The 55,112-nt window shown below is 73.0% G+C and carries 57 protein-coding genes, 3 tRNA genes and 1 pseudogene; 30 read left to right on the top strand and 31 right to left on the bottom strand.

Going from position 1 to position 55,112, the window contains the following annotated elements; all coding sequences use genetic code 11:
* Nucleotides 1-181 precede the first annotated feature (181 nt).
* Both K933_RS14455 and K933_RS14450 read left to right on the top strand, forming a co-directional pair.
* Nucleotides 182-1,099, top strand: a complete 918-nt coding sequence (locus tag K933_RS14455; RefSeq protein ID WP_023395488.1) for an acyltransferase — start codon at nt 182-184, stop codon at nt 1,097-1,099.
* A 333-nt stretch (nt 1,100-1,432) separates the two neighbouring features.
* Nucleotides 1,433-2,176: an Nmad3 family putative nucleotide modification protein gene (locus K933_RS14450; RefSeq protein ID WP_023395487.1), complete on the top strand. Its 744-nt coding sequence runs from the start codon at nt 1,433-1,435 to the stop codon at nt 2,174-2,176.
* 114 nt (nt 2,177-2,290) lie between these two features.
* Here the strand turns inward: K933_RS14450 and K933_RS14445 are convergent, their stop codons facing one another.
* The 3 genes from K933_RS14445 to K933_RS14435 form a co-directional block, all read right to left on the bottom strand.
* A complete protein-coding gene (locus K933_RS14445; RefSeq protein ID WP_023395486.1) occupies nt 2,291-2,806 on the bottom strand; it encodes a hypothetical protein in 516 nt (171 codons plus the stop codon).
* 101 nt (nt 2,807-2,907) lie between these two features.
* Nucleotides 2,908-3,138, bottom strand: coding sequence for a hypothetical protein (locus tag K933_RS14440; protein ID WP_023395485.1), 231 nt, complete (start codon nt 3,136-3,138; stop codon nt 2,908-2,910).
* 187 nt (nt 3,139-3,325) lie between these two features.
* Nucleotides 3,326-3,396: transfer RNA gene (locus K933_RS14435), tRNA-Gly, on the bottom strand.
* Nucleotides 3,397-3,552: 156 nt separating this feature from the next.
* Here K933_RS14435 and K933_RS14430 point away from each other — a divergent pair.
* Nucleotides 3,553-4,410 carry an NAD+ synthase gene (locus K933_RS14430; protein WP_023395484.1) on the top strand — a complete coding sequence of 286 codons (858 nt, stop codon included), beginning with the start codon at nt 3,553-3,555 and terminating at the stop codon, nt 4,408-4,410.
* 92 nt (nt 4,411-4,502) lie between these two features.
* On the top strand, nt 4,503-5,165 hold the full coding sequence (locus K933_RS14425; RefSeq protein ID WP_023395483.1) for a DUF7114 family protein: 663 nt from the start codon (nt 4,503-4,505) through the stop codon (nt 5,163-5,165).
* Nucleotides 5,166-5,213: 48 nt separating this feature from the next.
* On the opposite strand, the gene K933_RS14420 is transcribed toward K933_RS14425, so the two are convergent.
* Nucleotides 5,214-5,582 carry a hypothetical protein gene (locus K933_RS14420; protein WP_049947896.1) on the bottom strand — a complete coding sequence of 123 codons (369 nt, stop codon included), beginning with the start codon at nt 5,580-5,582 and terminating at the stop codon, nt 5,214-5,216.
* 181 nt (nt 5,583-5,763) lie between these two features.
* Between K933_RS14420 and K933_RS14415 the strand changes: the two genes are divergently transcribed.
* From K933_RS14415 to K933_RS17535, 3 genes are all read left to right on the top strand, one after another.
* Nucleotides 5,764-5,835 (top strand) — tRNA-Thr (locus K933_RS14415).
* A 335-nt stretch (nt 5,836-6,170) separates the two neighbouring features.
* On the top strand, nt 6,171-6,320 hold the full coding sequence (locus K933_RS19570) for a type II toxin-antitoxin system HicB family antitoxin (protein ID WP_345775620.1): 150 nt from the start codon (nt 6,171-6,173) through the stop codon (nt 6,318-6,320).
* Complete coding sequence (locus K933_RS17535; RefSeq protein WP_023395481.1) at nt 6,302-6,550, top strand: type II toxin-antitoxin system HicA family toxin; 249 nt, start codon at nt 6,302-6,304, stop codon at nt 6,548-6,550. Before K933_RS19570 ends, K933_RS17535 begins: the two co-directional genes overlap by 19 nt.
* 367 nt (nt 6,551-6,917) lie before the next feature.
* On the opposite strand, the gene K933_RS14405 is transcribed toward K933_RS17535, so the two are convergent.
* The 7 genes from K933_RS14405 to K933_RS14375 all read right to left on the bottom strand — a co-directional run bounded on the left by K933_RS14405 (nt 6,918) and on the right by K933_RS14375 (nt 11,053).
* Nucleotides 6,918-7,118 (bottom strand): hypothetical protein, encoded by a 201-nt coding sequence (locus K933_RS14405; RefSeq protein ID WP_023395480.1) that lies wholly within the window; start codon nt 7,116-7,118, stop codon nt 6,918-6,920.
* Nucleotides 7,111-7,236 carry a hypothetical protein gene (locus tag K933_RS19265; RefSeq protein WP_268744631.1) on the bottom strand — a complete coding sequence of 42 codons (126 nt, stop codon included), beginning with the start codon at nt 7,234-7,236 and terminating at the stop codon, nt 7,111-7,113. The genes K933_RS14405 and K933_RS19265 overlap by 8 nt, the downstream gene beginning before the upstream one ends.
* A gap of 312 nt (nt 7,237-7,548) precedes the next feature.
* Nucleotides 7,549-7,818 (bottom strand): hypothetical protein, encoded by a 270-nt coding sequence (locus tag K933_RS14400; RefSeq protein WP_152529841.1) that lies wholly within the window; start codon nt 7,816-7,818, stop codon nt 7,549-7,551.
* A gap of 431 nt (nt 7,819-8,249) precedes the next feature.
* The gene (locus K933_RS14390; RefSeq protein WP_023395477.1) at nt 8,250-8,966 is read right to left on the bottom strand and encodes a CehA/McbA family metallohydrolase; all 717 of its coding nucleotides are present in this window, start codon (nt 8,964-8,966) and stop codon (nt 8,250-8,252) included.
* 220 nt (nt 8,967-9,186) lie between these two features.
* Nucleotides 9,187-9,813, bottom strand: a complete 627-nt coding sequence (locus K933_RS14385) for a VOC family protein (protein WP_023395476.1) — start codon at nt 9,811-9,813, stop codon at nt 9,187-9,189.
* A gap of 96 nt (nt 9,814-9,909) precedes the next feature.
* Nucleotides 9,910-10,272, bottom strand: a complete 363-nt coding sequence (locus K933_RS14380; RefSeq protein WP_023395475.1) for a cupin domain-containing protein — start codon at nt 10,270-10,272, stop codon at nt 9,910-9,912.
* A gap of 169 nt (nt 10,273-10,441) precedes the next feature.
* Nucleotides 10,442-11,053 carry a hypothetical protein gene (locus K933_RS14375; protein WP_023395474.1) on the bottom strand — a complete coding sequence of 204 codons (612 nt, stop codon included), beginning with the start codon at nt 11,051-11,053 and terminating at the stop codon, nt 10,442-10,444.
* 157 nt (nt 11,054-11,210) lie between these two features.
* Between K933_RS14375 and K933_RS14370 the strand changes: the two genes are divergently transcribed.
* Together K933_RS14370 and K933_RS14365 are read left to right on the top strand one after the other, a co-directional pair.
* On the top strand, nt 11,211-11,861 hold the full coding sequence (locus K933_RS14370) for a potassium channel family protein (protein WP_023395473.1): 651 nt from the start codon (nt 11,211-11,213) through the stop codon (nt 11,859-11,861).
* Between the two features lie 458 nt (nt 11,862-12,319).
* The gene (locus K933_RS14365; RefSeq protein WP_023395472.1) at nt 12,320-12,823 is read left to right on the top strand and encodes a DUF7384 family protein; all 504 of its coding nucleotides are present in this window, start codon (nt 12,320-12,322) and stop codon (nt 12,821-12,823) included.
* Nucleotides 12,824-12,940: 117 nt separating this feature from the next.
* Here the strand turns inward: K933_RS14365 and K933_RS14360 are convergent, their stop codons facing one another.
* Together K933_RS14360 and K933_RS14355 are read right to left on the bottom strand one after the other, a co-directional pair.
* Complete coding sequence (locus K933_RS14360) at nt 12,941-15,301, bottom strand: methyl-accepting chemotaxis protein (RefSeq protein WP_023395471.1); 2,361 nt, start codon at nt 15,299-15,301, stop codon at nt 12,941-12,943.
* Between the two features lie 91 nt (nt 15,302-15,392).
* Entirely contained in the window at nt 15,393-16,028 is a 636-nt protein-coding gene (locus K933_RS14355) for a non-canonical purine NTP pyrophosphatase (protein ID WP_023395470.1), read from the bottom strand.
* Nucleotides 16,029-16,162: 134 nt separating this feature from the next.
* On the opposite strand from K933_RS14355, the gene K933_RS14350 reads away from it, so the two are divergent.
* On the top strand, nt 16,163-16,876 hold the full coding sequence (locus tag K933_RS14350) for a DUF7119 family protein (protein ID WP_023395469.1): 714 nt from the start codon (nt 16,163-16,165) through the stop codon (nt 16,874-16,876).
* On the opposite strand, the gene K933_RS14345 is transcribed toward K933_RS14350, so the two are convergent.
* Nucleotides 16,822-18,123: a M20/M25/M40 family metallo-hydrolase gene (locus tag K933_RS14345; RefSeq protein WP_049947908.1), complete on the bottom strand. Its 1,302-nt coding sequence runs from the start codon at nt 18,121-18,123 to the stop codon at nt 16,822-16,824. The genes K933_RS14350 and K933_RS14345 overlap by 55 nt on opposite strands.
* 140 nt (nt 18,124-18,263) lie before the next feature.
* Between K933_RS14345 and K933_RS14340 the strand changes: the two genes are divergently transcribed.
* Nucleotides 18,264-18,337 (top strand) — tRNA-Lys (locus tag K933_RS14340).
* A gap of 225 nt (nt 18,338-18,562) precedes the next feature.
* Here K933_RS14340 and K933_RS14335 read toward each other — a convergent pair.
* The 3 genes from K933_RS14335 to K933_RS14325 form a co-directional block, all read right to left on the bottom strand.
* Nucleotides 18,563-19,420 (bottom strand): hypothetical protein, encoded by an 858-nt coding sequence (locus tag K933_RS14335; RefSeq protein ID WP_023395467.1) that lies wholly within the window; start codon nt 19,418-19,420, stop codon nt 18,563-18,565.
* 171 nt (nt 19,421-19,591) lie between these two features.
* Nucleotides 19,592-21,139: a sensor histidine kinase gene (locus K933_RS14330; protein WP_023395466.1), complete on the bottom strand. Its 1,548-nt coding sequence runs from the start codon at nt 21,137-21,139 to the stop codon at nt 19,592-19,594.
* 158 nt (nt 21,140-21,297) lie between these two features.
* Nucleotides 21,298-21,759: a deoxyuridine 5'-triphosphate nucleotidohydrolase gene (locus K933_RS14325; RefSeq protein WP_023395465.1), complete on the bottom strand. Its 462-nt coding sequence runs from the start codon at nt 21,757-21,759 to the stop codon at nt 21,298-21,300.
* A 228-nt stretch (nt 21,760-21,987) separates the two neighbouring features.
* On the opposite strand from K933_RS14325, the gene K933_RS14320 reads away from it, so the two are divergent.
* From K933_RS14320 to K933_RS14280, 9 genes are all read left to right on the top strand, one after another.
* Entirely contained in the window at nt 21,988-23,979 is a 1,992-nt protein-coding gene (locus K933_RS14320; RefSeq protein ID WP_023395464.1) for an aconitate hydratase, read from the top strand.
* 147 nt (nt 23,980-24,126) lie between these two features.
* On the top strand, nt 24,127-24,687 hold the full coding sequence (locus tag K933_RS14315) for a GNAT family N-acetyltransferase (protein ID WP_049947907.1): 561 nt from the start codon (nt 24,127-24,129) through the stop codon (nt 24,685-24,687).
* Between the two features lie 51 nt (nt 24,688-24,738).
* The gene (locus tag K933_RS14310; protein WP_023395462.1) at nt 24,739-25,305 is read left to right on the top strand and encodes a DUF5810 domain-containing protein; all 567 of its coding nucleotides are present in this window, start codon (nt 24,739-24,741) and stop codon (nt 25,303-25,305) included.
* A gap of 73 nt (nt 25,306-25,378) precedes the next feature.
* Complete coding sequence (locus tag K933_RS14305) at nt 25,379-26,005, top strand: DUF5809 family protein (protein WP_023395461.1); 627 nt, start codon at nt 25,379-25,381, stop codon at nt 26,003-26,005.
* Between the two features lie 31 nt (nt 26,006-26,036).
* Nucleotides 26,037-26,423 carry a hypothetical protein gene (locus tag K933_RS14300; RefSeq protein WP_023395460.1) on the top strand — a complete coding sequence of 129 codons (387 nt, stop codon included), beginning with the start codon at nt 26,037-26,039 and terminating at the stop codon, nt 26,421-26,423.
* Nucleotides 26,420-27,106 carry an NUDIX hydrolase gene (locus K933_RS14295; RefSeq protein WP_023395459.1) on the top strand — a complete coding sequence of 229 codons (687 nt, stop codon included), beginning with the start codon at nt 26,420-26,422 and terminating at the stop codon, nt 27,104-27,106. The genes K933_RS14300 and K933_RS14295 overlap by 4 nt, the downstream gene beginning before the upstream one ends.
* Nucleotides 27,103-27,738, top strand: a complete 636-nt coding sequence (locus K933_RS14290; protein ID WP_023395458.1) for an NUDIX hydrolase — start codon at nt 27,103-27,105, stop codon at nt 27,736-27,738. The genes K933_RS14295 and K933_RS14290 overlap by 4 nt, the downstream gene beginning before the upstream one ends.
* 127 nt (nt 27,739-27,865) lie before the next feature.
* Nucleotides 27,866-28,240: a rhodanese-like domain-containing protein gene (locus tag K933_RS14285; protein WP_023395457.1), complete on the top strand. Its 375-nt coding sequence runs from the start codon at nt 27,866-27,868 to the stop codon at nt 28,238-28,240.
* A 79-nt stretch (nt 28,241-28,319) separates the two neighbouring features.
* Entirely contained in the window at nt 28,320-29,549 is a 1,230-nt protein-coding gene (locus K933_RS14280; RefSeq protein ID WP_023395456.1) for a DUF389 domain-containing protein, read from the top strand.
* Here K933_RS14280 and yciH read toward each other — a convergent pair.
* From yciH to K933_RS14260, 4 genes are all read right to left on the bottom strand, one after another.
* On the bottom strand, nt 29,486-29,779 hold the full coding sequence (gene yciH, locus K933_RS14275) for a stress response translation initiation inhibitor YciH (protein WP_023395455.1): 294 nt from the start codon (nt 29,777-29,779) through the stop codon (nt 29,486-29,488). The genes K933_RS14280 and yciH overlap by 64 nt on opposite strands.
* A gap of 176 nt (nt 29,780-29,955) precedes the next feature.
* Nucleotides 29,956-32,250 carry a DUF3488 and transglutaminase-like domain-containing protein gene (locus K933_RS14270; RefSeq protein ID WP_023395454.1) on the bottom strand — a complete coding sequence of 765 codons (2,295 nt, stop codon included), beginning with the start codon at nt 32,248-32,250 and terminating at the stop codon, nt 29,956-29,958.
* Complete coding sequence (locus K933_RS14265) at nt 32,247-33,341, bottom strand: DUF58 domain-containing protein (RefSeq protein ID WP_080509294.1); 1,095 nt, start codon at nt 33,339-33,341, stop codon at nt 32,247-32,249. The genes K933_RS14270 and K933_RS14265 overlap by 4 nt, the downstream gene beginning before the upstream one ends.
* Nucleotides 33,342-33,347: 6 nt before the next feature.
* On the bottom strand, nt 33,348-34,307 hold the full coding sequence (locus K933_RS14260) for an AAA family ATPase (RefSeq protein WP_023395452.1): 960 nt from the start codon (nt 34,305-34,307) through the stop codon (nt 33,348-33,350).
* 355 nt (nt 34,308-34,662) lie between these two features.
* Here K933_RS14260 and K933_RS14255 point away from each other — a divergent pair, with 355 nt between their 5' ends.
* The 7 genes from K933_RS14255 to K933_RS14225 all read left to right on the top strand — a co-directional run bounded on the left by K933_RS14255 (nt 34,663) and on the right by K933_RS14225 (nt 41,971).
* Entirely contained in the window at nt 34,663-35,085 is a 423-nt protein-coding gene (locus K933_RS14255) for a hypothetical protein (RefSeq protein WP_023395451.1), read from the top strand.
* Entirely contained in the window at nt 35,082-35,297 is a 216-nt protein-coding gene (locus K933_RS14250; RefSeq protein ID WP_023395450.1) for a helix-turn-helix transcriptional regulator, read from the top strand. Before K933_RS14255 ends, K933_RS14250 begins: the two co-directional genes overlap by 4 nt.
* Nucleotides 35,290-36,012: a CPBP family intramembrane glutamic endopeptidase gene (locus K933_RS14245; protein WP_023395449.1), complete on the top strand. Its 723-nt coding sequence runs from the start codon at nt 35,290-35,292 to the stop codon at nt 36,010-36,012. Before K933_RS14250 ends, K933_RS14245 begins: the two co-directional genes overlap by 8 nt.
* A gap of 52 nt (nt 36,013-36,064) precedes the next feature.
* Nucleotides 36,065-36,286 (top strand): hypothetical protein, encoded by a 222-nt coding sequence (locus tag K933_RS14240; protein ID WP_023395448.1) that lies wholly within the window; start codon nt 36,065-36,067, stop codon nt 36,284-36,286.
* Between the two features lie 81 nt (nt 36,287-36,367).
* A complete protein-coding gene (gene mutS / locus K933_RS14235; protein ID WP_023395447.1) occupies nt 36,368-39,166 on the top strand; it encodes a DNA mismatch repair protein MutS in 2,799 nt (932 codons plus the stop codon).
* Nucleotides 39,163-40,872: a DNA mismatch repair endonuclease MutL gene (gene mutL / locus K933_RS14230; protein ID WP_023395446.1), complete on the top strand. Its 1,710-nt coding sequence runs from the start codon at nt 39,163-39,165 to the stop codon at nt 40,870-40,872. Before mutS ends, mutL begins: the two co-directional genes overlap by 4 nt.
* Before the next feature lie 139 nt (nt 40,873-41,011).
* Entirely contained in the window at nt 41,012-41,971 is a 960-nt protein-coding gene (locus K933_RS14225) for a hypothetical protein (RefSeq protein WP_049947894.1), read from the top strand.
* Nucleotides 41,972-42,044: 73 nt separating this feature from the next.
* On the opposite strand, the gene K933_RS18040 is transcribed toward K933_RS14225, so the two are convergent.
* Nucleotides 42,045-42,506 (bottom strand): DUF7573 domain-containing protein, encoded by a 462-nt coding sequence (locus tag K933_RS18040; protein WP_152529840.1) that lies wholly within the window; start codon nt 42,504-42,506, stop codon nt 42,045-42,047.
* 102 nt (nt 42,507-42,608) lie between these two features.
* Between K933_RS18040 and K933_RS14215 the strand changes: the two genes are divergently transcribed.
* Nucleotides 42,609-42,869, top strand: a complete 261-nt coding sequence (locus tag K933_RS14215) for a hypothetical protein (protein WP_023395443.1) — start codon at nt 42,609-42,611, stop codon at nt 42,867-42,869.
* 72 nt (nt 42,870-42,941) lie between these two features.
* Here the strand turns inward: K933_RS14215 and K933_RS14210 are convergent, their stop codons facing one another.
* Nucleotides 42,942-43,949 (bottom strand): 5,10-methylenetetrahydromethanopterin reductase, encoded by a 1,008-nt coding sequence (locus K933_RS14210; protein WP_023395442.1) that lies wholly within the window; start codon nt 43,947-43,949, stop codon nt 42,942-42,944.
* Entirely contained in the window at nt 43,942-44,697 is a 756-nt protein-coding gene (locus K933_RS14205) for a coenzyme F420-0:L-glutamate ligase (protein ID WP_023395441.1), read from the bottom strand. Before K933_RS14205 ends, K933_RS14210 begins: the two co-directional genes overlap by 8 nt.
* Before the next feature lie 199 nt (nt 44,698-44,896).
* Between K933_RS14205 and K933_RS14200 the strand changes: the two genes are divergently transcribed.
* The gene (locus K933_RS14200) at nt 44,897-46,210 is read left to right on the top strand and encodes an NUDIX domain-containing protein (protein WP_023395440.1); all 1,314 of its coding nucleotides are present in this window, start codon (nt 44,897-44,899) and stop codon (nt 46,208-46,210) included.
* 241 nt (nt 46,211-46,451) lie between these two features.
* Here the strand turns inward: K933_RS14200 and K933_RS14195 are convergent, their stop codons facing one another.
* The gene (locus K933_RS14195) at nt 46,452-47,219 is read right to left on the bottom strand and encodes a DUF6517 family protein (protein ID WP_023395439.1); all 768 of its coding nucleotides are present in this window, start codon (nt 47,217-47,219) and stop codon (nt 46,452-46,454) included.
* 109 nt (nt 47,220-47,328) lie between these two features.
* On the opposite strand from K933_RS14195, the gene K933_RS14190 reads away from it, so the two are divergent.
* Nucleotides 47,329-48,321: a DUF5787 family protein gene (locus tag K933_RS14190; RefSeq protein ID WP_023395438.1), complete on the top strand. Its 993-nt coding sequence runs from the start codon at nt 47,329-47,331 to the stop codon at nt 48,319-48,321.
* 60 nt (nt 48,322-48,381) lie between these two features.
* Here the strand turns inward: K933_RS14190 and K933_RS14185 are convergent, their stop codons facing one another.
* The 6 genes and pseudogenes from K933_RS14185 to K933_RS18465 form a co-directional block, all read right to left on the bottom strand.
* Complete coding sequence (locus K933_RS14185) at nt 48,382-49,668, bottom strand: ABC transporter permease (RefSeq protein WP_023395437.1); 1,287 nt, start codon at nt 49,666-49,668, stop codon at nt 48,382-48,384.
* Nucleotides 49,661-50,431, bottom strand: a complete 771-nt coding sequence (locus tag K933_RS14180; protein WP_023395436.1) for an ABC transporter ATP-binding protein — start codon at nt 50,429-50,431, stop codon at nt 49,661-49,663. Before K933_RS14180 ends, K933_RS14185 begins: the two co-directional genes overlap by 8 nt.
* The gene (locus K933_RS14175) at nt 50,428-52,014 is read right to left on the bottom strand and encodes a hypothetical protein (protein ID WP_023395435.1); all 1,587 of its coding nucleotides are present in this window, start codon (nt 52,012-52,014) and stop codon (nt 50,428-50,430) included. The genes K933_RS14180 and K933_RS14175 overlap by 4 nt, the downstream gene beginning before the upstream one ends.
* 76 nt (nt 52,015-52,090) lie before the next feature.
* The gene (locus tag K933_RS14170; RefSeq protein WP_023395434.1) at nt 52,091-52,915 is read right to left on the bottom strand and encodes an MBL fold metallo-hydrolase; all 825 of its coding nucleotides are present in this window, start codon (nt 52,913-52,915) and stop codon (nt 52,091-52,093) included.
* Nucleotides 52,916-52,989: 74 nt separating this feature from the next.
* A complete protein-coding gene (locus tag K933_RS14165; protein ID WP_049947893.1) occupies nt 52,990-54,423 on the bottom strand; it encodes an ATP-binding protein in 1,434 nt (477 codons plus the stop codon).
* A gap of 26 nt (nt 54,424-54,449) precedes the next feature.
* Nucleotides 54,450-55,112, bottom strand: a pseudogene (locus tag K933_RS18465) (hypothetical protein); the annotation flags it as partial.

Here is a 55,112-nt window from a genome sequence, read left to right as displayed (position 1 = left end):
CGACCCGCCGTCGGACCCCCGGCGCCGGGCGCGTCGTCGCCGGAGCGGTCCGGTCGGTCGTCACCGGGGTGTGAGACCGCGCCTCCGAGATGGGACCGGCCGCGGTCGGTCGACGCGTTCGACCGGGCGGAGACGTTCGCCCATCCGAACCCATTTGGCCGCGCCCGGCCAACCCGTCGGCATGACCAAGCGTCACGTGTCCCTCCCGGCGGAGGCGGAGGAGGGGGTCACGGCCTTCATCGAGCAGGTGGACGAACGACTCTCCGGCGCGGAGGACACCTGCGAGGTGGTCCGCGACACGCTCGTGGACCTGTTCGGCGACCGTGACGCGTACGAGCGGTGGCGAGCGGGCGGCGACGTGACGCCCGCCGAGCGGGTTCGGCTCCAGGGGTACGACCCGTGTAACGCCACGCTGGAGTCGGAGTACTACGCCGAGAAGGACGAGGAGACGTTCACCCGGTCGAAACACCTCCAGTGGCTCTGGCGGCAGTTCGACGCGACGCCGATGGCCGACAACATCGCGTTCGCGCTGCGGTTCCGCCAGATGCTCGCGAACCACCTGTTCGCGGAGGCGGGCGACGGTCTCCGGCTGTTCAAGGGCATCACGTTCACCTACGGGCACAACATCGAGATGGGCGACAACGTGGTCGTCCACGACGACGTCCACCTCGACGACCGGGGAAAACTGACGGTAGGCGACCGGGTGTCCATCTCCGACGCCGCGCACGTGTTCAGCCACGACCACGACGTCGTCGACCAGACCGCCGTCGAGAACTACCACACGGTCATCGACGACGACGCGCGGGTCACGTACGACACGATGGTCCGCGCCGGGATGCGCGTCGGGAAGAACAGCGTCGTCGGCGCCAAGAGCGTCGTCCAGGGCGACGTGCCCGACCACCACATCGCGGTCGGGTCGCCCGCCAAGAGCGTGAAGGTGAAGCCGGGGTGGGAGGACGTGGCCGACCCCGTCGAGGACCGGCTGACCAACCGCGCGGCCGAGCGGAAACTGGAGCGTTCGGTCCCGGACGACGTCGACGTGTTCGACGAGTTCCAGCGCGACGTCGCGCCGCCGGGCGCGCGCGAAGCCGACGATTAGCGCGGGGCCGAGTAGAGCGAAGCGGTGAGGCCGCGGCACGCGACGGCGCGCTCTGGACCAAGCGCAGAGAAGGGAGTGACGCGACGGAGTACATCCCGGAGTCGGAGGCTCCCCCGCAGGCGCGCGCTCGCTCTCGGAGCGCGCGGACAGCAGGGCCCAGAGGCGTAGCGTTCCCCTCTCGGCCCCGGGCCGACCGCTCGTCCGGCGGTAGCTTCCTGAACCGCTCCGAGTCGCGTCCCGCATCGGTGTCGTCGTCGAAACGGCGTCCCGAACAGCCGCCGGTGTACCCCCACACCGGGTGGAGTTTTGCCGGTCGGGGCCTCACGGTCGAGCGTGCCCCGAGCCGTCGCCATCAACGTCGCCGCGAACACGAACCTCCCCGGCCGCCGGGGGCCGGTGTACGGCGACGGCTCGTTCGTCTACGTCCCGATCCCCGAACGGGAGCCCACCCGCGAACCCGCGGCGACGTACGCCGACCTCGGCCTCGGCGAGTACGTCCCCGACGACGCGGTCGACCTGCCGGTCCACCGCGACCCGGAGTTCGCCGGGGTTCACGGCGCCGAGCGCTACACCTACGGCGACCCCAACGGCGTGAAGGCCGGCCCGCTCTCGCGGCTCGACCCCGGCGACATCCTGCTGTTCTACGCGACGCTGAGCGTCCGCGCGGACGGTGACGCCGACGCGGCCGACTGGCTCCCCCCGGAGTGGGGCGCGTTCCTGATCGGCGCGTTCGAGGTGGCGGAGGCGGTGACCGGCGACGCGTACCGCCGCCTCGCCGCCGAGGAGCGCGAGCGGTTCGGGTCGAACGCGCACCTCCGCCGGGAGACGTTCGACGCCGCGGTGTTGGTCCGCGGCACCGACGGCTCGCGGCTGTTCGACCGCGCGGTGCCGCTGTCGACCCCCGAGGCGGGCGTGGAGGCGAACCGGCTGGTGACCGACCTCTCGAACGACTCCGGGGCGGGACCGTGGTGGCGGCGCGTCCTCCGGTACGACGCGAGCGCGACGGCACAGCTCCGGACGTATCTGGACCGCGACCCGTCGGCGTGGCTGGAGGGGGGCGGAGCCGGAGCCGAGTAGCGACGACGGGCGGGTAGGGACGACCCGGGCGAGGGAGACGACGCGCGGAGAGGAAGACGACGCACGGAGACGCGGAGACGGGCGGCGACCGGCGGGAGCGACCGGACGAGCGCGTCAGTCGTCGACGCGCGTCGCGAGCGGTTCGCGCGAGACGACCGAGACGACCGCCGCGCGCGCCAGTCCGCCGAACGTGCCGGCCGCGAGGAACACGCCGACGGACTGGAGCAAGTGGCTCGGCGCGGCGAACGAGACGACACCGACCGCGAGCAGGCCCGCGACGACCGCCAGCAGTTCCGTCCGCGGGGGCGCGCGCGGCCGGCGGCGGCGCTCGACGGCGACGCCGGTGACGACGCCGCCGAGCGTGAGCACGAGCGAACCGACCCGCAGGAACTCGAAAGCGGCGAGCATCACCCCGACGAGTGCGCCGAGCGTCGCCGCCGTCCCGAGCGCGAACGCGAGCAGGACCGACTCGCCGTTGGCCGACCAGTTGCCCGCCTCAGCGAGGCGTTCGAACAGTCGGGGGAGCAGGAGGCGGGCGCCACCGAACACGACGACGAACGGGACGACCAGGAGGAGCAGGCGGACGAGGAGTCCGACCGCCGCGTCGAGCGGGGACTGGAGCGGAAACATACCCGGAGGGACGGGCGTCGAACCTTAAACGGGTCGGTGCCGCGCCCGCGGCGGCCGACGCGGGGAGGGAACGAGACGGGGAGGGAAGCGGGGCCGCAACGCTACCCCCCTTCGTCGGTCCCGACGGGCGTGATGACGTAGACGGTGACCGCGTCGTCGGCCCGCACCGCGTCGACGAGTCGGAGCGACGTGGACGTGAAACTCCACCCCAGGTGGTCGTCGGTCGTCTCGCGTTCGACCGCCTCGACCGCGCTGGAGAGTTCCGAGTAGCGGTCGACGACGCGCACCGCGTCGGCCGTATCGTCGTACGCGTTGATTTCGAACTGACTCACGAGTCTAGGAACGGATCGGATCTGTTCGCGTTTAACTCAGGGGCAAGGGAGTGGTATCTAAGACCCGGATACATACCGTGTTCACCGGTCGCCCGACGCGCCGGTCACCCGACGCACCGCTCGTCCGGCCGTAACGCGCCCGACCGGATTCGGCGGCGCCGCTCGTCGGTACCGGTCGTCGCAGGAGTGCGCCGTCCGGGAATTGAACCCGGGCTATTAGCTTGGGAAGCTAATGTCCTACCACTGGACCAACGGCGCTCCCTTCGGTCGCTCGGCGGATCAACGGCGCTCGGTCGTTCCCCGTCGCGACACTTCAACTAATCGGTCCCCGGCGCCGGCGTCGAACTGGACGCGCGGTCACCGTTCCCCCGGCGGAGGGTGGCTATTAGTCCGTCGGCGCCGAACCCGCCGACGATGAGCGAAACGAGCGAGACGGGCGAGTCGGACGAGTCGGTCCTGCTGAGCGAGGAGCCGCCGCTCGACCTCCGGCTGTCGGGGTCGGAGTTGGAGGCGACGCGCGAACACCTCGTCGAGTTCGTCGCGTCGCAGGTCGACGCCGCCGGGGCGGACGGCGCGGTGCTCGGTCTCTCGGGCGGCATCGACTCGACGACGGTCGCGTACCTCGCGGTCGAGGCGCTCGGCGCCGACTCGGTCCACGGGCTGGTGATGCCCGGGAAGGTCAACACGGACGAGAACATGAGCGACGCCGAACGCGTCGCCGAGGACCTCGGCATCGAGTACGACGTGGTCGAGATCGAACCCATCGCGGAGTCCTTCTACGACGCGCTCCCGGGAGCCGCCGACGAGCACATGGCCGCGAGCAACGTCCGCGTGCGGGTGCGGGCGGTGCTCAACTACTTCGTCGCCAACGCCGAGTCGCTACTCGTGCTCGGGACGGGCAACTACAGCGAGGCGGCGACGGGGTACTTCACCAAGTACGGCGACGGCGCGGTCGACTGTCTCCCGCTCGGCAACCTCTACAAACAGCAGGTTCGCCAGCTCGCGAAACGGATGGGCGTCCCCCACGACCTGGTGATGAAGACGCCGTCGGCGGAGATGTGGACCGGCCAGACCGACGAGGAGGAGTTGGGGATGGACTACGACACGCTCGACGCGGTGCTCGCGCTCCACGTCGAGGGGCCGCTGTCGACGGCCGCGACCACCCGGTACGTCGACGTGACCGAAGACCAGGTCGAACGCGTCGAGCAGCTGTACGACGTGTCGAAACACAAGCGCGCGTTCCCGCCGGCGCCCGACGAGTTGCGACTGTAGCCCCCGTACGGGAGCGCCGACGGGCGGCGGCGTGGGGCGGAAGCGCGACCGATACCAAAGGCCTTTGCCGGAGCCGAGGCTAGGGAAAACCGATGGACGACGCCGAGCGGGTCCGGGAGGCAGCCGGCGAGGCGCTCGCCGACATCGAACCGACCCGCCTCCGGGGGGCGTTGACCGACCGGCTGGTCGACGCCGAGATGACGCCGGGCGTGTTGACGCTCGTGAGCGCCCGAGCGCTCGACCCGGAGACCGGCGTCGACGCTATCGGCGAACACGCCGCGGGCGTCCAACTCATCTACGAGGGCCTCCGTCTCACGCGCGGGCTGGCACGCGAGGAGCCGTGGAGCGGGGTCGACCTCGACGCCGCGGGGGACATCGACGCCGACCTCGACGTGCTCGCGGCGGACGTGTTCGTCGCGCGGGGGTTCTACCTGCTCGCGCGCACCGGCGCCGCCGAGAAAGCCGTCGACACGGTCCGCGCGTTCGGGCGCGACCAGACGCTCCGGCGCGACGCCGACGACGGCGAGGGGGCGGCGCTCGACCGCAACCTCGAAGCCGACGTACTGGAGCTCGCCGTCGTCACCGGGACGGCCGCCGTGGGCGCGCTCGCGCCCGCGGAACTGCTCACGTACGCCGCCGACCTCGCCCGCGACGGCGACGACCCGATGCCGCCCGAGCGCGCGCTCCCCGACTCCACGGCCGACCGGATCGCGGCGCTCGCGGAGGAGCGGGTCGCCTCGTCGGCTGACTCGTGAGCTTCGACGGACACGTGGGTCGGAAGCCGGTCGCGTCGCCGGAGTGGACTACTGTGCGAGTTCTAGCGCCTCGTCCTGGTCGCGCGCGAGTTCGATCGTCACGCCGGGCACCTCGTCGATGCGGCTACGCAGCGCGCGGTTCTTGATGTCGTCGGAGACGATGATCCACTGTGTGATCCCGAACTCGCTGCCGACGTGCGCCGCCTCCTGCGCCCGCGAGAACACGTCGCTGTGGAGCGGCGACTCCATGCGGAGCACCGACACGTGCGTGTCGACGGCGGGCCGGTTCGCCAACTCCTCGAACCGCTCGTTGACCGCCGCGAACGTCTCGTCGTCGAGGTCCATGCCCGCCGGGAAGTCCGCCACGAGCGCGTTCCCCTCGACGTACAACTGCCACTGCTGCTGGGCGTTCGTCATCGACAGTTATCGGGTTAGACGTGGTAAATACCTAGTCGTCAAAATATCTCGACTGGTACTCGGGGTGGTGGGTTCCCGGGGAATGGAGCGGATGGGCGGCGCAGGCGCGCCGTGGCGCGTTTTGCCACGGGAGATTCGGATCGAAACGCCTAAAGACGAATCGGGCAAAGCAGGGGTACGCGCCTGGGTAGCTTAGCGGTAAAGCGCGTCCTTGGTAAGGACGAGAGCCCGGGTTCAAATCCCGGCCTAGGCTCTTTCTGCCGTACGCGCCTTGTACGAACACATTAACTCGCAGACAGCGGTGGGATAGACCCAAAGTCGGCCGGAATGTATCCCGTCAGAGACACTACGGACGTTACTAATTCATACTCGTGGAGGGTGGGCGAAGGGTAGTCAGGAATGTGATAGCCCGACCTCGGTGCGACGAGAGACGGGAGGAGGATTCGTCGGATTTAGCCCTCGGTCGTCGTCGGTGTGACCCTCACCGATCGCGACCGAACCCTTATCCCGGAATCCGCACGGGTTGTTCGTATGAGTACCGGGCGCGAAATCCGACTCATCGAGGAAGACGACGGCTAGTAGTCGGCCATCGACGAAGAAACGGAAGTCGCGAGTCAGGGGGCGACGCGGCGCGAGGCACTCGCCAACCTCGATGAAGCGGTCGAGCTGACCGAGGAAGCGCAGGACGACGACACTCCCGCTCCGGAACCGGACGCGCCGTGGTTCGAGTCCTCGTAGGTGGTCTTACGCGACTTTTCGGTGAGGATATCGTCAACGTCCTTCGGACGTTCGGCTATCGACACGACCGGACGCGGGGCGACCACGTGATTCCGAAGTACACGCACCCCCAAACCGGCGAAAAGCGTACTGTCACCGTCCCACTTCACGACCGCGTTCGTGTGGGATCGCTCCAGAGCATCGCGGAGCAAGCGGGGCGAACGACTTCCACGAGTGGTGCCGGTGGATAGACGAGCATCGGTGAACTCGTGTTCGTTCAGTTTCCCCACAACCACATCACTGATAGCCCACAGAGGAGACGGCGGTAGAGTCTGGTTCCCCGTATCGACGAGGCGAGAACGAGATGAGCCTCTCGACAGCGTCCAACGGTCCGCTGGTTCGGGTCGGCCTGTACCTACTCGTATTTTGACCGACCGTCGGATACTACGTGCACGCTGACTCGGAGAAACGCGAAGTCTCCAACCTGCGACTCCACGGTGTCGTCCTCGGGTTCTCGGGTATCCTCGGAGCGCTCGTTCACTCGGATGTCGTCCAACGACGGGACTGATCGCTCTCGTCGTGTTCGGCCCATCCCGATGAACGGACCGTCCGGGTGGACTACTCCTCGGTGACGGCTCCCTCGGACCCCTCCTCGCCGTAGTACTTCCGCAGGCGCGCGAGCGCCCCCTCGACCGTCTTGCGGTACTCCCGGCCGCCGTCGGCGTCCGCCGGGCGGATACCGGTGCCGTTCGCGCCGGGAGCGTCGCCGGCGGCGCTGCCGGGGTCGTCGTCGTCCGAGGGTGCTCGCCCGTCAGGCATTCGCACCCACCGTCTCCCGGTCGACCGGGGGCGAGACCACCCGGTCGTCGTCGCGTTCGACGTACGGCTCGTCCGCGAACCGGGCGGCGGCGTCCTTCACCTCTTCCAGAAAACTCATTCGTGAGTTGATAATCGTCCCGGGACCACCCGCCGAGATATATGATCGTCCGGAACCGTGCCGATCCTCGGTCGACTCCCCGCACCACTCGGGTTCGGCGGCGAACCTACCGAGAGCCCCCGAAGTTTCGTAGCGACGTGACGGGTCCCACGAGCCGGTGACCCGTCTCCCCGAACGGAGTACGACGTGGAGCTGCGGCTCCCGGTGTGGCGTGACGGAAAAACGACGCGCGACCCGGACGAAACGTGGAGACACGGTCCCGCGCGGGGACCGGTGGGAACCCGAGTGAGCCCTGCGAGGAAGCCAGCGACGTCAGTCCGTCCGGTGTCCGCTCCCGACCGCGATCCCGACCGCGTTCACCGCGAGCAGTCCGAGGAAGGCGAGGGCGTGTTCGCCGGCGAACCCCGTCGCCAGGAGCGGGAGGTAGCTCAGCGGGAGGAGGGCCGCGACCCAGAACGCCGTCGCCCGCACGGAGGCGGTGAAGCCGGAGGCGATTCCGCCGATCGCGTGACGGACGATGGGGACGGTCTGGCTCGTGGACGACACGAGGCGGGTCGGGAGGGGTGTTTCGGACGTGGACATCGTGACTGGCTCCACTCCTCCGTACAGGCCACGACACCGTATAAGGTGCAATTCGTTGGCGGGTGTTCGGTCGAATTTGCCCGCGAAACCCGTGTGAACCGACGTAGAGTGACGTTTCACGAACGTTTCAGAGACCGCGAAAACATTTACGAGCGTTTCTGCGGCGGTTTCGCCGTTCCGGGCGAACCGCCGGCGAGGAGGGTCGGCCGCCGCCCGTTCCACCGGTTCAGGTGACCACTGCGGGGTCGCACGTCTCGCGCGCGGTCACGCGCCGGATTCCGACCCGGAGTCCGAGTCCGCACCCGTCGGGGTTCGCCGGGTGGTCCGCCTCGAACGGTCGGTCGCGCCGGCCGGACGAGACGCCGGCGCGGTCGCTGGCGACGGAGCAGTCGTCGGAACGGTCGCCGAACGGTCCGCGGCGGGGCACCGGGTCACCGGAGCGTCGGGGTGTGTCGCCGGACCGCCCACCCGGCCTTCCGCCCCGCGCCGGCGAGGTAGTGGCGGGCGCTCCGCACCAGCGGCTGGCGGCGGCCGTGGATCGACGCGCTCCCCGCCCGGAGCGCGCGGACCACGTCGTTCCCGTCGAGTGTCGCCTTCGAGTCGGCGGCCGGGACCGTCAGGTCCGTGTACGCGCGGCCGAGGAACATCGCCGAGTGGGCGTCGCTCGCGGCGACACCGGGGTAGTCGCGGTTCCGCGCGAACCGCTTGGCGCGGCGGTTCTGGTAGCCCGTGAACACCCACGAGTTGTACACCTCGACCGCGTCGCAGTCGGTGAGCCGGCGCTTCCGAACGCCGTGTCGCGTCCGCTGGAACGGGTGCGGGACCACGGCCGCACCCCCCAGGTCGCGCACCTCGGTGACCGTCTCCGCGAACGAGCGGTGGGGTTCGGGGCGCTCCTCGACCCCGATGGCGAGCAGGTGCCCCGCCGCGGTCGACACCTCGACGCCGGGGATCCCGACCAGCCCGTAGTCGGCGGCCAGTTCCGCCGCCCGGAGCGACTCGTCGATCCGGTCGTGGTCGGTGACGACGATCCCGTCGAGACCGATCTCGCTCGCCTGTTCGAGGAGGAGTTCGACGGGTTCGTGGCCGTCGTACGAGCCCTCCGAGTGGACGTGCGGGTCGATGCTGACCGTCACCTCGTCGGCCATCGCTACGGCTCCCCTACCGGTTCGTCGTACCAGTCGTTCCGGCTCCGACACCTCGTCGCCGCCCGCTGGCTCTCCGCTCGCGCGTCCCCCTTCGGTAGCACGATGCCACAGCTACGGCGGCCGCGCATATAGGTACTGGGTGGCTGTCGCGCGGTAGCGGCGCCGTACGCTCGCCGTCGGGCCACGCTCCCCGATGCCGCCGACGGGACCGCCCGCGACCTCACTCGGAGATGCCCGTTCCGGTCGCCGCGTCGGGCACGTCCGCGCGTTCGGCGGGCAGACCGAGTTCCTCGAGCGCCGCCTGCATCTGCTCGTCGTCGACGTACTCCGCGCCCGCGTCGACGCGCTTCGCCTGCGCGAGCGCGAGCACCTCCCCCCGGCGGTCGTCGGGTATCTCGTACTTGTCGACGACGAGTTCGATCGTCAGGCCGTTGTGGTCGCGGGTGTACAGCGAGTGGAACGCGCCGCGGTCGAACTCGCTGTACCCGTAGCCGTCGGCCCGGAGCGACTCCTTGATCTCCTCCAACTCGCCGGCCTCGATCTGAAACGCGAGGTGGTGGACGCCGCCGACGCCGACCCGCTGGGGACCCTCGTGGGAGTCGCGGTTGTCCTCGACGAAGAACGTCAAGATTCGGCCGTCGCCCGTGTCGAAGAACAGGTGGGTGACGTCGGGGGCGTCGAGGTTGGGCTGGCGCAACACCAGCGACATCCCCAACACGTCGCGGTAGAACTCGATCGTGTCCGCCTCGTTGCTCCCGATGAGCGTGACGTGGTCGGTGCCGGTGACGTGGAAGGCGCTGTCCGGTCGGTCGGCGGTGACGGGCGCTCGCTCGTCGTCGCTGCTCATACCCGACCGGAGGGCGCCGAGCCACTTAGCCGGGCAGGAGACATCGGTGTCACCGGGCGCGAGCGCGGGCGACCGGGGGGCGCGGGGCGCGGCCGATCACAGTCGCTCGACGTCGCGGGTCCGCTCGCCGCCCGCGTCGCCGGTGTTGGTCGTCCCCGACGGCTCGAACAGCGCGACCTTCGCGGGCGACCGGGCGACCGGGCGGTGTTCGATCCCCGCGGGTACCACCAGCAACTCGCCGGGACCGAGCGTCTCCGTCGCCTCCTCGCGGAACTCCACGTCGAGCGGGCCGCCCTCGAGCACCCAGAACAGTTCGTCCGCGTCGTCGTGGGCGTGCCAGACGAACTCGCCGTCGAGTCGGGCGAGTTTGAGCGCCTGTCCGTTGAGCTCCGCCGCCAGCCGCGGCGCCCACGTCTCCTCGAACGAGTCGAACGCCGCGTCGACCGAGAGTTTCTCCACGACGGACGGAGGGGCCGGGGCGGCAAAACACCCGTCGGTCCGGCGGTCCGACGCAAACTGCGCGGAGCCGAGCGGGAGGAGACCCGCGCCGACGGGCCGCGCGTTCCGAGTCGCCGTTCCTCTCCGACCGGCGTGTCGCCGTCCTAGTCCGTCGCCGCGCCGGACGCCCCTACCGCAGGTCCTCGATCAGCGTCTCGGGGATCAGCCGGAGCAGGCGCGGCGGGAGCCGGCGGACGAGTCGCTCGCCGCCGTCGACCATCGCCTTCCGGCCCGCGGTGTAAACTCCCGAGACGCCGACCAGTCCGACGACCGCCCAGCGCGCGGGACCGTCGAGCGCCGCGAACGCCGGGAGCGCGAGCGCCAACCCCAACAGGAAGTCCTCGGGCGCGCCGTCGTAGCGGACCCACCGCCGCGGGGCGACCCACCGGCGCCGGACGTGGTCGTACACCCCGCGGTCGGAGGTGGCCTCCCACGGCCGCAGTTCGAGTCCGCCGCCGAGCGCGTCGGAGGCGGCGTGGAGCGCGGCCGCGGCCGAGAACGCCGCCGCCGCGACGGTCGCCGTCCCCGGAGCCGCCCACGCGAGCGCCGCCGCGACGGCCGCGAACGCGGCGAACACCACGGGGAAGTGGAGCGTCCGGCGGTGTGCCCACAGCAAGTCAAGGTCGGGCGCCGCGCCGCCGAGCGCGCCCGCGAGCAGCACCGCCGGCCCGGCCTCCGGGACGACGGCGAGCGCCCCCATCCCGACCAGCACGCCCGCGAGAGCGTGCGTCGTCGCCATCATGCGAGTCGGTAGGCGGTCGGCGGCGATAAACCCCGCGCGGCGGCTCTCGGCCCGCGCGAGCGAGTCGCGCGTCCGGTTCGTCCGGCCCGTCCGGCCGACTCGGGGGAGCGTTGCGACCGTGCGCAGCTTTTTGGTACGTCATGTCATACCGAGGAGTATGCGTCTCATCGTCGTCGGAGCCGGACGGGTGGGGTCGCGGACGGCCCGCGTGCTGGTCGAGGAGGGCCACGACGTGGTCGTGGTCGACGACGACCCCGACCGGGTCGAACGCGCCCGGAGCCGGGGGTTCGACGTGGTCGCGGGCGACGGCGCCAGCGACGACACGCTCCGGGATGCGGGCGTCGAGGGGGCCGACGCCGTCGGCGGGCTGACGGGCGACCCGGACGTGAACTTCGATATCTGCATGGCCGCCAAGGAGTACGGCTGCCGGACCGTGATGCGCATCTCCGAGGACTTCCGCGCGGAGGTGTACGACGAGTACGAGCGCGCGGTCGACGAGGTGGTCTACCCCGAACGGCTGGGTGCGGTCGGCGCGAAGACGGCGCTGCTCGGCGGGAACTTCAACGCCATCGGCGACCTGACCGAGCGACTCCACCTCGTCGCGCTCACCGTCCCCGAGGGGGCGCCGGTGGTCGGCCAGTCGGTCAACGACATCTCGGTCGACGGCGCGCGGGTGTACGCTCACGGCCGCGAGCGGGAGGAACTCGTCATCCCGATGCCGGGGACGGTGGTCGACGCCGCCGACAGGCTGGCGCTCCTGGTCGAGACGGACCGCGCGGACGAGGTGCGGACGGCGCTGTTGGGCTGAGCGGGCGGCGCGGCCGGGCGCCCGACGGACGGCGGTCGACGCCCCGCGGGCGCGGGAACGACCCGCGCGGGACCGGGAACCGTCCCGGTCGGCCGGGCGAGCGGGTCGGGGGAGCGAACGGCCGGGGGAACGAAACGTGGGGTGTGCCGGACGCGCGGCGAGCCGGGGTCCGCGTCGCACGGCGTTGCCGGCGCGTCCTACCCGTGGCTACGCCGTCGGTCACATAAATGGTCGTCAGACGGCCGGCCGACGCGGGTCGTACCGGTACGCCCGGTGCCGGTGCGCCGGTGTGTCGGTAGGACCGACTCGATCGACCCGACCGACGCGGACGACTCTTCCCGCTGGCGGCCGTGCGGCGGGTATGGAGACGTGGGCCACGCTGTTCGAGCGGGCGGCCGAGTACGGCGTCGAGGAGGCGGACGTACGCGAGGCGCTCTCGGAGCGGCGGGAGGCGGACGATGACGAGTGAGGAGGCGGCCGGGTCCGCCGACCGCCCGGAGCCGTCGCCGGCCCGCGTGGTCGCGGACGCGGACGTGCTCGCCGCCGACGTGCTCTGTGAGGGGAGCGCGCGCGACGCGCTCGACCGGGTGCGGGAACACTCGTGGGTCACGCTGGTCGCGAGCGACCCGCTGGTCGACGACGCGGCGGCGGTGGTCGCCGACCTCGCGGACGCCGGACTCGCGGCGGACTGGCGCGAACGGGTCGACGCGGTACGCGAGCCGGTGAGCCACCCCACGGGCGACCACCCCGCGCTCGCGTCGGCGTACCGCGGCGGCGCGATGCACGTCCTCTCGTTCGACGACCGGCTGGTCGGTCCCCGCGCGGGCGCCGGGCTGGCCGACCGCTTCCCGGTGAGCGTCCGCGAGCCGGCGGCCTTCGCGGCGGTGTTCGACCCCGCGAGCCTCCACGCCGAGGCGGTCGGCGGCGACTACCCCGGTCCCGACCGCGACCCGCGCGAGTGACGGCGCCGGGCGGCGGTCCGAGCGGGGCGAGGGCGACGAACGACGACCCGACGGCTACCTGAAGCCGGTCGACGGCGAAGAGAAGGGAACGGCTGAGGGGGCCGAGCGGTGGAGGGGTTACCGGCCGCCGTCCGACCCGGAGTCGGGCGTCACGACCCCGCCGTCGGCTGACGCCGGGGGCGTCCCGGTTCCCGTCGCGCCGGGCGAACCGGGCGCGGTCGCGTTCGACACGTTGGCGGCGTCGACCTCGAACTCGTCGAGGAGCGCGTGGAGCCGGTCGGCGCGGTCAGAGAGCGAGTCGACGCTGGCCGTCACCTCGGTGATCGAGGCGGTCTGCTCCTCGGAGGCGGCCGAGACGTGTTCGGCCTCGGCGGCGGTCTGCTCGCTCACGCTCGCGATCGCTTCGACCATGCCGACGACCTCCTCGGTCGAGGCGGCCTGGTCTTCGGTGCCGTTGCTGATCTCCTGGATGCCGTCGTTGGCCTCGTCGAACCGCGCGACGACGTCGTCGAGCGCGTCGAGCGCCCGCTCGACCGTCTCGACGCCCTCGGTGACGCTCTCGCCGGTCGCGCGCATGTCGTCGGCCGTCCCCTCGGTCGCGGCGACGATGCCGTCGATCAGCTCCTCGATCTCGGCCGTCGCCTGGCCCGCCTCCTCGGCGAGCGTCTTGATCTCGTCGGCGACGACGGCGAACCCCTCGCCCGCCTCGCCCGCGCGGGCGGCCTCGATCGACGCGTTGAGCGCGAGCAGGTTGGTCTGCTCGGCGATCGAGGTGATCATCCCGACGATCTCGCCGATCTGTTTGACCTCCTCGTCGAGCGACTCCACCTCGTCGACGGTGCTGTCGGTGCGACGCTCGATCTCGCGCATCTTCGAGATGGCCGCCTCGGCGTGTTCCTGGGCGTCCTCGCCGCGGCTCGACGCCTGCTCGGAACTCGCCGCGACCTGGTCGGCGGCGGCCGCGACCTCCTCGACGCTCGCCGAGAGCGAACTCATCTCGTTTGCGGTCTCGCGGAGGTCGTCGTTCTGCTCGTCGGCGCCCGCGGCGATCTCCTGGGTCGACCGGCTGACCTGCTCGCTGGCGGTCTGGACCTCGTCGATGCTGTCGGAGGCGTCCTCGCTCGACGCGGCGACGCTGTCGGCGAACTCCTGGAGGCGGACGACCGTTTCCTCCAACTCCCCGATCATCCCGTTGAACTCGGTCGCGATCTCACGCATCGCGTCGTTGTCGGTGTCGGCGTCCATCCGCTCGGTCAGGTCGCCGTCCGCACACCGCGCCATCACGCTGCCGTACGCGTCCGCCGTGCGTTCGAGTTCGGCCGCCGTCTCGGCCGCCTCCTCGCGCTGTCGCTCCGCGCGTTCGGTCGCCGCCTCGGCCTCGTCGATCCGCTCCTTGAGCGAGTCGCGCATGCTCGCGAACGTGCCGTACAGCCGGCCGATCTCGTCGGCCCGGTCGCTGTCGATCTCGGTGTCGAGGTTCCCCCGCTCCAACTCGCTCGCCGTCGCCTCTAAGTCGTCGAGCGACCGGACGGTGCCCCGACCGATCGTCAGGCCGAGCACCACCAACCCGAGCAGCGACCCGCCGATGAGCGTGCGGATCCCGAAGCTCACGTCCGAGAGCACGGCGTACGCCGACGACTTCGGCACGTGCATCACGACCGCCCAGTCGGTGCCCTCGACGGGTGCGTACGCCGCGAGGTACGGTTCGTTCAGCAGGTCCTCGTTCGCCTCCATCTCGACGACGCCGACCTCGCCCGACCGGGCCGCGGTCACCGCGGACGCGTCGGCGCCGAGCGGGTAGTCGGTGTCGCTGACGCGACCGGTCTCGTCCATGATGATCTCGCCGTCGCCGCCGTCGACCACGTCGGTGAACCCGCCCTCGACCCGTGTGCCGAGCGCGGACGCGATCTCGCCCGTGTCCGCACTCAACACCAGCAGCCGGTCCCTGTCGGTCGGAACGGGCGAGACGAACGAGAGGGTGGAGACGCCGTCGTGGACGAACTGGTCCGAGCGGAACACCGAGTTCACGCTGGTGAACTCGCGTTCGTCGTCGGTCCACGCCGCCTCGGTCTCGACTCGACCGACCCGCGAGTCGTCGGTGCTCGCGAGGATCTCGTTGGTCTCCACGTCGACGTAGTGGAGGTGGGTGACGTCGCTCGGGAGTTCCATCATCGTCGCCGAGAGGAACTCGTCGACCCGTTCGGGGTCACCGCTCCCCATCGTCCGGTACTCCGAGATCATCCGCGTGGTCCGGGTGCGCTGGTCGACCCACCGCGACACCTCGCCCGCCTGCGACTCCGCCGCCGAAGTGAGTTCCGCCTCGGTGTCCGCGCGGATTTCCGTGTTCGCGTTCGTGTACGTGTACGCGCCCACCGTCCCCGTCACGACCCCGATGAGGAGGATGACCGCGATGAACTTGAGCGCGTAACTCCCCCGTACCCGCTCGGGTAAGATCCGTCGTAGCGTTCCGCTTGCCATTGACCCTGCTTCCAGACGGGGGAGGATATACTATCGCCTCCGCGAATCACTACAGATAATTTCCGGAGTACGGCGTCCGGGGCCGGCGGACTCACTCCCGGTTCGCGTACCACTCGGCGAACTTGCCGAGCGCCCGGCCGCGGTGGGAGACGGCGTTCTTCTCGTCGGCGCCCATCTCGGCGAACGTCGACCCGTCGTGTTCGAATATCGGGTCGTAACCGAACCCGCCGTCGCCGCGGGGGGCGACGACTCGACCGCGGACCGCGCCCGCGAACAGTTTGACCGGGAGCGCCCGCCCCTCCTCGTCGTCGGGGTCCGCGCCGGTCGCGGCGGCGGCGACCCGGTCGTCGCGGTCGACCGGGTCCGGGGAGGCCGCGAACCCCTCGCCGTCGCAGTAGGCGATCACACAGCGGAACGACGCCCGGCGCTCGCCGTCGAGTTCACGGTCGGCGAGGCGGTAGACGGCGTCGACGCCGAGGGTGTCCTCGACGAACGCCGAGTACGGTCCCGGGAACCCGTCGAACCCCTCGACGAACAGGCCGGCGTCGTCGACGACGACCGGGCCGTCGACCCGGCGGTACGCCTCGCGCGCGCCGCGGGCGGCGATGGGTTCGAGGTCGTCCGCCTGTATCTCGGTGTAGTCGAAGTCGAACCCCTCGACGGCGTCGCCGAGGTACTCGCGCGCCTCGCGGAGTTTCCCGTCGTTCGTCGTCACGTACCGGAGCATCGCGTTCGCTCGCCCCTGCGGCCGCCCGGGTGTTAGCGGCGTCGCTTCGAACCGCCTCGCGGAGCGGTCGCGCGAGTGCGAAGGGGGTGTCCGGTCCCGAGATGCTTTTGCACGTCCCCGCCCAGACACGTGCAATGAGCGACGAGCGAGGCGCGGACGACGTCGAACTCGCGGACCGCGAGGCCGAGGTCGGAGCGCCGGTCGTCAGGGGGGACCCCGAGGTGACGGGGCGGCGCGCGGACGAGGCGGTCGGGTTCGACCCCACCGACCCCGACAGCGTGGCGGAGGCCGCCGACACCGTCGCGCGGTTCGCCCGGGAGCCGGGGACCGACGCCGACAACGTGGTGATGCTGCGGGGGGCCGCGGCGTGTGCGGCGCTCGTCCGCGGGACCGGGTCGTACAAGGCGGCGGTCGAGCGCGCGGGCGACGGCGTCTCCGTCTCGTTCGTCCGCAAGTGGGCGCGCGTCCACGACCTCCCGCAGTCGATCCGCAGACACGTCGCCCGCGGCGACCTCGCGCCGACGGCGGCGAAACACGTCGCGCGCGTCGACGGCGAGGCGCGGTTCGCGCTCGCGTGGGCGGCGCTCGACGACGACCTCACGGTTCGGGAGGTCCAGACGATGGCGTCGGCGGTCAACGAGGGAGCCGACCCCGAGACCGTGCTCCGCGAACACGGGGTCGAACCCGGCCGGGTCGAACTCGGCCTCCCGTTCGACGCGTACCGCCGGCTCCGGGTGCACGCCTCGATGGAGAACCGCGACCCCGGCGAGGTGGTCGCCGACGCGCTCGACGCCTACGAGTCGGTCTCGGCGTCCGCGTCCGGCCCGGACTCGGTCCCGCGGTCGTAGTCGCCCGCGAGGAACCGCCGGGCGGTCGCGGCGATCACTTCCCGCGCGCGGAGCACGTCCGCCCACTCGACGCTCTCGTCGGGGAAGTGCGCCTCCTCGACGGTGCCCGGGCCGAAGACGACCGTCGGGATTCCGGCGGCGACGTAGTGTCTGGAGTCGGCACCGTACGTCGCGCCGTGGGGGTCGGTGTCGGCCAGGCCGTCGTCGGCCATCGCGTCCGCGAGCGCGCGAACGACCGGCTCCGTCGGGGCGATCCCCGCGGGTTCGAACTGGATCGAGAAGCGCTCGAACGCCGGCGGGTGCGCCGAGAGCCACTCGCTGTCGGCGACCACCGCCGCGAGTCGCTGTTCGTACTCCGCCTCCACCTCGTCGACCGTCTCGCCGGGCGCGACGCCGAAGCGCCACTCCGCGGTCAGCGTCCCCGGCACCGTCGACGACCACGACCCCGCCTCGACCCGGCCGCAGACGATGGGCCACGGCACCTCGAACTCCTCGTAGAGGTCGTGGTGGACCCGCTCGCCCCGTTCGGTCTCTAGCTCCTGGAACGCCGCGCGGACCCGCTCGAAGTGCGGGAGCACGTCCTCGCCGCGCCACCGCGTGGCGGCGTGCGCCGACCGGCCGCGGATCGTGAGCCGCTTCATCACCGTCCCCTCGGTGGTCGTCACGGCGGTCAGGTCGGTCGGCTCGGCGACCAGCGCGGCGTCGCGGTCGAACGGGTACGGGTCGTCGAGCGCCGCCGCGGCCGCGCCGATGCCGCCGTCCTCCTCGCCCGCGACGGCCTCGACGACCACCCGGCCGTCGACCGCCGCCTCGCCCGCCTCGACCCGGTCTCTGAGGTCGAGCGCCGCGAACACGCACGCGCCCAGTCCCGCCTTCATGTCCGCCGCGCCGCGGGCGGTCAGCGTCGCGCGGCCGTCCGACCACGTCGGCTCGAACGGGTCGCCCGTCCAGAGGTCGGCGTCGGCGGGCACCACGTCGAGGTGGCCGTTCAACACCAGCGTCGGGCCGGCGTCGGCGTCGCCGAACTCGACGACGCCCGCGACGCTCGGCCGGTTCTCGACGCGGATGTCGGCGGGGTCGTTCGGGAACGAGGTGTGACCAGCGAGCGTCTCGGCGTCCGCCTCCCACTCGTAGGTGTCGAAGCCGAAGGCGTCGAACTGCTCGCGGGTCCAGGCGGCGGCTTCGGCCTCCTCGCCGTCGGTGGTCTCGAACCGGCAGAGCCGGTCGACGAACTCGTAGAGGTCGATATCCGGGTCCGCGTCGGTGTCGGGAGCGGGGTCGTCTGGCACACGCCCCGGTATCGCGCGGGGGGTGTAAGCGTTGGCGTGGCGCACGCCGCGGGCGGGCTTCGTAAACGATATGCGGGCACGCGGGCAAGAGTCGGCGAGGGCTGGTAGCTCAGTTAGGGAGAGCGTCCGGCTTTTAACCGGACGGTCGGGGGTTCGAATCCCTCCCAGCCCGCTGTTCTACGCGAACGGAGCGAGCGTGAACAGCGTTCGCTGGAGGATTCGAATCGGAGAGGTCACGCGCAGGCGAGCGGACGCGAGTCGAGCACGTCCGACCGCGGTTCGACACCCCTCCCAGCCCGTACAGCGAACCGCGAGCGACAGCGAGGCGGTGACCGAACCGGGCGGAGTGTTCCGAGCGGGGAACGCCGAGTAGCGGGCCGAGGACGCCCGGGTCGGCTCACGCCGTGACGGTGAGGGGGCCGCCGTACGCGTCGTCGGGCGCGGTGAACACCGCGACGTACGGCGACCCGGTCTCCTCGTCGGGGCAGTCGGCGGTCGTCCGGACCGGGAACGTCTCGCCCGTGAGGTTCGCGCCGTCGAGGTAGAGTTCGACCGGGTACGTCTTCGCGCCGAACCCGAGGACGTACTCGTCGTAGCCGGCCTGCACGTCGAGGGTGGCGCGCACCGCGCGCCGCCGGCCGTCGGGTTCGGTCGGCGGCTCGAACGCGCTCCAGTTGCCCGCGGCGCACGCCTCGTACCGCGGCGGGTCGACGCGTTCGGGAAGCGGCGTCGGGTTGCTCGCGGTGACCGTCGCGACCCGGACTCGGTCGCGCTGTGCGTCGGGCACCTCGACCTGGCTCGCGGGCCGGAGTTCGTACGCGAGTCCGCCCGTCGCCACGTCGACGACCACCACCACCGCCGCGAGCGCGGCGACGACGGCGAAGACGTTCCGCGCGCGCGTCCCCGTCGTGAACCGGCTCCGCTCGTCGAGCCGCGTCCGGAGCCAGAACAGCAGCGCCGCGATACACAGCAGGCCGACGACGGTCGGCAGGTCGCCGACGTCGAACGTGTTCACCACGTCGAAGAACAGCGCCACGGAGACGACGACGACCACGCCGTAACCGAGCACGGCCGACTGGCGGTCGTCGGTCCGCTGGGTGAGCGCGAACACCCCCGCGAGGAACGCCGCCGCGAGCGCCACCTCCGAGACGGGCGAGTGGCCGAAGTCGACGGACAGGACGAAGATGACGGCGGCGACCGTCGCCACGGCCGCGGCCGCGACGGTGAACAGCGTCTCCGAGTCGATGTCGACCATACGGCCGGGTGTCGACCGGACGGCATACGGTTTCGGGTGGGACAAACCCCGGTTTCAGTCACCGCCGCGCGCGCCCGCTCCGTCGACGGGTGTCCGACGCCCCGCGGCGACGACGGCGCGTGCGGGTCCCGAGTCGCCGCCCGCCGGCCGCGCGTGCGCCGCCCTCACTCGTCACTCGTCGCCCGTGATCTTGGCTTCGAGGAACGACAGCGCCGCCGCGACCGACTCGTCCTCGTCGCCCGACCGCGAGAGCCGGAGGTGGAACCGGCCCGCGCCGGTGTCGAGCACGAGCGTGTCGTCGCGGCGGCCGACCGCGACGAGGTCGGCGTACGGGAGCGTCCACGTGCCGCCGGCGCCGCCGGCCACGACGACCCGGAGGGCGTCGTCGGTCAACAGCGCGGCGGCGGCGCCGCGGAACGGCACGTCGGCCGTCCCCTCGCGGTGGATCGGGTCGTCGCGCCGGAGCCCGATCAGGTGGTGGACCGGGTCGTCCTCGTCGAGGACGTCGACGCTCCGCGGGAGGCCCTCGGGGTCGCCGAGCAGGCGGGCGGGCGTGACCGACGGCCCGCCCGCCGCCGCGAGTTCGCGCGCGCGTTCGTCGGCGTCGGTTCCGCTTCCGTCGGTCGCTCCGCCGGTGTCGGCGTCGGCGGCCGACACCTCCGACCGGTCGGCGGTCGGCAGCCCGCCGTCCGTGTCGCCGGCGTCGGTCGCGGCTCGCTCGCCCGACTCGTCGGGCCGGCGGAAGCGGAGGGCGAACACCGTTCCCACGTCGCCGTTGGGGCAGACGCTCACGTCGCCGCCGTACAGTTCCATCAACTGGTCGACGAAGAAGAGGCTGAGCCCCTCGCCGTGTTCGACCTGGGTGTGTTCCTCGCGCCCGAGCACCGTGTCGCGCTGCGAGCGAGCGATACCGGGACCGTTGTCCGCCACCGAGAGGGTGACCCGGTCGTCCTCGGCGGTCACCCGGAGGTCGAGTTCCGGTCGGTCCTTGTCGTTGTGTTCGACGGCGTTCTCGATGACCGCCTGCAGCGCCGGTACGAGCATGTCGTCGGCGAGCACCTCGACGGGGTCGTCGGTCCCCGAGAGGGTCAGGTCAACCCCCCGGGTGCAGACGTCCGCGAGCGCCTGTTCGACCGCCGCCGCGAGGTCGACCGGCTTGAGCGAACTCGTGTCGGCGTCGGTGAGGATGCCGCTGAACCGACGAGTGGTGCGCGCGCGCGCGAGCATGTCCTCGACGCGGGCGGTGGCGGTGGCGAGCGACGCGGCGACGTCGGGGTCGTCCGTCAGGTCGGCCGCGCGTTCGAGGTGGCCGAGGACCACGTTGGCGTCGTTGCGGAGGTTGTGCCGGAGGACGCGGTTGAGGATGCGCAGCGACTCCTCGTACCGACGGTGGCGCGTCATGTCGGTGAACATCGCCACGTACCCCTCGACGGTCCCGTCGACGACCAGCGGGGTGGCGGACCCGCGGCCGTGGATGAGCCGTCCGTCGTCGGTGGTCGCCTCGAAGTCGCCCACCCACGACTCCCCCTCCGAGAGCGCGTCGATGACCTCCCGATAGACCCCCTCGTCGTTGAACAGGAAGGTCGGTATCGACCCGACCACGTCCTCGCGGTCGTAGCCGAACGTCGAGAGGAGCGCCCTGTTTACGTCCGTGATGACGAAGTTCGTATCCGAGATGATCGCCGGTATGACCGTCTCACGGAACGCGCGCCTGTACATCCTCCTCCGTCGTATCTCCCCTGTCCTGTATCATCGCTCTCCCCACTCCGACGACAGTACGTCGAGAGTCCTATAGTGAACCAGCGGGTAACAATCTTTCGTCGGACTGCTTACGGCGTAAACACAAACCAGCCGGGGTCGACACCGCCGTCTCGCGGTCAGAGTCGCTCGCCCTGGTAGCTCCCCTCGTACCGACCCTCGTGGTCGGCGTCCGCGAGGACGAACTGCGCGATACGCGCGCCGGGTTCGAGTTCGACCGGGTGGTGGACCTGGAGCAGTCCCTCGCCGCGCCCCTCGTACCCCGCATCCCAGACGGCGGTGTTGAGCATACACGAGTTGCGCAGCAGCGTCGACCGGGGGTAGACGAACCCCACGTGGCCGTCGGGGACCCGGAGTCGCTCGCCGTAGCGGACGACGTAGCCGCCGGGGTCGAGGCGGTGGAAGCCGTCCTCGGGGGCGAGTTCCCGCCGCTCGCCGACCCGCTTGCCGTCGGTCGACACCCGTCCCGGTCCGACCTGTTCGAACACCGCCGCCGCCGTGAGGTCGACGCCGTTGGGTTGGACCTGCGGCTCCGAGAGCGGTTCGACGTGTTCGGCGACGTACGTGCCCGACTCGAACATCGACCGGGGATGGTGAGCCGACGGCGAAAAACCCCCCGAACCCGGTCGGTCCGGCCGGGCCAAACCGGCGACGGCGCCGCATCCGGCGTCGGGACGGCGCGACGATTACTCGATTCGGAAGAAAAATACGATCCGGTATCAAAATCACCGTACAGCGCCCATCCATCACGAACGTCGGGGGTATAACTCGCCGGATTTATATCCGAGCGGCGTCGATTTCGACCCGATATGGGACAGACGATTACGGAAAAGATCCTCGACGACCACCTCGTCGAGGGTGAACTGACGCCCGGCGAGGAGATCGGGATCGAGGTCGACCAGGTCCTCACCCAGGACACGACCGGGACGATGGTCTGGCTCCAGTTCGAGGCGCTGGAGATGGACGAGGTCCAGACCGAACTCGCCGCGCAGTACTGCGACCACCAGACGTACCAGTTCGACTTCAAGAACACGGACGACCACCGGTTCCTCCGGTCGGCGGCGGGGACGTACGGCGCGTACTTCTCGCGGCCCGGGAACGGCATCTGCCACCAGGTCCACAAGGAGAACTTCGCGGCGCCCGGCAAGACGCTGCTCGGCTCCGACTCGCACACGCCGACCCCCGGCGGGCTGGGCGAACTCGCGATCGGCGCGGGCGGTCTCGACATCGCGGTCGCGATGGGCGGGGGCGCCTACTACGTCGAGATGCCCGAGGTCGTCAACGTCGAGTTGACGGGCGAACTCCCCGAGTGGGCCACCGCGAAGGACGTCATCCTCGAGATGCTCCGCCGTCTCACCGTCAAGGGCGGCGTCGGCAAGGTGCTCGAGTACACCGGCCCGGGCGTCGAGACGCTGTCGGTGCCCGAGCGGACCACCATCACCAACATGGGGACGGAACTCGGCGCCACCTCCTCGATCTTCCCGACCGACGAGAAGACGCGCGACTGGCTCGACCTGTTCGACCGCGGCGACGAGTACGTCGACCTCCAGCCGGACGACGACGCCGAGTACGCCGAGACGATCGAACTCGACCTCTCGGATCTCGAACCGCTCGTCGCGGCGCCGTCGATGCCCGACAACGTGGTGCCCGTCAGCGAGGTCGCCGGCACGGACGTCGAGCAGGTGATGGTCGGCTCCTGTACCAACGGCGCCTACGAGGACATCCTCCCGGCCGCGAAGATGCTCGAGGGCCGCGAGGTCGACCGCAAGACCGAGATGATCGTCGCGCCCGGGTCGAAGCAGGCCTCGGAGATGCTCTCGCGTGAGGGCTGGACGGCCGAACTGATGGCCGCCGGCGTCAACTTCTCGGAGGCGACCTGCGGGGCGTGTATCGGTATCGGTCACGTCCCCGCCTCCGACTCGGTGTCGGTCCGGACGTTCAACCGCAACTTCGAGGGGCGGTCGGGCATCGAGGACGACTCGGTGTTCCTCTGCTCGCCGGAGGTCGCCGCCGCCGCGGCGATCAAGGGCGAACTCGTCGACCCCCGCGACCTGGCGGAGGAACTCGGCGACCTGGAGGACCCCGGCTTCGAGATGGGCGACTCCTACAGCGCCGGGATGGGTCAGGACGACCCCGACATCATCGGTCCCGACGAGGCGGTCGACGACGGCCTCGTGAAGGGTCCCAACATCGGCGACGTCCCCCTGAAGGACGAACTCGACCCGAACATCGAGGGCGAGGCGCTCCTCAAGATGGAGGACAACATCACGACCGACCACATCATCCCCGCGACGGCGGACATCCTCAAGTTCCGCTCGAACATCGAGAAGCTCTCGGAGTTCACCCTCTCGCGCGTGGACGAGACGTTCGCCGACCGCGCGCTTGACGCCGACGGCGGCTTCCTCGTCGCCGGCGAGAACTACGGGCAGGGGAGTTCGCGTGAGCACGCGGCGCTGTGCCCGATGTTCCTCGGGATCGAGGGCGTGCTCGCACGGAGCTTCGCGCGGATCCACAAGGCCAACCTGTTCAACTTCGGTCTCGTGCCGCTCACGATCGACGAGGAGACGTACGAGAAGATCGAGCAGGGCGACGACGTCGCGATCGTCGACGACGTCGGCGAGGCCGTCCGCTCGGGCGCCGAGGAGTTCACCATCCGCGTGAACGACGACTGGGAGGCGACCGCCCACCTCGACGCCTCCGAGCGCGAACGCGAGATCCTCGCGGCCGGCGGGAAGCTCTCGTGGACGAAGGCGCAACACGACGACACCGGGTCGAGCGGCGCGGCGCCCGCCGACGACTGAGCCGGCCGCGGCGGCCGACTCCCGACCTCGGTCCGTTCTTCTTTCGGCTCGCACCCGCCGTTCGGGGAGCCGCCGCACCCGCGCGCGGGCCGCCGTGTTTATGCGTCGGTCTACCATAGTCGATCTGTGACGACGCCCACGGAGCCGATGAGCGGCGACGGTCTCGGCGGCGCCGGGGACCGCCCACCCGCGGGGGTGACGGTGCGGTCCGCCGAACGGGCGGACCTGCTCGGGGTGTTCCGGGTCGAGAAGGCGGTGTTCACCCAGCCGTGGCCGTTCGCGGCGTTCGAGAAACTGCTCGACGCGCCCGCGTTCCTCGTCGCCGACGGCGCGGGCACCGACCGGGGGTCGGGCGACGACGGCGTCGCCGCGGGCGACGTGCTCGGCTACGTGGTGGGCGACCTGACGCCGAACCACGGGCGCGACATCGGCCACGTCAAGGACATCGCCGTCCGCCCGGCCGCACAGGGGCAGGGTCTTGGGCGGACGCTGCTCCGGCGCGCGCTGTACGTCCTCGCGGGCGACGGCGCGTCGGTCGTGAAACTCGAAGTTCGGGAGTCGAACCACCGCGCGCAGTCGCTGTACGCCGACGAGGGGTTCGACCCCGCCCGGCGGATCCCCCGCTACTACGCCGACGGCGAGGCGGCGTTCGTGATGCTACTCGACGTCGACGAGTGGGCGCGCGGCGACGACGCCGACCCGGCCTGAGCCGCGCGGCGGGGCCGGCACCTTATGCCGCTCGCGGTCCCATCGAGGGGCATGGGATACGCCTGTCCGGTGTGTGACACCCCCCAGCGCGACGGCGAGCACCTGGCGAACCACCTGGCGTTCACCGCGATGCTCCGGAGCGACGAGCACGAGGCGTGGCTCGACGAGCACGCCCCCGGGTGGGGCGAGGAGCGACCGGCGGACCTCGCCGACCGGGTGACGGAGTTCGCCGACGAGGCGGCGTACGACGAGGTGTTCGAGGACACCGTCGGCGGCGGCCACGACCACGACCACTCGCCGGGCGCCGGGCGCGGTCCGGCCGCGGGCGGGGCCGGCGGGGCCGGCGGCGCGGAGGGGGCGGGCGGGTTCGAGTCGATGGCCGACGGCGTCGTCGACGACGCCGTCGAGTCGGTGATCAGCGAGGCGCAGGATCTCACCGAGGAGATGTACGGACTCGACGGGACCGACGGCGCGGACGAAGACGGGGCGAACGGGGACGGAACGGACGAGGCCGGAACCGACGACGAGAGGGGCGGGGGGACCGCGGACGGCGACGGGGCGGCCGACGACCCGGCGCGCGACGGCGACCGGAGTGACGACGACGACGCCGGCGCGTAACGCGACCGGACGCCGCGGGCGCCCGGCACGCCAGAAGGAAACGACTCTTGGTTCGGCCAGCCGCAGGGTCGGTATGGACACGGAGGGCACGCTCGCACCCGAGACGGCCGCGGCGGCGCGGGAGGCGTACGAGGAACTCGGACCGGCGGCGCAGGTGACCACCCGCGAGGCGGCGAAGGCGATGGAGTTCGACCGCGAGGAGTACCGCGAGCGCGTGACGAGCGACGTGGTCGGGACGGTCCGCGACGCGCTGTTCGCGTCGCTGCTCCGGGTGCACGTCGGGACGCGCGAGGAGTTCGACGGCTGGCTGGCCGACCACCCCGACTACGAGGCGGACGTGGCGGGCAGCGACAACGTCGACCGGGTGGTCTGGCACCCCGTCCCGTTCGCCGGGGCGGGCGACGTGGACGGCGCGGAGGCCGGGACCGACGGTGCGGTCGGGGCGAGCGAGGCGAACGAGACGCCGGGCGGCGGACTCGTCGTCGCGGCGACGTACCAGGACGAACGCGACGCCGCCGTCGGGACGCTCCGCCGGCGCGCGTTCGGCGCGGTGTACCGCGAGCGCCTCGGCGTCGACGACGCCGGGGCGTCGGCGGGGGCGGACGCGGACGCGGCGGACGGAGCGGGGAGAGCCGACGGCGCCGGCGATGCGGACGAGTCGGACGGGTCGGGCGGACCCGACCGGCCGGGCGAGTCGTAACGGGTTTGCGCGCGACGCCCCAACGGCGGGCATGCGACGTGTCACCCGGCTGTTCGCGGCCGGCGTCCTCGCGGTCCTCCTCCTGCTGCTCGCGTTGGGGGCGGTGCCGTCGTACCTCGGGTCGGGCGACCCGTACTACCTGACGGCGACCCCCGCCGACGGCGACGGCCCGGCGGTGAACGTGACCGACTACTCCGAGCGGCGCTACCCCTACCTGTTCGGGGCGCTCGGCTCGGACGACGGCCGGTCCGAGCCCTACCAGCGGGGGCGGTTCGGCGTGAAGGAGGCGTTCGCCAACTCCCCGTTCGACGAGTACCGCTCCGTCCGGCAGTTCGCGCCGGCGAACGCGACCACCGACGACGCCGTGGTCGTCAGCTACAACGGGACGCGCTACCGGGTATCGGTCGTCCAACCATGACCGACCGAGACGAGGCGGGGACGGGCGGAGCCGGGACCGGGACCGAGCGGGACCGTAGCGGCAACGGGGGACGGACGGCGGCCGACGGCGGCCGCGCGGCCGACGGGAACGACGCGCCGGCGTTCGACGACGGCCGGCGGCACGACTGGCCGGGCGACCCCGAGTGGCCCGTCGTCGACAGCGCCGTCGAGTACGAGACGGGGTGGGTGACCGCGGGGTACGACCTGGTCGAACAGCCCGACGGGTCGACGAAGCGCTACTACTGGGCGGAGCTCGCCACCGCGGTGGTGGTGGTCGCGCGCGCGGACGACAGCATCGCGTTCGTCGAGCAGTACCGCCCGACGGTGCGGGGGACACAGACGGAGCTCCCGGCGGGCGTCGTGGAGGCGGGGGAGTCGTTCACGGCGGCCGCAGAGCGGGAACTGGAGGAGGAGACCGGGTTCCGCGCGGGCAGCACGTCGCTGCTCCAGACGCTGTGGTGTTCGACCGGCCTGCTGCGACACCGCCGGGCGTTCGTGTTCGCGGAGGACCTCACCCCGGTCGAGCAGTCGCTTGACGACAACGAGTTCCTCACCCCGCGGGCGGTGCCCGTCGACGACGCCGTCCGGGTCGCCCGCGAGGAGCCGACGAACGACGCCACCGTCGAGGGCGTCCTGCTGGCCGCCGACGAGGGGCTGCTGTGACCGGCTCCGACCCGGGGTCGGACGCCGACTCGACTCCCGACGCCGATGCCGACCCGGACGCCGATGCCGACGACGCCGAGTCGTGGGACGGCTCCGACGGCGCCCCCGAGTGGCCCGTCGGCGGCGTCACCACCGAGTACGAGACGCCGTGGTTCGACGCGGGGTACGACGCGGTCGAACCCCCGGACGGGCGGGCGGCGCGCTACTACTGGGTCGACCCGGCGGACGCGGTGTCGGTGGTCGCACACGACGCCGACGCCGACGAGGTGGTGTTGGTCGAGGAGTACCGCCCGCGCTTCCGCCGCCGCTTCCGGACGTGCCCGGGCGGGCAGGTGGAGGCGGACGAGGAGCCGACGGCGGCCGCCGAGCGGGAACTCCGCGAGGAGACCGGGTTCCGCGCCGGCCGCGTCGAACTGCTCGGCTCGTACCACCCGTCGGTGTGGACACGCAACACCAAACACGTCGTCTACGCGACGGACCTGACGCCCGGGGCGTCCGACCCCGACGACGGCGAGGAGATAACCGTCCACCGCGTGCCCGTCGCGGCGGCGGTGCGGGAGACGCTCGCCGACCGGAGCGTCGGGTGGGCGGTGACCCCGCTGTTGTGGGCGCGCGAGACCGGCCACCTGTAGCCGGCCGACTCGACCGGCCCGCCCCGACGCCGACCGACCCGACCGTTCGCCCCGACGCCGACCGGCCGATCGGTCCACCCGCCGGCGGCCCGACGCGTTTTTGCCCGGCGACCGGGTTCGACCGGGTATGGACGGCGAGATATCGTCCGGCGAGGTGGAGCAACTCATCGCTGGCGACGAGGACGTGCGGGTGGTCGACATCCGCAACGAGGGGTCGTTCGCCCGCGAGCACATCCCCGGGTCGGAGAACGTCCCGTTCGAACGCCTGCCCGACTGGGTCGACCGGCTGGCGGGCGCCGACCGCATCGTCACCGTCTGCCCGCACGGCAAGGCCAGCGTGCAGGCGGCGAAACTGATCAAGTCCTACGAGGGGACGGCCGACGCCACCGTCGAGAGCATGGCGGGCGGCATCACCGAGTGGGAGGGCGACCTCTCGTCGGCGAGCGGTCCCGACGCCTCGGGCGACGGCGCTGCCGACGAGGGGCCGGACGCACCGTTCTGAGCGGCCGGCGACCCGAAACGCCGACCGGAGATGGCGGCTACAGGACTTTTCACCGCCCGGTCGATACCAGCCGATCCGGATGGCTCCGAACCGAGATACGAGCGGCGAGTCACTGCTCGGTCGCGCCGTCGCGGCCGCGGCCCGACGGCTTCGCCCCGACGACCGCCTCGACCGGTCGACCCTCCGCGACGAGGCGAACGAGCAGGCGTCCGACCCCGTCCCGAACCTGACACAGAGCGCGCTCTCGGCCGTCGTCGCGACCGGCGGCCTACTGCTCGGGTCGCCCGTCGCCCTCGTCGGGGCGATGGTCATCTCGCCGTTCGCGACGACCACCCTCGCGGTCGCGGTCGGTGCCGTCGCCGACGACGCCGACCTCCTCGTCGAGAACGCGACCCTCCTCGCGGCCGGCGCGGTCGTCTCGGCGGCGACGGCGGCGGCCGTGACCGCCGCCGCCCGCGCGACCGGGTTCGTCCCCGCGTCGCTGGTCGTCACGAGCGTCGAGGAGGTGCGCGTGTTCACCGCGCCGACGCTGTTCGCCGCGTTGCTGGCGTTCGCCGCGGGCGCCGCCGGCGGTGTCGTCGCCGCGACCGACCAGGACGTGAACCTCCCCGGCGTGGCGGCGGCTGCGGCGGTCGTCCCGTCGCTCGCCGCCGCCGGCACCACGGCGGTCTGGGGCCGGCCGGCCGTCGCGGTCGCGGCGCTCGTCTTCTTCTCGCTGAACGCGCTGTTGGTGACGCTCGGCTACGCCGCCGTCTTCGTCGCGTACGGCTACGGGGCGCCGTTTCCGCGCGGCCGACCGATACGCGGCGCCGACGAACCGCTCCGGACTGTCGCCCGCGTGGCACTCGTGGTCGCCCTCCTCGGGGCGGCGGTCGGCGGCGTCGCCGGCGGCACCGCGTACGTGACGTACGAGCGGACGGCCAACCTCGCCGTCGACCGGACGCTCTCGGGGGCGGACGCGCTCCGACTCCGGGGGGTGCGGGGTTCGTACGCCGGCCTCCGCCCGTTCGGCGACCCGGCGCCGGTGACCGTCTCCGTCGCCCGCCCCGTCGGGCGGCGCTACCCCGGGTTGGCCGGTCGGGTCGAACGGCGGATCGAACGGGCGACCGGCGTCCCGACCGAGGTGACGGTGGAGTTCTCGACGTACGACCCCGCGCCGTCGCCGGCGGGCGTCGTCACTCGACGGGGCGAAAAACGGGAGAACGACCGGACGGTGTCGACTCGACGGCGGATGTCAGGTACGGGTCACGCGACGTTGAAGCCCTTGTCGCGGAGGAAGTCCTCGACGCGACCGGTGTGGTTGCCCTGAAGTTCGATCGAGTCCTCCTCGACGGTGCCGCCGCAGGCGAACTTCGACTTCAGGTCGGACGAGAGCGAACTCATGTCCACGTCCTTCGGGTCGAACCCCTCGATGATCGTTACCTCCTTGCCGTACCTGCGCTCGTCGATACGGATGTTGATCTCCTGAGACTCCTTGGCGACGTCCTCGCAGACGCAGAGTTCCTCAGGCAATCCGCACGTCGAGCATACCTCGGACATTTCCGGTCGAAGGTACAGGAGCGCCGTATTAAACAGTGTCGGGTACTCCCACGAACGTTCACGCCCGACCGCCGTGGGGCGGTTCGCGGGGGCTCGCTTTCGGCCGATTCGGGGGCGGTCCGGGCGTTCGGCCGGCGCCACCGGAGGCCAGACGCGGCCGGCCGCCGGGTCCCGGGTCAGCCGAGTCGGCGACCGACCCGGCGGAGGACGGGCGCGTGCTCCCACACCAGCGCGTTCGTCGCCTCGACGGCGGCGTCGGCGTCCTCGTCGCTGACGCCGCGGCCGTAGCGCGCGCGCTCGTACGCCCGCCCGACCGCGAGCGCGCGGTCGCCCAACCCGCTCGACGCGACCGCCTCCAGGTACTGTCGGGGGGTCTCGCCGGGCCGGCGCGGCCGGACGACCAGTCCCGCGAGGTACTCCAGTCGGCGGAACGCGCGTTCGGCGTCGGTCCGGGGGTCCGACCGCGACTGGTGGACCAGCCAGACCGCCCGGTAGGCCCGCGCGGTCAGCCCGAACCGCCGCGCCCCCGCGACCAGACCGAGGAGGACGGCCGCGCCGAGCACCGCGTCGTCGCGGGTCGGCGTCCAGCCGCCGTCGTCGCCGTCGCCCCCGCCGCCCGCCCCGCCGGCCGGGGTGACGCCGTCGCCGGGGGTCACGCCCGACAGGTTCGTGCCGCTCGGCGTCGGGACGCCGGGCCCGCCCCCGCTCACCCCGCCCGCGGGGGTGATGCCGGCGGGGACGGAGGGCGTCCCGTTCGAACCCGTGTCGTTCGCGGGCGCCGCCGTGGGCGTGGTGTAGCTGCCGTTGGCGGATCCTTCGGTGTCGACGTTCTCCTCGCCCGCCGAGCGGGCGGAGTCGACCCGCGACTGTTCGACCGACTCGCGCGCGCCCCCGGGCGTCGGGTCGAACCGGACCCAGCCCGTCTCGGGGAAGTACACCTCGACCCACGCGTGCGAGTCGAGGCCGCGGACCACCCACTCGTCTTCGGCGACGCGCTGTCCGGGCGTGTAGCCCGTGACGAACCGCGCGGGGATGCCCTGCGTGCGGAGCATGACAGTCATCGTCGTAGCGAAGTAGACGCAGTAGCCCGACTCCATCTCGAAGAGGAAGGCGTCGGCGACGTTCGACCCCGGCTGGGCGACGTCGAGCGAGTAGGAGTTGTTGGCTTCGAGGTACTCCTCGACGGCGACGGCGGCGTCGTAGGGGTTGTTCACGCCCGCCTCGTCGAGTACCCCGTTCGTCCGGTTGGCGACGCGGTCGGGCGTGCTCCCCGGGAGTTGGGTGTACCGGCTCGCCACCTCGTCGGGGTAGTCGGTGCCCGCCCGGCGGAGGTCGGCGGCGGTGGCGTTGGGCACTGCGCTGACCACGGTGTACGTGTCGTTCTCCAGCAGCGTCGTCCCGGGCCGGAGCCCCTCGTCGGTGGTCACCTGCGCGGTGTCGGCGGGCGTGCCGCGGAGTCGGACGGGCTTCCAGGCGGCCGGGAGCGCGTCGAGGTCGGTCCGCGCGGTGACCCGCTGGCGCAGGCGGGCGGTGTCGCCGGCCGGCGGGTCGAGGCTCCCCTCGTACGGTTCGGCCTGCCCGCTCCGGGTCCACCCGCCGCCGGTGTAGCGGTCGTACGCGCCGACCCGCCAGTACTCCGAGCGGTCGGCGTCGACGGTGAAGCGCACCTCCGGCGAGAGGCTGATGCTGCCGACGATGCCCACCCGGTCGTCGTTGGTCACGAGGCTCGACTCGACGGTCGGCGAGGGCGCGCCGGGCAACACCGGGCTGGCGGCGCTGCCCGGGACGACGGTGACGACGGACGTGAGCGCGACCATGGCCGCGAGGACGACCGCGAGCGTGTCCCACTGGGCGGAGACCGCGCGCACGTCGGCGGCGTCGAGCCCCGCGAAGCCGACGGCGACGGTGACGCCGACGACAGCCGCCAGCGTCGCGCCCGGTCCCGCGTCGCTCGTGAGCACGAAGAAGCCCGTCGCCGCGCCGGCCACGACGGCCGCCCAGACGAACCGCCTGCGGACGACGAGGTACCACGCGAGGAACGTCGGGACCGGCGCCAGAAACAGCGCCCACTCGCGGACGTTCAGCAGGCGGAGCACCGGCAGCCCCGTCACCAGCGCGAGCACGTCCGCGGCGACTCGGGAGACCGTAAACAGCGCCCGCGCGCTCTCGGGGACCGACAGGAAGTAGCCGGTGAGCGCGAGCGCCAGCCCCACGGCCGACAGCAGGACGGCGGCCCGCTCGCGGAGCGTCCGGCCGAGCCACGTCGCGAGCAGCACCGTCGCCGCGAGTTCGACGGTCAGCGGTTCGGTGCCGCCGACCACGTCGGTGACGTGGTAGAACACCGAGAGGTACGCCGCCATGGCGGCGACGACGCCGACCGCGGGCAGGTACGCCAGCAGGTCGGCGGCGCCGAACCCCGCGCGGTCGGGGCGCGTCCGCGGTTCGGGCGCGTCGACGGGCGCGTCGCTCACGTGGTCACCTCCTCGGTCTCCGAGTCGGACCCGGAGCCGGCAGCGGCCGCCGCGTCGGGACCGACCGCGCCCGGCGCCCGCGCGCTCTCGGAGGCCGCGCGGAGCTCCGCGAACGTCGTCTCGCGGTCGCCCACGTCGACGCGGACGCGGTCGGTCTCGGCGTAGACGGCGATGTCGACGTCGTCGGTCGGGAGACGACCGGGGCCGGCGACCGCCAGTCGTTCGAGCAGGCGGACCCGACTCCCCCGCTCGGGACCGACGGTGAGCGAGCCGTCGGCGAGGTGGACGTCGACCGGGATGCCGTCGTCGACGAGCGCGAGCACGAGACTCGCCGTCGCCTCGGCCATCTCGTCGGCCGCGTCCCCGCTGGCGGTCGCCCCGGCGGCGAGCGAGACGGCCTCCGTCTCGGCCTCGGCGGCGAACTCCTTGACGATGAGGTCGTCGCGCTTGGCGGTCGACTTCCAGTGGACGTCCCGCAGCGAGTCGCCGCGGTCGTACTCCCGGAGACGGTCGAACTCGCGGCGCTCGCGGTGGATGCCGGTCTCGTGGAGCGCGCGGAGGTCGCGGCGCGCGCCGCCCGCGATGGGGTGGACCGCGGGGTAGACGACGAGCGCGTCGGTCCCCGCGGTTTCGAGGTCGGTCTCGGCGAGTCCGAGCACGTCGCGGACGGAGACGGTCGCCGGGCCGAGCACCCGCCGTCCGCGCGACTCGTACGTCACCTCGTACTCGACGGGACGGGCGCCGACCACCGTCTCGGCGGTCGTCCCGGTCGCCGAGAGCCCGTCACCCACCCGTTCGCGGACGACGCCGACGAACGGCCGCGAGAGCCCGTGCTCCTCGTCGGGACGGGGACCGTCGGGGTCGCCGAAGAACAGCCGGACCCGGTGGCTCCGGCCGGCGTGGTCGTCCGGGGGGACGGCGCGCGCGACCCGCGGCGGGTCGGCGCGCCGCAACTGGAGGTACGCCGCGGCGAACGCGACGCCGCCCGGGATGAGCACCGCGTTGAGCGCGCGCGGGCCGTACGAGACGGCCGACACCGCCGCCACCGCGAGCACGACCGCGAGCACCTTCCCTCGTCTGGTCGGACGCACGGGGGGTCACTCCACCGGGACGTCGTCGAGCGCGCCCGCGACCACGTCGGCGCCGGTCTCGCCGCCCGTTCGGGGGCGGATGCGGTGGGCGAAGACGGAGGGCGCCTCGGTCTGGACGTCGTCGGGGACCACGTAGTCGCGGTCGTCGACGACGGCGCGGGCCTGCGCGGCCCTGACGAGCGCGATACTCCCGCGGGGGCTGACGCCGAGTTGGGCGTTCTCGCGCGTGTAGTTGGCGAGCGCGGTGACGTACGCGCGGACGGGTTCGCTCACCTCGACGTCGCCGACGGTCGTCCGCGCCCGCCGCAGTCCCTCGACCGTCGCCACGGGGTCGAGCGACTCGATTGGGTGTTCGCCCGCCGTCCGGTCGAGCAGCGCGGTCTCGTCGGCGGCGTCCGGGTAGCCCAGCCGGAGTTTCTTCATGAACCGGTCGACCTCCGCGAGCGGGAGTTCGTACGTCCGCCCGGGTTCGACGTCGTTCTGGGTCGCGATCACGGTGAAGGGGTCGGGCAACTCGCGGGTCACGCCGTCGACGGTGACCTGCCGTTCCTCCATCGCCTCCAACAGCGCCGACTGGGTCTTCGGCGGCGCGCGGTTGATCTCGTCGCCGAGGACGATGTTGGCGAACACCGGACCGGGCTGGAAGTCGAACTCCCCCGTCTTCTGGTTGAACACGTTCACGCCCGTCACGTCCGACGGCAGGAGGTCGGGCGTGAACTGGACGCGCTTGAACTCGCAGTCGACCGACCGCGCGAGCGACCGCGCGAGCATCGTCTTCCCCACGCCGGGCACGTCCTCCAACAGGAGGTGTCCCCGGGCGAGCAGCGTCACCATGAGATGTTCGACGGCGTCGTCGTTGCCGACGATGACCCGCTGGATGTTCGTCGTCACACGGTCGACCAGGTCCGCCGCCTCGTCGACGGGGAGGGCCGCCCGACCGTCGAGGTCGGTGTCAGCGTCACTCATTGGTCGGGGAGACGCACACCCGCGTGAATGGTTCCTTGGGTGCCGTTCACAAGCCCGGTATCGGTCCGCACGGACCTAACTCTGCCGCCCCCGTGCACGCCGCGGACCGGAACGCGGCCGGTCGATCCGAGGCCCCCGGCGTCGGTCCGACCCGTCGGTGGACCCGGTCCGACGCCGGTCCGGCGCGACCGTCCGGCCTGGCGCCGACCCGGTGCGGCGACAGAGCTAAGTGGGAGTGTAAAGTACGCTTTACTGTAAAGCACGCTTTACGGAAACAGTGCTTTACACTCGGACGACGGAACGACGCTGACGCGACAGCCCTCCGACCACTCGAAACCCCCTTCCACGCACGCTCATGCCCACGAACTCGACGGAGCCCACCCCCACGGACCGACTCTCGACGCGACGCCGCTACCGCCGACTGCTCGGCGGCCTCGTCCTCGGCGGGGTCGCCGCCAACCTCGCGCTCAGGGCCACCGGCTACCCGGTCGCCGCCGAGGCGGCGTACCTGCTGTGCGCCGTCGGCCTGTTCGCCGTGCTGTTCGGCGCGCCGGTGACGCTGTTCGACGAACGCGACGCCACGCTCGAACGCCGGGCGAGCCAGCTCACGCTCAACGTGTTCGCGGTCGTGTTGATCCTCGGCGCGTCGGTCGCACGGCTGGTGCCGCACGTGACCGACTACACCGTCCCGCCCGAAGTTCGCGGCGCGCTGTACGGCTACGTCGCCCTGTTCGGCGTGTTCGCGCTGGCGTACGGCTACGTCCGCTCGCGCCGATGAACAACGGGGTCAGGGAGCGCCGGGAGGCCGCCGACATGAGCCAGGCCGACCTCGCGGTGGCGGTCGACGTGAGCAGGCAGACGATCAACGCGATCGAACGCGAGCGGTACGACCCGTCGCTCGAACTCGCGTTCAAGCTCGCCGCCCACTTCGACTGCCGCGTCGAGGAGCTGTTCGACCCCGAACTCGACGGGCGGCTCGCCGATGAGTGAGCCGAGCGCGGCCGCGGCCGGCGCGGACCGGCGGCTCCCGCTACCGGCGGTCGCCGCGGGCGCGATGTTGCTGTGGGTGCTCGCGGAGTTCGCGCTCCGCCGGGGGCTCGCCTACGCACTGTTGGCACCGAAACTCGGGACGTCGCTGGGCGCCGACGCGGTGGTCATGGTCGTCGGGTTCCCGCTGATCGCCGCGGCCGTCGCGCTCCTCGGCCGCCGGGCGGGGGTCGACCCCGCGGACTGGGACTACCGTCTCTCCCGCCGGGCGGTCGGGACGGGCGTCGCCGGGTTCGTCGCGTACGTCGCCGTCGCGGCGGCCGCGCTCTTCGCGGCGTCGCTGGCGGGGAGCCAGCCGTCGAGCGGGCTGGCCGGCGGGTCGGGCGGTGCCGGCCTGCCGGCGTGGGTCGTCGCGCTGTTCCTGTTGGGCAACGGTGTCGTCGTCCCCGTCGCGGAGGAACTGGCGTGGCGCGGTGTGATCCAGACCGCACTCACCGACGCGTACGGGACGTCCGTCGCGGTCAGCGTGACCGCGGTCGGGTTCGTCGCGAAACACCTGGTCGTCGACCTGGCGGCCATGCCGTTCAGGGTGTTCTCGCTGGCGGTCCTCGCGGTCGTCTTCTGCGCGCTCCGCGCCAGGTACGGGACGACCAGCAGCACCGTCGCGCACGTCCTCGTGAACCTCCTGAGCACCGCCTCGCTCTTGACCGCGCTGTAGCGGGTGACGCCCGCTCACGGCAGTTGCGTGGTGGCGACCCGAACTCCCCGTCGTGGTCGAGAGAACCGTCCCCGCGCTGGTCGCCCTTCTCGGCGCCCCCTGGAGCTACCGTGACGCCCGCGACCGGCGGATGGACACCGCCGACACGTGGGCCGTCGGGTTCGTCGTCGGCTTCCCCTTCGTGCTCCTACTCGGCGGGCTAGCCATGCTCGCGTTCTATCTCGGGCGGCGGAGGCGCCGCGGCGGGTCGGCGTACGGCGTCGCCGGGGGGTAGGCGACGCGGACCACCCGAACGCGCTCCCGGCGCCGACCGCGGCCCGAAACCCTTTCGCCCGTCGCCCGCCCGAGACGCGGTATGGTGACGGGAGCGCCGGCGAAGATGCTCGACCGCCGCGAGGAGCTGACGCCGATGTTGGCCCAGTACGTCGACCTGGCCGACGAGTACGACGACTGCGTGCTCCTGTTTCGCGTCGGCGACTTCTACAAGGCGTTCTGCGAGGCGGCCGACGAGGTGGCGCGGGTCTGTGAACTCACCCGGATCGAACGCGAGGACTCGACGGGGACGTACACCGCCTGCGGCGTCCCCGTCGACAACGCGCCGAAGTACCTCGACCGCCTGCTCGACGCCGGCTTCCGGGTCGCCGTCGCCGACCAAGTCGAGGACGCCGAGGAGGCGTCCGGCCTCGTGGATCGTGCGGTCACGCAGATACTCACGCCCGGCACCGTCGTCAAGGAGGAACTGCTCGCGGCGGGGTCGAACACGTACGTCGCGTGCGTCGCGCGCGCGCCGGACGGCGGCGGCGAGACCGGCGCGGACGGCGCGGGCGACGCGGGCGACGACCCCGAGTACGGACTCGCGTACGTCGACGTCTCCACCGGCGAGTGCGCCGCCACCGCCGGGAGCGCGGCCGACGTCGAGGAGGAACTCGCGCGGGTGTCGCCCGCGGAACTCCTGCGTGGACCCGACGCGGAGTTCGACGCGCCCTGTATGACGACCGACTACGACCCCGACGCGTTCGCCCCCGAGGCGGCCCGCGAACGCCTCTCGCCGTACGCCTCGCCCGACCGCTTCCCGGCCGCCGCGGCGTCGGCCGCGGGGGCGCTGCTCGGCTACGCGGAGTACACCCAGGGCGACGACGGGCCGCTGGCGTACGTGACGCGCGTCCGGCGGTACGACCCCCGGCGGTCGCTGCGGCTGGACGCCACCGCTCTCCGCGGGCTGGATCTGTTCGACAACCGGACGGGCAGCGGCGCGACGCTGTTCGACTCGCTCGACGAGACGCGGTGTGCGCTCGGCCGCCGCCGCCTGCGGTCGTGGCTCCGCCGGCCGCTCGTGGACGAACAGCGGATCGAAGCCCGGCACGACGCGGTCGCGGCGTTCGCCGAGCGGTCGCTCGTCCGCGAGGAGGTGCGCGAGCACCTCGCGGCGGCGTACGACCTCGAACGGCTGGTCGGCCGGGTGTCGCGCGAGCGGGCGAACGCGCGCGACCTGCGGTCGCTCCACGACACGCTCGCGGTCGTCCCCGAGATACGGGCGGCGATAGCCGGCGTGGACGCGCTCGCCGACCTCCGGGAGGATCTGGACCCGCTCTCGGAGCTCCGCGCGTTCCTCGACGGGGCGGTGGCGCCCGACCCGCCCCAGGAGGTGACCGAGGGCGGGGTGGTCCGCTCGGGCTACCACGACGAGTTGGACGAGTTGCGCTCGACGGCGCGGGAGGGCCGCGAGTGGGTCGCCGACCTCGAAGCGAACGAGCGCGAGCGGACCGGCATCGACAATCTGGAGGTCGGCTACAACCAGGTCCACGGCTACTACATCGAGGTGACGAACGGGCAACTGGAGAAGGTGCCCGACGACTACACCCGCAGACAGACGCTGAAGAACTCCGAGCGCTTCTACACGCCGGAGTTGAAGCGCCGCGAGGACGAGATACTCGGCGCGGAGGAGCGCGCGGACGCGCTGGAGTACGAGGTGTTCGCGGACGTGCGCGCGGACGTGGCCGCCGAGAGCGACCGGGTGCAGGAACTCGCGGACGCGCTCGCCCGCCTCGACGCGCTCGCGTCGCTGGCGGCGGTCGCGGTCGACCGCAACTACGTCCGCCCGGAGGTTGGCGCCGACGGCGTGTACGTCGAGGGCGGCCGCCACCCGGTGGTCGAGCGGACCGAACCCGAGTTCGTCCCGAACGACGCCGACCTCCCCCGGGGGACGGTGGCGCTGGTCACCGGCCCGAACATGAGCGGGAAGTCGACGTACATGCGACAGGTCGCGCTCCACGTCGTCCTCGCGCAGGCGGGGAGTTTCGTCCCCGCGGGGGCGGCGCGCCTGCCCGTCGTCGACCGGGTGTTCACCCGCGTCGGCGCGAGCGACGACATCGCGGGCGGGCAGTCGACGTTCATGCGCGAGATGAGCGAGTTGACCGACATCCTCCACGACGCCACCGCCGACTCGCTGGTCCTCCTCGACGAAGTCGGGAGGGGGACGGCGACCACGGACGGACGCGCCATCGCGCGCGCCGCCGCGGAGTTCCTCCACGACGAGACGGGCGCGACGACGCTGTTCGCGACCCACTACCACGACCTGACGGGCCTCGCCGACGAGTACGACCGCGTGGAGAACCTCCACTTCGCGGCCACCCGCGACGACGACGGCGTGACGTTCCTCCACCGCGTCCGCCCGGGCGCGGCGTCGTCGTCGTACGGCGTCGAGGTGGCCGAACTCGCGGGCGTCCCCGACCGGGTCGTGAGCCGGGCGCGCGAACTCGTCGCCGACGAGGGCGGCGAGCGACCGGACGGACCCGACGCCGACCCCGACCAGCGGACGCTGACCGACCTGGGCGCCGACCGGAACGGGCGCGCGCGGACGGAATCGGATGTGGAGTCGAGCGCCGGACCGGACCCGAGCGCGAACGGCGCGGCGGGCGCCGGGAGGCCGACCGAGGTGGACGGACCCGGCGAACCCGACCGGACCGAGGCGGTCGACGCGGTGCTCGACTCGCTCCGCGGGGTCGAGGTGGCCGAGACGACGCCGATGGAGGCGCTGACCCGCCTGCACGACCTCCAGCGGGAACTCGCGGCGGCCGACGCCGAGAGCGCGCGCGAGCGGGGCGACGGGAGCCGAAGCCGGAACGGGGACCGCGACGGGGGACCCCGGCCGTGAACGACTCCGGGCGGTCCGGGGCGGGCGCCCCCGACGGCGAGCGGGTGGGGGAACTCGACCCGGCGACGGTCGAACGGATCGCCGCGGGCGAGGTGGTCACGCGCCCCGCGCGCGTCGTCGCGGAACTCGTCGAGAACGCCCTCGACGCGGGTGCCGACCGGGTGGCCGTCGAGGTGGCCGGCGACGGCACCGAGCGGATACGCGTCCGCGACGACGGCCGCGGAATGAGCCGGGAGAACGCCGCCCGCGCGGTCGACCCTCACACGACGAGCAAGATACGCGACGCCGACGACCTCCGGGCGTCGACGACGCTCGGCTTCCGGGGGGAGGCGCTCGCAAGCGTCGCGGAGGCGGCGACGCTCGACCTGACGACGAACGCGGACCCCGAAACCGGAACCGGCACCCGAGTGGTGGTCGAGAGCGGCGAGAAGCGCGTCTCGGACGCGGGCCGCGCCCGCGGGACGACCGTCGAGGTGACCGACCTGTTCGCCGACCGGCCCGCCCGCGAGGAGTCGCTGGCGTCGCCCGCCCGCGAGTTCGGCCGGGTCTCCGACCTGCTCGCCGACTACGCGCTCGCGAGACCCGAGGTGGCGTTCGCGCTCTCACACGACGGCCGCGAGACGTTCTCGACGCCCGGCACCGGGACGACCGACGCGCTGCTCGCGGTGTACGACCGCGAGACGGCGTCGCGGTCGACCGCGTTCGACCACCGCGCGGACCTCGGCCCCGACGCCGGCGGGACGACGGCCGAGGTGCGCGCCGAGGGGGCGCTCGTCTACCCGTCGGTGACCCGGTCGACGCGCGAACACGTCCGCGTCTCGGTCAACGGCCGCCCGGTGGAGAACGAGGCGCTCGCGCGCGCCGTCGCGCGCGGCTACGGTACGCTCCTGCCGTCGGGGAGAGAGCCCGTGGCGGTCGTCCGCCTCTCGCTTCCGCCCGCGGCGGTGGACGCGAACGTCCACCCCGCGAAGGCGCGGGTCGCCCTGCGGGACGCGGACGCGGTGGCCGAGGCGCTCGAAACCGGCGTCGCGGACGCGCTCACCACCGCGGACCTCCGGCGGAGCGGCGAGGTGGCGATGGACCTCGACTCGTCGCTCGCGCCCGTCGAGGGGGGCGACGCCGACTCCGAGTTCGCGGACGCCTCGGTGATCGGGCGGTTCCGCGGGCTGTACCTGCTGTGTGAGGCCGACGGCGACCTGCTGGTGGTCGACCAGCACGCCGCCCACGAGCGGGTCAACTTCGAGCGCCTCCGGGCGGCGCTCGACGACGAGGGCGTCCCCTCGGCCGAGATAGACCCCCCCGAGACCGTCTCGCTCGACCCCGCGACCGCCGCGGCCGTCGAGGAGCACGCCGACGACCTCCGGTCGCTCGGCTTCGGGGTCGAGCCGTTCGGCGGCAGCACCTACCGCGTGACCGCGGTGCCCGCGCCGCTGGGGCGCGTGGCCGACCCCGACGCGCTCCGCGAGACGGCGGATGCGCTCGCGCGCGGCGACGCGGACCGCCGGACGGACCTGCTCGCGGACCTGGCGTGTCACCCGTCGCTGAAGGCGGGCGACGTCCTGTCGGACGACGACGCCGGACGACTGCTCGACCGACTGGGCCAGTGCGAGCGGCCGTACGCCTGCCCGCACGGCCGCCCGACCGTGTTGAGCGTCTCGGAGGCGACGCTGGCGAGCGGGTTCGAGCGGCCGAACACGCGGCGGTAGGCGCGGGCGTCGGGGCGGCGTCGACGCCTCCTGACGCCGAGCGCCACGGCCATGGACGACCGGCGGGCGGTCGCGCGAGCGACCGACGACGCCGGGTCGACACTCCGGGTTTATGTCGAACCGGGCGAAAGCGCGGAGCGTGTCATCAGTCTTCAGGCGGGCGCTCGACAACCCCCGGGCGATCCCCGGGGCGGCGGGGTCGCTGGCGCGCGCTCGGCTCAACGACGCCTTCGAGACGGTTCTGTACGCGCAGTACGGGCGGCCGACGAACCAGCTGACGGAAGACTGGGACAACCTCCTCGTGCTCGACGCCTGCCGGTACGACACGTTCGCCACCGTGGCGACGCTGGAGGGCGACCTCGACTACCGCATCTCGCCCGGGTCGGCGACGCTGGAGTGGCTGGCGAACGCCGTCAGCGACCGGACGTACCACGACACGGTCTGCGTGACCGCACAGCCCCGCCTGGCGCGGTACGAGTCGCAGTTCCACGCGGTCGACCACGTCTGGGACCGCGGGTGGGACGAGGAGTTGAAGGTCACGCCACCCGGACCGGTCGTCGACGGGATTCTGGCCGCGCGCGAGGAGTACCCGAACAAGCGGCTGTACGCCCACTTCATGCAGCCGCACACGCCGTACATCGGCGAGTTCGCGCGCGAACACGTCGGCATCCGGACCGGCGACGCCGCCGGCCGCGACCGGGCGATGGGCGAGGAGGTGAGCGACGAGGACTGGTACCACGCCATCGACGCGTTCGAGGACGGGAAGATCTCGAAGGGCGTCCTCCTGAAGGCGTACGCCGAGAACCTCAGACTCGCGTTGGACGCCGTCGAGGGGTTGCTCGAAACGCTCGACGGGAAGACGGTGATCACCGCCGACCACGGCGACCTGTTCGGCGAGCGGGCGTGGCCGGTCCCGTGGCGCGGCTTCGACCACCCGCCGGGCGTTCCCGCGCTGAAACTGCGGCAGGTGCCCTGGTTCACCGTCGACGGCGAGCGCCGCCGGGTCACCAGCGAGGACCCGCGGGCGTCCGGCGGGATGGACGACGACTACGTGAGCGAGCGGCTCCAGCAGTTGGGGTACGTGGAGGAGGGGACGTGACGGGGCCGCGACCGGACGCGGGAGCGTGCCGGTTCGCCCGTCCGAGCGCTCCCGGGGGCGACCCCGGCGCCGCTCACCACTCCTTGCAGTCGGGACAGACGTAGCCGCCGTCCTGTCGCCAGCGCACCGCCGCCGTCGCGCCGCAGGCCGCACAGGCCGCGCCGTCGGGCGACCACGCGCGCGTCGGCTCGGCGGGCGCCGCGTCGCCCGCGTCGTCCGCCTTGTCCGCGGAAACCGTGTCGTCCGCGTCGCTCGTGTCGCCCGCCTCGTCCGCCCCGTCCGCGTCCGTCCCGCCGCCCGTCCCGGTCCCGCCGCCCGCCCCGGAGCCGTCGTCCGCCCCGACGGGGTCGTCGCCGTCCGTCTCGGGCGCCGCGTCGCCGCCCGGGTCCGCCGCACCCGTCCGCTCCGTATCGGCCGTATCGGCCGCGTCGCCGGTCGTGTCCGCCACGTCCGTCCGCTCCGCGTCGCCCGTATCGGCCGCGTCGTTTCCGGGCGCGTCGCCGGCGAAGTCGTCGAGCGAGTGGTCGCGACTCACGCGGTAGTCGACGCGCGCCACGGCCATAACTCCGACGCGACGCGGACGCGGGCGAGCGCCCGGAGCACCAACGCTCAAGTTCCCGCCGGCCCGAGAGCCGGCATGGTCACTGTCATCGACTTCCTCACCCAACTCGGCTTGAGCGTCGTCGAGTTGCTCCGCATCTTCCTCGTGAACGTCGCGTTCAACAGCGTGCTGGGGTTCGTGGCGTTCCTGACGGGCGCGCTGTTCGTCGGCGTCTCCATCGCCGTGTTCGGCTACCTCACGCTTGGCGCCGTCGCCAGCCTGTTCGGCTTCGGGAGTTCGGCGTCGAACCGGCCGCCGACCGCGGGCCGCCCGACCGGCGAGTCCGAGGAGCACTGAAGCGCCAACCCGCGCCCGACACGCCGCGCACGCGACACCGATCCTCCGGCGCTCGTCCCCCGCGAGCGCCGGCTACGGCGCCGCCTCGGCCGCCAACTCGACCGCCGACTCGGGGTCCGGCCCGAGCGGCGACCCGACGACGAGCGAGTCCGCGTGGTCGAGCAGGGCGGCCATCCGCTCGCGGACCGCGTCGGGCGTGCCGGCGACGGCGAACGCGTCGAGCATCGCGGGCGTCACCGCCTCGAACGCCGCCGAGAACTCCCCCGCCGAGATGGCGTCGCCGATGCGCTCGGCGGCCGCGCGGTCGATACCGTGTCTGTCGAGGACCGGCGGCGCCGCCCCCGCGGCGACGAACGCGACCGGCGGCCGCGCCGCCTCGCGGGCCGCGTCGCCGTCGTCGGCCACGCTGACGGCGGCGTACGCCGCCAGGTCGAAGCCGGCGCGGTCGACCGCGCCCGCGCCGCCCGACCGCTCGGCGAGCCCCTCCTCGACCCGTTCACGCGCCCACGCCAGGTCGTCGGGGTGGGAGCCGTTGAACAGCAGGCCGTCGGCGCGCTCGCCCGCCATCCGGCACATCCCCGGTCCCTCGCCGCCGACGTACACCGGGAGGTCGTCCCCCTGCGGCGGCCGGTAGTTGAGCCCCGCGCTCGCGGCGTCGAACGTCGCCCCGCCGTCGACCCGCTCGCCCGCCCAGAGCCGCCGGGCCGCCGCGAACGCCTCCACCACCGGCCGGAGTCCCCGCTCGCCCGCGAGTCCGAGGTTGCGGAGCGTCGACGGGTCGCCCGGCCCGATGCCGAAGACGGCGCGGCCGCCCGACGCCTCGTCGAGCGTCGCCACCCGCGAGGCGAGCGTGACCGGGTGGCTCTCCAGCGGGTTCGCCACGCCCGGCCCCAGCCGGACCCGCTCGGTCGCGGCGGCGAGCCGCGAGAGGACCGCGAACGCGTCGCGGTTGTTGTAGTGGTGGGCGACGAACACGGTGTCGTAGCCCGCCTCCTCCGCGCGGGTGCCGAGGCCGACCAGCCGCTCGACGGGGTGTTCGGGCGCGAGTTCGACGGCCAGTCGCCGACCGCCGTCAGCCATCGTGCGACCACCCGCGGATCGCCTGCCTGATGAAGTCCCCCTCCACGTTGCGGAAGTGGTTGTCGCTGCCCGCGTGCTCGCCCCACTCGAAGTCGCGGACGACGACGACCGGCGTGCCGCCCGCGCCCTCGCCCGCGATGAGGTTGGCCGCGGCCGCGAGTTCGTCGACGACGTTCTCGACGGTGACGCCGAGTTCGCGCCCGTCGCGGTCGGACTCGCCGCGCCAGTCGCGGGAGGCGTGCATGCCCGCCCAGCCGAGCGCGACCCCCCGCTGGCCGTGGCGGAACGGCCGCCCGCAGGTGTCGGTCACGACCACGCGGTCGGCGTCGAGCCCCTCGCGGAGCCGTTCGGCCGACGCGGCCGGCCGCTTCGGCAACAGCAGCAGGTCGCCGTCGGGGACGTTCGAGCGGTCGATGCCCGCGTTGACGCCGACGTGGCCGAACCGGGTCTCGGTGAGGAGGAACGGCGCGTCCATGATCACCTCGGTCGACTCCTCCAGGACGGCCTGCGCGAACCGGGGGTCCTTCTCCTCGCCGGTGCGCTCCTCTAAGTCGGCGGCTATCTCGCGCGCCCGGGGGCCGGCGGGGAACTCGTCGAGACCGACCGTCCGGCCCTCGGCCTTCGAGACGACGGTGGAGGCGACACACACCACGTCGTCCGGCCGGAGGTCGACGCGGTCGCTCACGAGGGCGGCGAGGTCGTCCCCCTCCCGGATCTCGGGAAGGTCGGGGACGGCGAACAGGTCCATACCGTCGGGTGCGTGCGTGGCGGGCAAAAAGACCGCCGGTGGTGGTACGGGTCGCCGGTGTCGGGAGCGCCCGCGGGCCGGCCGGTCCGAGCCGGGCCGGTCGGCGCCCGCGCGGCCCGAGGTACCGACCGCGCCGCGGGGTCCACGGACCGCGACGGCCAGCCGCAACGTTCGAGAGGACCACGCCCGAACGACGGATATGGACGGGGACCACGTCGTCACCGCGTTCCTCCGCGACCGCGGGGAGGTACTGCTCGTCCGGCGGAGCGACGCGGTCGGGACGTACCGCGGCCGCTGGGGCGGCGTCTCGGGCTACGTCGAGGGCGACCCCGACGACGCTCTCGACGACGCCCGCCGCGAGGTTCGCGAGGAGGCGGGCGTCGAGACGTCGGCGCTGACGCTCGTCCGCGCGGGCGAGACGGTGGCCGTCGACGACGAGGAGGGGTCGTTCCTCGTCCACCCGTTCCTGTTCGACTGCGCGAGCAGGGAGGTGTGTCGGAACGAGGAACTCGCCGCCCACGAGTGGGTACAGCCCACCGCGATGCCGGGTCGGCGAACGGTGCCGAAGCTGTGGGCGGCGTACCGCGCGGTCGGCCCGACCGTCGCGTCGGTGCGCGACGACCGCACGCACGGCTCGGCGTACGTCTCGGTGCGCGCGCTCGAGACGCTCCGCGATACGGCCGCCGACGCCGCTATCGCGGGCGACCCGTGGGAGTCGGTCGCCGACACCGCGCGGGCGCTCCGGGACGCCCGGCCGGGGATGACCGCGCTTTCGACCCGGGTGAACCGCGTGATGAGCGAGGCCTACCGGACGCCCGCGGCGGTCCGCGACCGCGCGGTCGCGGCGGTCGAAACCGCCGTCGAGGCGGACGACCGGGCGGCGGGGGCGGTTCGCGACCTGCTGTCGGGGACGGTGCTCACGCTCTCGCGGTCGGGCACCGTCTCGGCGGCGCTCGACGGACACGACGGGGCCGTCCTCGTCGCCGTCTCCGACCCCGGCGGCGAGGGGCGCGGCGTCGCGACCCGACTGGCGGGGGCGGACCGCGAGGTGACGCTCCTCCCCGACTCGGCGGTGGCGGCGGCGCTCGCGGAGCGCGACGTGGACGCCGCGCTCGTGGGCGCGGACGCGGTGCTCCCCGACGGCTCCGTCGCCAACAAGGTCGGCACCCGGGGGCTGGCGCTCGCGGCCGCCCGCGAGGGCGTCCCGACGTACGCGGTGACCGCGCGCGACAAGGTCCGGGGGAGCGAGGGGTTCGACCCCGGGTCGGCCGCCGGCGAGTTCGACGCGCCCGAGGGCGTGGGGGCGTTCGCGCCGCTGTTCGACCGGACGCCCGCGGACCTGGTGACGGTCGTCACCGAGGACGGACCGCTCGACGCCGCGGCGGTGGGGGCGGTGGCCGCCGACCACCGCGCGCTCGCCGCGTGGGACGACGCCGGTTCCGGCGACGCCGACGGGACCGCCGACCCGGACGGCTCGGGCGATGCCGACCCGGACGAGCGGTCCGGCGAGTGAAAGAGTCAAACCGTCCGCGGGCGAACCCGCGGTCGGGCGGCCGTGACGAGGGTTACCCCCACCGAGCCCCGTGTGACGAGGGTCTTCACCCGAGCCGTCCTTCTGGCGTGACGCGCGACGGCCAGCCGTGCGACCGCCGCCGCGGTCGGTGTCTTCGACCGGGAAGGTCCGCCGCCACGCGTCGCGTCCGAGCGGCGAGTCGCGCGAGTCGAACCCGACGTACAGCGCGGCGCTCGGGCGGTCAGCCGACGTTCGTGACGAGCGCGTTCAGGTCGGCGGCGTACGCCTCGGGGGTCAGTCCCAAGTCGACGTCGACGGTGACGGCGATGGAGTCGGAGAGGTCGCGCTCGACGGTGCGCGCGAAGTTCTCCGCGGGGTGGGCGCCGCCGGCGATGAGCAGTCCGCCGTCGTGGACCCACGCCGCGAGGAAGCCCGCGACGGCCACCTCGCCCCCCTCGACCGTGAGGTCGCGCTCGCCGACCGGGAACGAGAGGTCGTCGAACGCGAACGCCGCGGTGTAGTCGGTCCGGTCGGCCGACTCGCCGGTCGCCACCGTCGTCGTCCCGCCGTCGGCGGGGGTCACGTCCGACAGCCCCGCGGCGCGCAGTTGCGCCTCGAACTCCGCGCGGGCCGCCTCGGCGGCGCGGGCCGCGAGCTGTTCGCGCGCGGATTCGAGCGGGACCTCCGCGATGTTGGGCCGGAAGGTGACCCGGCTGGCGAAGAACGTGGCGAGGGGCGCGTCGACCGCGCCGAGCGTCCGCTCGCTGACCGTCGCCCGGAGCGCGGCGTCGTCGTAGACGCGGGTGACCGCCGTCGCGGACACCTCGGCGCCCGCGACCGTCTCGGAGAACAGCGCCTGCTCGGTCTCCGTCGTCCGTTCCCAGCCGCCGTCGTCGAGCCGTTCGTCCGGGAGGCTCGGCGGCCGCGGCGCCCCCGAGGCGGTGCCACAGCCCGCCAGCCCCGCGGCGCCCGCGACCGCCGCGCCAGCGAGGAACCGTCGTCGGTGCATGTCAACTGGTGTCGCGACGGCGGGTATAACGCCGTCGCCCCGTCTATCCGATCCGAGAACGCCACGCCCCCGCGGTGTGCTTTTGTCCGTCCGCCGCCGACCGCGAGGCATGGAGTCCGGGGAGTCCGCCCAGCCCGGGGAGTTCGGCTTCGAGTTGGCGCTGTGCGCCCACTTGGAGCGGGCGACCGACTGGGTGGTCGCGCGCCAACTCGGCGCCGCCGTCGTCTCCCCCGGGAGCCGGGTGATGGACGTGGTCGGTGTCGTCCCGGGTCCGGGGTTCGACGCGCGCGCGCGGCTCACCGACCGGACCGTCCCCGACGCCGCCATCGACGCCGACGTGGGCGTCGGGGAGGCGCGCTACTGGCGCGACGCGTTCGACCGCGACGACGACTGGGCGCGCGAGGCGCTCGAACGCGCGGTCGACTGCGGCTTCTTCGAGCGCGAGCGCCGCGGCGGCCGGACGTACGTCAGGCAGGCGGCGCGCTACCCCGACGACTGGGTGGGGAAGCTGGTTGGGATCGAGAACAAACCCGACCTGGGCCGGCCGGGCGACCTACGGCGGCAGGCCCGGGTCGACGCCGCGCTCGGGCTGTTCGACGAGGTGTGGGTGGCGACCGAGAGCCACGTCACCGGCGCCCACCTCAACCGGCTGCCCGCGTCGGTCGGCGTCTGGCGGTTCGACCCCGAGACGGGCGACCGGACCGTCGTGCGCGAGGCGACGCCGCTCGCCGTCGACGAACCCGGCGTCGAGGTGCGCGACGAACACCCCCTCCGGACGGACGTGGCGTTCGTCACCCCGGCCGCGAAGGCGCGGCGCCGGCGCCGGGTCGCCGAGCGGGCGTACGGCAAGGGCTGGCGGACGTACGAGTTCCCCGCGTGTACGCGGTGTGTCGCGACCGACGACGGCCGCCCGCGGTGCGACTACTTCGGCCGCGTGGTCGACCCCGCGACCGCGTGCGGGCCCGACTGTCCCGGCCACGAGGCGGGCGACCCGCCGGCCGTCGACGCCGACCTTGACGCCCTCCGCGGGGCGCGGACGCCGTGGGTCCGCGACCCCGCGGGCGCGGCGCGCAGACAGAGCGGGCTCGACCGGTTCGGCTGATCGCCCGCCGCCGCGGTCGGCCGCGCCGCGAGTCGGGGCCTCCCCGTCCGACCCGACGCCTCAGCCGCGGAGCGCCTCGACCGGCGGGTCGGTCGCCGCCCGGTAGGCGGGGTAGAGCCCGCCGACGAGCGCGACCAGCGCGCCGAACCCGAACGCGCCCGCGAACACCAGCGCGTTCGTCGGGACGAACACCGCAGTCACCGGGAGTTCGGTCGACAGCGCCACCGCGAGGACGCCGACGAGGCCGAGCGTCGCCCCGACGGCGCCGCCCGCGACGCCCAGCAGCGTCGCCTCGACCAGCAGCGTCCGCAGCACCTCGGTTCGGTGGATGCCCACCGCCCGGAGGACGCCGATCTCGCCGCGCCGCTCGGAGACGGTCATCAGCATGACGTTGAAGATGCTCACGCCCGCGACGACGAGCGAGACGGCGGCGACCGCGATCAGAAAGCCGTTGAGCAGCGCGAAGAACTCGGTGATCCGGTCGAGCAGGCTCGACAGCGAGAACACCGACACCCGCACCTCGCGGGCGTTCAGCCGCTCGCGCACCCCGTCGGCGACCGCGCTCGCGTCCGCGGCGGAGTCGGCGCGCACCACCACCTGCGAGTAGCCCGTGGTGGCGAACTCCCCCGGCGAGATTACGACGGCGGAGTCGGCCTGGACGGGCGAGATGGCGGTCGCCTCGGGCAGAATCGCGACCACGTGGTAGTCGTTCGACTCGACCGTGACCGTCCCGCCGACCGACAGGTCGAGCGCCTCGGCCACGTCCGCGCCGACGACCGCGCCGCCGCGGAGGTAGGCGGGGGCGGCGCCCGCGCTCTCGCCGAACAGCGCCCGCGGGTCGGTCGTGCCGTACACCTGCGCGACGGTGCGGCGGTCGCCGTTCGACGCCGTGGTCCCGGTCGCCTTCAGCGGTATCACCTCCCCGCGGCCGCTGGCCGCCCGGCGGATCGCCGAGAGGTCGCGGTCGTTCAGCGACTCCACCCCGGCCTCCGCGTTCGGACTCACGACCACCTGGTTGCCGATGCCGCCGAGTTCGTCGGTCGCCGCGACCTGGAGGGCGGTGCCGAGCATCCCGAGCGAGACGACGGCGAACACGCCGATGACGATGCCGACCGCCGCGAGCGCCGCCCGGAGCCGCTGTCGCGAGAGGTTGCGGACCGCGAGCCTGACCGCCGGGAACCCCCGGCCGGGGCTGGGCACCACCGCGCGGAGCGCGGGCGGGAGTCGGTCGTGGACCCCGCGTTCGCCCGACCCGGCCGCCGGGAGCGCGTCCGCGTTCGGCGGGGGGGTCGGATCCCCTCCGCCGTCGGGGTCGGAACCCGGACCCGCGTCCGACCCGTCACTCACGCCGCACCACCCCGTCGACGAGTTCGACCGTCCGGTCGGCGTACTCGGTCACCAGGTCGTCGTGCGTGACCGCGACGACGCCCACCCCGCCGTCGGCGACGCGGCGGAACTCCGCGAGCACGTCGCGTGCGGTGTCGCGGTCGAGGTTCCCGGTGGGTTCGTCCGCGAGCACCACGTCCGGCCGGTTGACCAGCGAGCGGGCGATGGCGACCCGCTGTTTCTGCCCGCCCGACAGCTCCCCGGGGACGTGGTCGAGTCGCTCGCCGAGTCCCACCCGCTCCAGTAGCTCCTCGGCGCGCGCGGTGGCGTCGTCGGGGAGGAACGTGGTGGGGAGCGCGACGTTCTCGACGGCCGACAGCGTGGGGAGCAGGTGGAAGTCCTGGAAGACGAAGCCGATGGTCTCGCGGCGTACGTCGGTCGTCGCCCGGTCGGAGAGTCCGGCGGTCGGTCGGCCGCGGAGGAGCACCCGCCCCTCGGTCGGGGCGTCGAGCAGGCCCAGCAGGTTGAGCATCGTGCTCTTGCCCGACCCCGAGGGACCGACGACCGCAACCACCTCCCCGCGGTCGACCCGGAACTCCACGTCGTCGAGAGCGACGACGCTCCCGCCGCCGCCCTCGTAGCGCTTGCTCACGCCGTCGAGTCTGACCGGCGCGTCGTCGCGCGCGTCCGCGGACGGGTCGCGGGTGTACTCGCCCGCGCCCGCCGGTCGCGACTCGGGGCCGTCGCAGCCGGCGGTCGGGCCGTCCGCGGGGGGCGGACTCATCGGCGGTACCGGCGGACGAGGACGGCCGCGACCGGGAGGCTCACGCCGAGGAGCACCACCGCGCCGACCGGCACCAGCCGCTCGCCGAGCGCGGGGCTCGCACCCGTCCCCTCGTCCGGGAGCGGCACGTCGACCCGGCGGGTCACGCGGTCGTTCCCCGCGGTGTAGCGCACCTCGACCGTCACGGCGTCGGCGCCCTCGGAATCGACGCCGGCCGCCAGCCGGAACGGCGCGAACTCGCTGCCCGCGACGCTCCCGACGAAGTAGCTCCGCTGGGGGTAGGCGGGGTCGACGCCCTCGCTCTCGACGACGGAGACGACGGCGCCGGTCACCTCGCCGCCGCCGACGTTCCCCAGGTTCCCCCGGAGGGTCGCGCGGCCGTCCGCGACGGAGACGTTGAGGTCGGTGAGTTCGACCGCGCCGCGCGCGGGCCGGAACTCGTAGACGGTGCGGTTCTCGCGGGCGCTCCCCGCCAGGTCGTAGGCCGCGACGAACGTCACCGGGCCGGCGGCGTCGGTCGCCGACAGGTCCACCTCGGCGGTCGTCGACTCCCCCGGCGCGAGCGTGTCGGCGACGGCGTAGCGGCCGACGCCGGGTAGGCGGCTGCCGTTGGCCGTACGCGGCACCACCACCACGTCGTCGACGGGCGCGTTGCCGAAGTTGGTCACCGTCACGCCCACGAGCGCGGCGTCGCCCGCGCCGCCGTCACCCCCGCCGCTCCCGGTCTGCGGCTGGAGCGCCCCCGCCGCGCCCCCGCCGAGGATGGACGAGATGTCGGTGCCTCCCGGCTCGGAGTCGGACTCGCGGACCGGCGCGGCGCGTACGCCCACGTCGGCGCTCAGTCCGTCCACCGCGACCGTCCGCGCGAACGTCGTCTCCCCGCGGGTGCCCGCGGCGGTGGCGTACGAGACGCGGAACGCGAACTCGCGGTCACCCGCCTCGGCGGGCGTCACCGAGAGGTTGAGCGTCGTCGCCTCGCCCGCGTCGAGGCTGGCGACCGTCCGGCGCGTGCGGGGACCCTCGGCGGGCGCCGTCGCGGTCACGGTCACGTCGCGGAGCGCGACCGTCGTCGGGTTCGAGACGGTGACCCGCAGCGGCGCGGGCGCGCCCGCGACGGGGTCGTCGACGTCGAACTCGACTTGGGGCGCCCCCGGTTCGACCACGAGCGACAGCGGGCGGCGCGCGGTCGCGGCGTCGCCGTCGGCGTCCTCGAACCGCGCGACGACGGTCAGCGAGCGCTCGCCTGGGTCGTCGAACGTCGCGGTCACGGGGACGGTCAGCGTCTCGCCCGGCGAGAGCGACCCGAGGTCGCGCGCGACCCCGACGGCGTCGTCGCCGTCGCGGAGTTCGACCCGGGTCAGGTCGGCCGCGGAGGCGCTCCCCGCCGAGAGCCGGACCGTCGCGGAGACGGTGACGGGCGCGCCCGCGGTCGGCGTCGCCGGCGAGACGGTCGCGTCGGTCACCGCGACCCGCGCGTCGGGCACCGCGCCCGCGGTGCCGACCGCGGCGAACGGGAGGGGGGCGAGCGCCGACAGGAGGAGCGCGGCCGCGACGAGGACGGCCGCACCGCGGAGCCGGGTCATCGATAGGGGATCGCTAGGGCCGGACGCGCAAAGCCTCGTTGTACGACAGCGGCGTGATACGTTCGAGCGGTCGGCCTCAGAGGTCGTACGTCTCGCCGTCGACCGCCAGCGGCTCCGCGAACGCCTCGTCGGCCGCGTAGAAGTGCGAGACGTGGACGAGGCGGGTCCGGTCGGCGTCGAGGTCGTCCGCGAGCGCGAGCGCTCCCTCGCGGGTCATGTGTTTGGTGCCGAACGTCCGCGGCGTGCCGTCGGGCGCGTGGTGGCTCCCGCCCGCGGGGTGGTGTTCACACAGCGCCGCCGGGACGATGCCGTCCGCGAGCAGGAGGTCGGGGTCGGCGAGCGCCGCCCGCGAGTCCGGCGGGATATCGTAGGTGGTGTCGCCCGAGACGGAGAGCTTCGCGCCCGTCTCGGGGTCGGAGACGACGACGCCGTAACACGCGAGCGGCGGGTGGTCGACGGGGACGAGCGTCACGTCGAGTCCGCAGACGCGGACCGACTCGTAGGGGGTGGCGTCGCGGACGGACACCCGGTCGAGGTAGTCGTACTTCCGGCGGATGTGGTCGGCGATGCTCTCGCCGGTCGCGGGGTCGACGGCGTCGGCGGCGTACACCGGCAGGTCGTCGAACACGCGGTAGGCGTTGCCGAGACCGTCGAGGTGGTCGAAGTGGACGTGCGTGACGACCGCGGCGTCCGGGAGGGGGACGTCGTGGTCGAGGAACTGCTGGCGGAAGTCGGGCGAGCAGTCGACCAGCAGACAGTCGCCGGTCCGTTCGTTCTCGACGTGGACCGAGAAGCGCGAGCGCTCCACCCCCCGCTCGCGCGCCGTCCGGCAGGTGTCGCAGTCACACCCCACCGTCGGCGTCCCCGTGGTGTCCCCCGTCCCGAGTAGGGTCACGCGCATTCGCTACCGGGAGGAGGGTTTCCGGGGAGTAAGCGGTGTCGGTCCGGGACGGAGAGCGCGCGGACCGACCCGGCTCAGTCGTCGTGCGCGTGGTCGGCGTGGTCGTGGTCGTGGTCCGAATCCGCGCGGTCCACGTCCGCATCCGTATCCGAATCCGCGTTCGCGTCCTCGTGGTCGTGCGAGTGGCCGCCGTCGCCCGCGACCTGCGCGCCCTCGCCGTCGATCATGTCCATGTTCTTGAGGTTGTCGCGCTCCTCGAAGTCCTCGACGGCGTCCATGATGTCCGCTTGGGTGATCGACATTCGCTCGTCGGTGAGCGCTTCGAGCACCGCCTCGCGGAGCACCATCCTGAGGTCCGACCCCGTCAGCCCCTCCGTCCGGTCCGCGACGCTGTCGGGGTCGAACTCCGCGATCTCCATCTGCCGGGTGATCACGCGGAAGATGTCCGCGCGCATCTGCCGGTCGGGTTTGGGGAAGTTGACGATCTCGTCGAACCGGCGCCACGCCGCGGCGTCGAGTTGGTCGGGGTGGTTGGTCGCCGAGATCAGCAGCACCTCGTCGCGGACCAGCGAGATGTCGTCGATGCTCTTGAGCAGCGTGTTGACCGCGCGCTTGAGCGCGGCGTGTTCGTCCGAGCGGCGGGTCTTCGCGACCGAGTCGAACTCGTCGATGAAGAGGATACACGGCGCGAGCCGTTTGGCCACCTCGAACGTCTTCTCGACGTTCTTTGCGGTCTCGCCGAGGTACTGGCTGGTCACCATCGACAGTTTCACCTCGACGAACGGCAGGCCGAGTTCGTGCGCGAGCGCGCGGGCGGCCGTCGTCTTCCCGGTGCCCGGCGGGCCGACGAACAGGAGTTTGCCGATCTCCCGTAGCCCGATGGTGGCGAGGTACTCGCGGTGTTCGATCGCCTTCATCAGCTTGCGGATCTCACCCTCCTGGTCGTCCGTGAGCACGAGGTCGTCGAGCGTCATCTCGATCTCCTCGGGCGCGCGGACCGTGACGAGGTCGAGCATCTCGGCGTCGTCGTCCTCGTCGAAGTACTGCGAGAGCAGGGCGTCGATCCAGACGCGGTCGGCGCGGATCGGGCGGTTCTCCTCGCGCGCCTCCTCGTAGCTCGCGTCGAAGTCGGCGTCGGTCTCCTCGGCCACCTTCGCGAGCGTCGGGTTGGCCCGGACCGCCTCGTCGTCGACGCGTTCGACCAGCCAGTCGACGGCCATCTCGGGTTGGGTCAACGAGAGTTCGCCCGAGAAGTCGTCGCGCTGGGTGAACAGCAGGTCGGAGACGGCCTCCCACGGTCGCTCGACACCGGTCGCGGTCGAGATCGACGATTCGGTCGCGTGAAGCGGGCGTTCGATCCCCCCCGGGTCGGCGTCGTCCTCGGACGTGTCACTCCAGAAGACGCGGCGATAACGGGGCGGCAGGTCGTCGGCGTCGAGGTCGCGGTCCTCGTCGTAGCGGTGGGCCGTGACGAGGAGTTCGACCACGTCTACTGCCGGGTCACTCATCCCGGTAGAGTTCCCTTCCCAGTAGGTTAAGCGCGTCGAAGCCGCCCCCTATCTGACGCGAGCGGCGGCCGCGTCCGCGCGGGGTCGGTGAACGCGACGACGGTCCCGCCGAACAGGTAGCGGTCGTACTCGGCGCGCTCGTAGCCGGGGAGTTCGCCCGCGAGGTCGGTCGCCTCGGCGGGGGTCGTTAGCACGACCGGCGGCACGTCCGCCGGGAGGTCGGCGACGGTCGCCGCCTGGCGGTGCTCGACGCCCGCGCGTTCGACGTACCACGCCATCGGGAGGCGGTCGAGCCAGGTGGCGAGCCACGGCGGGTTCTCCCGGGGCGGGCGGTCGGCGGCCGCGCCGGCGGGGAGCGCGAGCGTCTCGCCGTAGTAGAGCACCCCGCCCGCGTCCCGCGCGGACGCGATGTCCGCGACCAGCGGGTCGAGGTCGTCGCCCGGCTGTGCCCCCTGCGCGAGGAAGTTGGGCCGCGGGACCGGCGTGGTGTAGGCGGTGGTGTAGACGACGAACCCCGTCTGGGCGACGACGAGTGCGACGACCAGCCCCACCGCGAGCGCGCGGAGGCGGGCCGGCGCGCGGGCCGAGGAGTCGGGGGGAGCGCCGGCGCCGGTCGGAGGCGACGGGCGGGTCGGCGTCCACCACGCGCGAAGGCGGCGGCCGAGCGCGACCGCGCCGACGGCCGCGGG

The sequence above is a fragment of the Candidatus Halobonum tyrrellensis G22 genome (genome assembly GCF_000495475.1).
GTDB classification, from domain to species: Archaea; Halobacteriota; Halobacteria; order Halobacteriales; family Haloferacaceae; genus Halobonum; species Halobonum tyrrellense.
The sequence above is the reverse complement of the archived record's forward strand: the minus strand, read 5'-3'. Positions and strand labels throughout refer to the sequence as shown.

Bases quoted from the DNA above. Each gene is read 5' to 3' on its own strand.
- K933_RS14280 (WP_023395456.1), top strand. From the start codon at position 28,320: ATGGCTCCGAACCGAGATACGAGCGGCGAGTCACTGCTCGGTCGCGCC.
- K933_RS14385 (WP_023395476.1), bottom strand. From the start codon at position 9,813: ATGAGCAGCGACGACGAGCGAGCGCCCGTCACCGCCGACCGACCGGAC.
- K933_RS14315 (WP_049947907.1), top strand. From the start codon at position 24,127: ATGAGCGGCGACGGTCTCGGCGGCGCCGGGGACCGCCCACCCGCGGGG.
- K933_RS14205 (WP_023395441.1), bottom strand. From the start codon at position 44,697: ATGGACCTGTTCGCCGTCCCCGACCTTCCCGAGATCCGGGAGGGGGAC.
- K933_RS14210 (WP_023395442.1), bottom strand. From the start codon at position 43,949: ATGGCTGACGGCGGTCGGCGACTGGCCGTCGAACTCGCGCCCGAACAC.
- K933_RS14360 (WP_023395471.1), bottom strand. From the start codon at position 15,301: ATGGCAAGCGGAACGCTACGACGGATCTTACCCGAGCGGGTACGGGGG.
- K933_RS14335 (WP_023395467.1), bottom strand. From the start codon at position 19,420: ATGGTCGACATCGACTCGGAGACGCTGTTCACCGTCGCGGCCGCGGCC.
- K933_RS14390 (WP_023395477.1), bottom strand. From the start codon at position 8,966: ATGGCCGACGAGGTGACGGTCAGCATCGACCCGCACGTCCACTCGGAG.
- mutS (WP_023395447.1), top strand. From the start codon at position 36,368: ATGGTGACGGGAGCGCCGGCGAAGATGCTCGACCGCCGCGAGGAGCTG.
- K933_RS14180 (WP_023395436.1), bottom strand. From the start codon at position 50,431: ATGAGTCCGCCCCCCGCGGACGGCCCGACCGCCGGCTGCGACGGCCCC.
- K933_RS14170 (WP_023395434.1), bottom strand. From the start codon at position 52,915: ATGCGCGTGACCCTACTCGGGACGGGGGACACCACGGGGACGCCGACG.
- K933_RS14445 (WP_023395486.1), bottom strand. From the start codon at position 2,806: ATGTTTCCGCTCCAGTCCCCGCTCGACGCGGCGGTCGGACTCCTCGTC.
- K933_RS14400 (WP_152529841.1), bottom strand. From the start codon at position 7,818: ATGTCCACGTCCGAAACACCCCTCCCGACCCGCCTCGTGTCGTCCACG.
- K933_RS14375 (WP_023395474.1), bottom strand. From the start codon at position 11,053: ATGATGGCGACGACGCACGCTCTCGCGGGCGTGCTGGTCGGGATGGGG.
- K933_RS14310 (WP_023395462.1), top strand. From the start codon at position 24,739: ATGGGATACGCCTGTCCGGTGTGTGACACCCCCCAGCGCGACGGCGAG.
- K933_RS14305 (WP_023395461.1), top strand. From the start codon at position 25,379: ATGGACACGGAGGGCACGCTCGCACCCGAGACGGCCGCGGCGGCGCGG.
- K933_RS14300 (WP_023395460.1), top strand. From the start codon at position 26,037: ATGCGACGTGTCACCCGGCTGTTCGCGGCCGGCGTCCTCGCGGTCCTC.
- K933_RS14425 (WP_023395483.1), top strand. From the start codon at position 4,503: ATGGACGACGCCGAGCGGGTCCGGGAGGCAGCCGGCGAGGCGCTCGCC.
- K933_RS14430 (WP_023395484.1), top strand. From the start codon at position 3,553: ATGAGCGAAACGAGCGAGACGGGCGAGTCGGACGAGTCGGTCCTGCTG.
- K933_RS14455 (WP_023395488.1), top strand. From the start codon at position 182: ATGACCAAGCGTCACGTGTCCCTCCCGGCGGAGGCGGAGGAGGGGGTC.
- K933_RS14370 (WP_023395473.1), top strand. From the start codon at position 11,211: ATGCGTCTCATCGTCGTCGGAGCCGGACGGGTGGGGTCGCGGACGGCC.
- K933_RS14420 (WP_049947896.1), bottom strand. From the start codon at position 5,582: ATGACGAACGCCCAGCAGCAGTGGCAGTTGTACGTCGAGGGGAACGCG.
- K933_RS19265 (WP_268744631.1), bottom strand. From the start codon at position 7,236: ATGAGTTTTCTGGAAGAGGTGAAGGACGCCGCCGCCCGGTTCGCGGAC.
- K933_RS14350 (WP_023395469.1), top strand. From the start codon at position 16,163: ATGAGCGACGAGCGAGGCGCGGACGACGTCGAACTCGCGGACCGCGAG.
- K933_RS14405 (WP_023395480.1), bottom strand. From the start codon at position 7,118: ATGCCTGACGGGCGAGCACCCTCGGACGACGACGACCCCGGCAGCGCC.
- K933_RS14285 (WP_023395457.1), top strand. From the start codon at position 27,866: ATGGACGGCGAGATATCGTCCGGCGAGGTGGAGCAACTCATCGCTGGC.
- K933_RS14250 (WP_023395450.1), top strand. From the start codon at position 35,082: ATGAACAACGGGGTCAGGGAGCGCCGGGAGGCCGCCGACATGAGCCAG.
- K933_RS14195 (WP_023395439.1), bottom strand. From the start codon at position 47,219: ATGCACCGACGACGGTTCCTCGCTGGCGCGGCGGTCGCGGGCGCCGCG.
- K933_RS14260 (WP_023395452.1), bottom strand. From the start codon at position 34,307: ATGAGTGACGCTGACACCGACCTCGACGGTCGGGCGGCCCTCCCCGTC.
- K933_RS14320 (WP_023395464.1), top strand. From the start codon at position 21,988: ATGGGACAGACGATTACGGAAAAGATCCTCGACGACCACCTCGTCGAG.
- K933_RS14295 (WP_023395459.1), top strand. From the start codon at position 26,420: ATGACCGACCGAGACGAGGCGGGGACGGGCGGAGCCGGGACCGGGACC.
- K933_RS14175 (WP_023395435.1), bottom strand. From the start codon at position 52,014: ATGACCCGGCTCCGCGGTGCGGCCGTCCTCGTCGCGGCCGCGCTCCTC.
- K933_RS14245 (WP_023395449.1), top strand. From the start codon at position 35,290: ATGAGTGAGCCGAGCGCGGCCGCGGCCGGCGCGGACCGGCGGCTCCCG.
- yciH (WP_023395455.1), bottom strand. From the start codon at position 29,779: ATGTCCGAGGTATGCTCGACGTGCGGATTGCCTGAGGAACTCTGCGTC.
- K933_RS14200 (WP_023395440.1), top strand. From the start codon at position 44,897: ATGGACGGGGACCACGTCGTCACCGCGTTCCTCCGCGACCGCGGGGAG.
- K933_RS14355 (WP_023395470.1), bottom strand. From the start codon at position 16,028: ATGCTCCGGTACGTGACGACGAACGACGGGAAACTCCGCGAGGCGCGC.
- K933_RS14165 (WP_049947893.1), bottom strand. From the start codon at position 54,423: ATGAGTGACCCGGCAGTAGACGTGGTCGAACTCCTCGTCACGGCCCAC.
- K933_RS14190 (WP_023395438.1), top strand. From the start codon at position 47,329: ATGGAGTCCGGGGAGTCCGCCCAGCCCGGGGAGTTCGGCTTCGAGTTG.
- K933_RS14330 (WP_023395466.1), bottom strand. From the start codon at position 21,139: ATGTACAGGCGCGCGTTCCGTGAGACGGTCATACCGGCGATCATCTCG.
- K933_RS14325 (WP_023395465.1), bottom strand. From the start codon at position 21,759: ATGTTCGAGTCGGGCACGTACGTCGCCGAACACGTCGAACCGCTCTCG.
- K933_RS14215 (WP_023395443.1), top strand. From the start codon at position 42,609: ATGGTCACTGTCATCGACTTCCTCACCCAACTCGGCTTGAGCGTCGTC.
- K933_RS14255 (WP_023395451.1), top strand. From the start codon at position 34,663: ATGCCCACGAACTCGACGGAGCCCACCCCCACGGACCGACTCTCGACG.
- K933_RS14365 (WP_023395472.1), top strand. From the start codon at position 12,320: ATGACGAGTGAGGAGGCGGCCGGGTCCGCCGACCGCCCGGAGCCGTCG.